49 protein-coding genes (1 of these 49 running past the window's edge) are annotated in these 57,230 nt (G+C 60.1%); 32 read left to right on the forward strand and 17 right to left on the reverse strand.

Features of this window, described 5'->3' with window-relative positions; translation table 11 throughout:
- Positions 1-47 precede the first annotated feature (47 nt).
- Entirely contained in the window at positions 48-971 is a 924-nt protein-coding gene (locus ACM6I0_RS06185; RefSeq protein ID WP_414921783.1) for a TIGR03571 family LLM class oxidoreductase, read from the reverse strand.
- Between the two features lie 275 nt (positions 972-1,246).
- On the opposite strand from ACM6I0_RS06185, the gene mrdA reads away from it, so the two are divergent.
- Positions 1,247-3,139 (forward strand): penicillin-binding protein 2, encoded by a 1,893-nt coding sequence (gene mrdA / locus ACM6I0_RS06190; RefSeq protein WP_285436182.1) that lies wholly within the window; start codon positions 1,247-1,249, stop codon positions 3,137-3,139.
- Between the two features lie 12 nt (positions 3,140-3,151).
- Here the strand turns inward: mrdA and ACM6I0_RS06195 are convergent, their stop codons facing one another.
- Entirely contained in the window at positions 3,152-4,108 is a 957-nt protein-coding gene (locus ACM6I0_RS06195) for a LysR family transcriptional regulator (protein WP_414921731.1), read from the reverse strand.
- Between the two features lie 155 nt (positions 4,109-4,263).
- Here ACM6I0_RS06195 and ACM6I0_RS06200 point away from each other — a divergent pair, with 155 nt between their 5' ends.
- From ACM6I0_RS06200 to ACM6I0_RS06225, 6 genes are all read left to right on the forward strand, one after another.
- A complete protein-coding gene (locus ACM6I0_RS06200; protein WP_414921732.1) occupies positions 4,264-5,565 on the forward strand; it encodes an MFS transporter in 1,302 nt (433 codons plus the stop codon).
- Positions 5,562-6,317 carry a class II aldolase/adducin family protein gene (locus ACM6I0_RS06205; RefSeq protein WP_414921733.1) on the forward strand — a complete coding sequence of 252 codons (756 nt, stop codon included), beginning with the start codon at positions 5,562-5,564 and terminating at the stop codon, positions 6,315-6,317. Before ACM6I0_RS06200 ends, ACM6I0_RS06205 begins: the two co-directional genes overlap by 4 nt.
- Positions 6,314-7,243, forward strand: coding sequence for a 2-hydroxyacid dehydrogenase (locus tag ACM6I0_RS06210; RefSeq protein WP_414921734.1), 930 nt, complete (start codon positions 6,314-6,316; stop codon positions 7,241-7,243). The genes ACM6I0_RS06205 and ACM6I0_RS06210 overlap by 4 nt, the downstream gene beginning before the upstream one ends.
- A gap of 105 nt (positions 7,244-7,348) precedes the next feature.
- Positions 7,349-8,722 (forward strand): MFS transporter, encoded by a 1,374-nt coding sequence (locus tag ACM6I0_RS06215; protein WP_285436174.1) that lies wholly within the window; start codon positions 7,349-7,351, stop codon positions 8,720-8,722.
- A 15-nt stretch (positions 8,723-8,737) separates the two neighbouring features.
- Complete coding sequence (locus ACM6I0_RS06220) at positions 8,738-9,130, forward strand: RidA family protein (RefSeq protein WP_285436173.1); 393 nt, start codon at positions 8,738-8,740, stop codon at positions 9,128-9,130.
- Positions 9,123-9,734 (forward strand): RraA family protein, encoded by a 612-nt coding sequence (locus ACM6I0_RS06225; RefSeq protein ID WP_414921735.1) that lies wholly within the window; start codon positions 9,123-9,125, stop codon positions 9,732-9,734. Before ACM6I0_RS06220 ends, ACM6I0_RS06225 begins: the two co-directional genes overlap by 8 nt.
- Here ACM6I0_RS06225 and ACM6I0_RS06230 read toward each other — a convergent pair.
- Entirely contained in the window at positions 9,731-10,663 is a 933-nt protein-coding gene (locus tag ACM6I0_RS06230; protein WP_285436169.1) for a LysR family transcriptional regulator, read from the reverse strand. The two genes, ACM6I0_RS06225 and ACM6I0_RS06230, sit on opposite strands and share 4 nt — an antisense overlap.
- 162 nt (positions 10,664-10,825) lie before the next feature.
- Here ACM6I0_RS06230 and ACM6I0_RS06235 point away from each other — a divergent pair, with 162 nt between their 5' ends.
- From ACM6I0_RS06235 to ACM6I0_RS06265, 7 genes are all read left to right on the forward strand, one after another.
- Positions 10,826-12,136 (forward strand): MFS transporter, encoded by a 1,311-nt coding sequence (locus ACM6I0_RS06235; protein ID WP_414921736.1) that lies wholly within the window; start codon positions 10,826-10,828, stop codon positions 12,134-12,136.
- A 24-nt stretch (positions 12,137-12,160) separates the two neighbouring features.
- Positions 12,161-13,390, forward strand: coding sequence for a Zn-dependent hydrolase (locus ACM6I0_RS06240; RefSeq protein WP_414921737.1), 1,230 nt, complete (start codon positions 12,161-12,163; stop codon positions 13,388-13,390).
- A gap of 143 nt (positions 13,391-13,533) precedes the next feature.
- On the forward strand, positions 13,534-14,559 hold the full coding sequence (locus ACM6I0_RS06245; RefSeq protein WP_414921738.1) for a histone deacetylase family protein: 1,026 nt from the start codon (positions 13,534-13,536) through the stop codon (positions 14,557-14,559).
- Positions 14,560-14,808: 249 nt separating this feature from the next.
- Positions 14,809-16,713: a sigma-54-dependent Fis family transcriptional regulator gene (locus ACM6I0_RS06250; protein ID WP_414921739.1), complete on the forward strand. Its 1,905-nt coding sequence runs from the start codon at positions 14,809-14,811 to the stop codon at positions 16,711-16,713.
- The gene (locus ACM6I0_RS06255; protein WP_285436161.1) at positions 16,713-18,431 is read left to right on the forward strand and encodes an ABC transporter ATP-binding protein; all 1,719 of its coding nucleotides are present in this window, start codon (positions 16,713-16,715) and stop codon (positions 18,429-18,431) included. The genes ACM6I0_RS06250 and ACM6I0_RS06255 overlap by 1 nt, the downstream gene beginning before the upstream one ends.
- Positions 18,421-19,098 (forward strand): S8 family serine peptidase, encoded by a 678-nt coding sequence (locus ACM6I0_RS06260; protein WP_414921740.1) that lies wholly within the window; start codon positions 18,421-18,423, stop codon positions 19,096-19,098. The genes ACM6I0_RS06255 and ACM6I0_RS06260 overlap by 11 nt, the downstream gene beginning before the upstream one ends.
- Positions 19,095-20,384 carry an NAD(P)/FAD-dependent oxidoreductase gene (locus ACM6I0_RS06265; RefSeq protein ID WP_414921741.1) on the forward strand — a complete coding sequence of 430 codons (1,290 nt, stop codon included), beginning with the start codon at positions 19,095-19,097 and terminating at the stop codon, positions 20,382-20,384. Before ACM6I0_RS06260 ends, ACM6I0_RS06265 begins: the two co-directional genes overlap by 4 nt.
- A 126-nt stretch (positions 20,385-20,510) precedes the next feature.
- On the opposite strand, the gene ACM6I0_RS06270 is transcribed toward ACM6I0_RS06265, so the two are convergent.
- Positions 20,511-22,001, reverse strand: coding sequence for an aldehyde dehydrogenase family protein (locus tag ACM6I0_RS06270; protein ID WP_226300029.1), 1,491 nt, complete (start codon positions 21,999-22,001; stop codon positions 20,511-20,513).
- A 274-nt stretch (positions 22,002-22,275) separates the two neighbouring features.
- On the opposite strand from ACM6I0_RS06270, the gene ACM6I0_RS06275 reads away from it, so the two are divergent.
- The gene (locus tag ACM6I0_RS06275) at positions 22,276-22,530 is read left to right on the forward strand and encodes a DUF1652 domain-containing protein (RefSeq protein ID WP_414921742.1); all 255 of its coding nucleotides are present in this window, start codon (positions 22,276-22,278) and stop codon (positions 22,528-22,530) included.
- A 48-nt stretch (positions 22,531-22,578) separates the two neighbouring features.
- Here the strand turns inward: ACM6I0_RS06275 and ACM6I0_RS06280 are convergent, their stop codons facing one another.
- Complete coding sequence (locus ACM6I0_RS06280; protein ID WP_285436153.1) at positions 22,579-22,935, reverse strand: hypothetical protein; 357 nt, start codon at positions 22,933-22,935, stop codon at positions 22,579-22,581.
- 347 nt (positions 22,936-23,282) lie between these two features.
- Between ACM6I0_RS06280 and peaA the strand changes: the two genes are divergently transcribed.
- From peaA to peaD, 4 genes are all read left to right on the forward strand, one after another.
- On the forward strand, positions 23,283-24,863 hold the full coding sequence (peaA, locus tag ACM6I0_RS06285; protein WP_414921743.1) for a quinohemoprotein amine dehydrogenase subunit alpha: 1,581 nt from the start codon (positions 23,283-23,285) through the stop codon (positions 24,861-24,863).
- An 84-nt stretch (positions 24,864-24,947) separates the two neighbouring features.
- Complete coding sequence (gene peaB / locus ACM6I0_RS06290) at positions 24,948-26,378, forward strand: quinohemoprotein amine dehydrogenase maturation protein (RefSeq protein ID WP_414921744.1); 1,431 nt, start codon at positions 24,948-24,950, stop codon at positions 26,376-26,378.
- Between the two features lies 1 nt (position 26,379).
- Positions 26,380-26,703 (forward strand): quinohemoprotein amine dehydrogenase subunit gamma, encoded by a 324-nt coding sequence (qhpC, locus tag ACM6I0_RS06295; protein ID WP_008145336.1) that lies wholly within the window; start codon positions 26,380-26,382, stop codon positions 26,701-26,703.
- Positions 26,704-26,728: 25 nt separating this feature from the next.
- Positions 26,729-27,847 (forward strand): quinohemoprotein amine dehydrogenase subunit beta, encoded by a 1,119-nt coding sequence (peaD, locus tag ACM6I0_RS06300; protein WP_285436147.1) that lies wholly within the window; start codon positions 26,729-26,731, stop codon positions 27,845-27,847.
- 130 nt (positions 27,848-27,977) lie between these two features.
- Here peaD and ACM6I0_RS06305 read toward each other — a convergent pair whose 3' ends face one another.
- Both ACM6I0_RS06305 and ACM6I0_RS06310 read right to left on the reverse strand, forming a co-directional pair.
- Positions 27,978-28,382: a lysozyme inhibitor LprI family protein gene (locus tag ACM6I0_RS06305; protein ID WP_285436145.1), complete on the reverse strand. Its 405-nt coding sequence runs from the start codon at positions 28,380-28,382 to the stop codon at positions 27,978-27,980.
- Between the two features lie 63 nt (positions 28,383-28,445).
- Positions 28,446-28,844: a GFA family protein gene (locus ACM6I0_RS06310; protein WP_414921745.1), complete on the reverse strand. Its 399-nt coding sequence runs from the start codon at positions 28,842-28,844 to the stop codon at positions 28,446-28,448.
- A 213-nt stretch (positions 28,845-29,057) separates the two neighbouring features.
- Here ACM6I0_RS06310 and ACM6I0_RS06315 point away from each other — a divergent pair, with 213 nt between their 5' ends.
- Positions 29,058-29,546, forward strand: a complete 489-nt coding sequence (locus tag ACM6I0_RS06315) for an SRPBCC family protein (protein WP_414921746.1) — start codon at positions 29,058-29,060, stop codon at positions 29,544-29,546.
- A 587-nt stretch (positions 29,547-30,133) separates the two neighbouring features.
- Here the strand turns inward: ACM6I0_RS06315 and inhA are convergent.
- On the reverse strand, positions 30,134-30,811 hold the full coding sequence (inhA, locus tag ACM6I0_RS06320; protein WP_414921747.1) for an isonitrile hydratase: 678 nt from the start codon (positions 30,809-30,811) through the stop codon (positions 30,134-30,136).
- Positions 30,812-30,902: 91 nt separating this feature from the next.
- Here inhA and ACM6I0_RS06325 point away from each other — a divergent pair, with 91 nt between their 5' ends.
- Entirely contained in the window at positions 30,903-31,886 is a 984-nt protein-coding gene (locus tag ACM6I0_RS06325) for a GlxA family transcriptional regulator (protein ID WP_414921748.1), read from the forward strand.
- 77 nt (positions 31,887-31,963) lie between these two features.
- Here the strand turns inward: ACM6I0_RS06325 and ACM6I0_RS06330 are convergent, their stop codons facing one another.
- The 3 genes from ACM6I0_RS06330 to ACM6I0_RS06340 form a co-directional block, all read right to left on the reverse strand.
- Positions 31,964-32,353, reverse strand: a complete 390-nt coding sequence (locus tag ACM6I0_RS06330) for a hypothetical protein (protein ID WP_414921749.1) — start codon at positions 32,351-32,353, stop codon at positions 31,964-31,966.
- A 417-nt stretch (positions 32,354-32,770) separates the two neighbouring features.
- Entirely contained in the window at positions 32,771-34,597 is a 1,827-nt protein-coding gene (locus tag ACM6I0_RS06335) for a glycoside hydrolase family 15 protein (RefSeq protein ID WP_414921750.1), read from the reverse strand.
- Positions 34,590-35,390: a glucose 1-dehydrogenase gene (locus ACM6I0_RS06340; RefSeq protein WP_285436130.1), complete on the reverse strand. Its 801-nt coding sequence runs from the start codon at positions 35,388-35,390 to the stop codon at positions 34,590-34,592. Before ACM6I0_RS06340 ends, ACM6I0_RS06335 begins: the two co-directional genes overlap by 8 nt.
- Before the next feature lie 533 nt (positions 35,391-35,923).
- Between ACM6I0_RS06340 and mgtA the strand changes: the two genes are divergently transcribed.
- The 4 genes from mgtA to ACM6I0_RS06360 all read left to right on the forward strand — a co-directional run bounded on the left by mgtA (position 35,924) and on the right by ACM6I0_RS06360 (position 43,147).
- A complete protein-coding gene (mgtA, locus tag ACM6I0_RS06345; protein ID WP_285436128.1) occupies positions 35,924-38,626 on the forward strand; it encodes a magnesium-translocating P-type ATPase in 2,703 nt (900 codons plus the stop codon).
- A gap of 102 nt (positions 38,627-38,728) precedes the next feature.
- Positions 38,729-39,163, forward strand: coding sequence for a response regulator (locus tag ACM6I0_RS06350; RefSeq protein ID WP_285436126.1), 435 nt, complete (start codon positions 38,729-38,731; stop codon positions 39,161-39,163).
- 142 nt (positions 39,164-39,305) lie between these two features.
- Entirely contained in the window at positions 39,306-39,926 is a 621-nt protein-coding gene (locus ACM6I0_RS06355; RefSeq protein ID WP_285436124.1) for a response regulator transcription factor, read from the forward strand.
- Between the two features lie 35 nt (positions 39,927-39,961).
- Positions 39,962-43,147 (forward strand): transporter substrate-binding domain-containing protein, encoded by a 3,186-nt coding sequence (locus ACM6I0_RS06360; RefSeq protein WP_414921784.1) that lies wholly within the window; start codon positions 39,962-39,964, stop codon positions 43,145-43,147.
- 3 nt (positions 43,148-43,150) lie between these two features.
- Here ACM6I0_RS06360 and dkgB read toward each other — a convergent pair whose 3' ends face one another.
- Positions 43,151-43,954: a 2,5-didehydrogluconate reductase DkgB gene (gene dkgB / locus ACM6I0_RS06365; RefSeq protein ID WP_285436122.1), complete on the reverse strand. Its 804-nt coding sequence runs from the start codon at positions 43,952-43,954 to the stop codon at positions 43,151-43,153.
- Positions 43,955-44,207: 253 nt separating this feature from the next.
- Here dkgB and ACM6I0_RS06370 point away from each other — a divergent pair, with 253 nt between their 5' ends.
- From ACM6I0_RS06370 to ACM6I0_RS06380, 3 genes are all read left to right on the forward strand, one after another.
- The gene (locus ACM6I0_RS06370; RefSeq protein WP_414921751.1) at positions 44,208-45,074 is read left to right on the forward strand and encodes a pirin family protein; all 867 of its coding nucleotides are present in this window, start codon (positions 44,208-44,210) and stop codon (positions 45,072-45,074) included.
- A gap of 243 nt (positions 45,075-45,317) precedes the next feature.
- A complete protein-coding gene (locus tag ACM6I0_RS06375) occupies positions 45,318-46,760 on the forward strand; it encodes a mechanosensitive ion channel domain-containing protein (protein WP_414921752.1) in 1,443 nt (480 codons plus the stop codon).
- A gap of 132 nt (positions 46,761-46,892) precedes the next feature.
- On the forward strand, positions 46,893-47,333 hold the full coding sequence (locus tag ACM6I0_RS06380) for a carboxymuconolactone decarboxylase family protein (RefSeq protein WP_090186164.1): 441 nt from the start codon (positions 46,893-46,895) through the stop codon (positions 47,331-47,333).
- Here the strand turns inward: ACM6I0_RS06380 and ACM6I0_RS06385 are convergent, their stop codons facing one another.
- The 3 genes from ACM6I0_RS06385 to ACM6I0_RS06395 form a co-directional block, all read right to left on the reverse strand.
- Positions 47,334-48,926: a DHA2 family efflux MFS transporter permease subunit gene (locus ACM6I0_RS06385; protein WP_414921753.1), complete on the reverse strand. Its 1,593-nt coding sequence runs from the start codon at positions 48,924-48,926 to the stop codon at positions 47,334-47,336.
- A complete protein-coding gene (locus ACM6I0_RS06390; protein WP_414921754.1) occupies positions 48,923-50,044 on the reverse strand; it encodes an HlyD family secretion protein in 1,122 nt (373 codons plus the stop codon). The genes ACM6I0_RS06385 and ACM6I0_RS06390 overlap by 4 nt, the downstream gene beginning before the upstream one ends.
- A 97-nt stretch (positions 50,045-50,141) precedes the next feature.
- Complete coding sequence (locus tag ACM6I0_RS06395) at positions 50,142-50,906, reverse strand: AraC family transcriptional regulator (RefSeq protein WP_285436188.1); 765 nt, start codon at positions 50,904-50,906, stop codon at positions 50,142-50,144.
- A gap of 100 nt (positions 50,907-51,006) precedes the next feature.
- Here ACM6I0_RS06395 and ACM6I0_RS06400 point away from each other — a divergent pair, with 100 nt between their 5' ends.
- Positions 51,007-52,140 carry an MFS transporter gene (locus ACM6I0_RS06400; protein ID WP_285436187.1) on the forward strand — a complete coding sequence of 378 codons (1,134 nt, stop codon included), beginning with the start codon at positions 51,007-51,009 and terminating at the stop codon, positions 52,138-52,140.
- Positions 52,141-52,194: 54 nt separating this feature from the next.
- Here the strand turns inward: ACM6I0_RS06400 and ACM6I0_RS06405 are convergent, their stop codons facing one another.
- Positions 52,195-53,376: an acetyl-CoA C-acyltransferase family protein gene (locus ACM6I0_RS06405; RefSeq protein WP_414921755.1), complete on the reverse strand. Its 1,182-nt coding sequence runs from the start codon at positions 53,374-53,376 to the stop codon at positions 52,195-52,197.
- The gene (locus ACM6I0_RS06410; RefSeq protein WP_414921756.1) at positions 53,373-54,155 is read right to left on the reverse strand and encodes an enoyl-CoA hydratase; all 783 of its coding nucleotides are present in this window, start codon (positions 54,153-54,155) and stop codon (positions 53,373-53,375) included. The genes ACM6I0_RS06405 and ACM6I0_RS06410 overlap by 4 nt, the downstream gene beginning before the upstream one ends.
- A 229-nt stretch (positions 54,156-54,384) precedes the next feature.
- Between ACM6I0_RS06410 and ACM6I0_RS06415 the strand changes: the two genes are divergently transcribed.
- The 3 genes in view from ACM6I0_RS06415 to ACM6I0_RS06425 are tightly spaced (at most 53 nt apart) and all read left to right on the forward strand, a layout consistent with a single transcriptional unit that may run on beyond the window.
- Positions 54,385-55,488: a polyamine ABC transporter substrate-binding protein gene (locus tag ACM6I0_RS06415; protein WP_285436110.1), complete on the forward strand. Its 1,104-nt coding sequence runs from the start codon at positions 54,385-54,387 to the stop codon at positions 55,486-55,488.
- A 30-nt stretch (positions 55,489-55,518) separates the two neighbouring features.
- Entirely contained in the window at positions 55,519-56,937 is a 1,419-nt protein-coding gene (locus ACM6I0_RS06420) for an aminotransferase (RefSeq protein WP_222587769.1), read from the forward strand.
- A gap of 53 nt (positions 56,938-56,990) precedes the next feature.
- Positions 56,991-57,230: the 5' end (the start) of a helix-turn-helix transcriptional regulator gene (locus ACM6I0_RS06425; protein ID WP_414921757.1), read on the forward strand. 597 nt of this gene lie beyond the right edge of the window; 240 of the gene's 837 nt are visible here — the first part of the coding sequence; its start codon is at positions 56,991-56,993; its stop codon lies off the right edge, out of view.

A 57,230-nucleotide genomic window follows, 5' to 3' on the forward strand; every position in this document is an offset into this window, starting at 1 on the left:
ACTGCGAAGGGAAGGGCAGCTGAGGCTGCCCATGCATCCCCTGCCACTTAAAGAAACTTCGGCAGAACGTGCTCTGCGATCTCTTCAATCACATCTGCCACAGGGCGCTCGCTACGGCGCAAGTGCAAGCCAACGTGTTGCACACCGGCTTCGCGCAATGCCTGAAGCTCATCGATCAGGGCTAACCGTCCACAGCTCCCACCGAAGCGCACGCGCCGCATGGGGGCATGGGGATTCGCTGCCAGGTCCAGATGTACGAAGCTGATATAAGGTTTATCGCCCCCGACTTCCCGCCACAGCCCCACTCGCCGACGATGCTCATCGGGCGTGCCAGGGTAGGCAAGCCAGCCATCCATATGTTCACCGATCCAGGCGGGTGATTGCTGACCCAGGCCTGCCACCAGTAACGGCGCAGAATGTTTGCGCTCTGGAAGCAGTCGAGCTCCCTCAGGCAAACGACCTTCACCCTGGCTGCGTATCAATTCAACCGTGTCGCGAAAGACCTCTCCTCGCTGAGCGTAATCCACTCCAAACAACGGGTACTCCATCGGTCGGTCACCACTGGCGACTCCCAATAGCAAACGTCCATCACTCAACTCATCAACACTGTTTGCGGCTTTAAGGGTTAGCCAAGGCTGACGCAATGGCAGCACCACCGCCGCGGTACCCAGCATGATGTGTTCTGTAATACCGGCGAGATACCCAAGGTAGGAAAAGGTCTCGAAGACTTGTGCTGCGTCGCCAAAGTCAGGGTCGTAAATCGGCACATCGCGCACCCATAGGGCCCGGAAACCTGCTTTGTCTGCCAGGCGAGCCATCGTGGCGTGCTGTTTTAAATCGGGAACACCGAACGGCCGATCCTCAGCTATTCGACTCCGCTGCCCGTCACTGGACCAATCATTATCAAGCGGGAGTTCAAGCCCTATGGAAAATCCGTTTGAGCCAAGTAATCGTTGAAAGCGTGGATGCATGAAAAGACTCCCAAAACAGAAATGGAATGACATGCACCCAGTATCCATAGGCGGATCAGCAAGAAAAATGCATGAATCGGAATATCAGTCTTGAACAGAACGCACGAGTCTGCGGAACACCGACTGTCGTTTTGGCCTGTGAAGGACAACCCTTATAGGAAATCGCACTAAAGTGACCGCATGGTTTTTGGTATGGTGCAGCTCGTTTTTTTAACGGACTGATTTCAGGCCCACGGATCGGCGCCCCTTTTTATCGTCATAGAGTTGCTACAGAAATGCCTGAACCCATACCCATTAAGGACCATGAAAAAGAGAAGAGTCTGGTCAACAAACGGTTGATCGCCTGCGCCTTGTTCGTCGTCGCCATATCCTGCGCACTCGTGGTGCGCATGTATGTGTTGCAGGTGGTCGAGTTCGACTATCACTCCACTATCTCCGAAAACAACCGTGTCCATGTACTGCCAATCACCCCTACGCGAGGGCTGATCTTTGACCGCAACGGTGTTGTCCTGGCAGACAACCGTCCCAGCTTCAACCTGACTATCACCCGCGAGCGCGCTGCCGATGTCAAAGAAGAGCTGGATGAAGTGGTCAGCCTCCTGCAGCTTCCAGCAGAAGACCGGACACTGTTCGATAAAGCCATGAAGCAGGCACGTCACCCGTTCGTGCCGGTCACCCTGTTCTACGAGCTCAGTGAACAGCAAATCGCGGTGCTCGCGGTCAACGAGTTCCGTTTGCCGGGGATCGATGTCGAGCCACAATTCGTCCGCCATTACCCGATGGGCGCACACTTCGCCCATTCGATCGGCTATGTCGGTCGCATCAACGAAAAAGAATCCAAGACCCTCGATAACGTTGAATACCGTGGCACACAGTCCATCGGTAAAACCGGTATCGAAAAGTTCTACGAGTCAGAGCTGCACGGTCACGTCGGCTACGAAGAGGTTGAAACCAACGCCCAGGGCCGCGTACTGCGAGTGCTCAAGCACACCGATCCGATCCCTGGCAAAAACATCGTGCTTAGCCTGGACGTCAAACTTCAGGAAGCGGCCGAGGACGCCTTGGGGGATCGTCGCGGTTCTGTGGTCGCGCTCGATCCGTCGACCGGCGAAGTATTGGCCATGGTCAGCAAGCCAAGTTTCGATCCAAACATGTTCGTGACCGGCATCAGCTTCAAGGAGTACGCAGCACTGCACGACTCCATCGACCGGCCGCTGTTCAACCGCGTGCTGCGCGGCCTCTACGCGCCAGGTTCGACCATCAAGCCTGAAGTGGCAATTGCAGGCCTCGATGCCGGTGTCGTTACCCCCCAGACACGTGTCTTCGATCCAGGTTACTACCAGCTCCCGGACTTCGATCACAAATACCGCAACTGGAACCACAGCGGTGACGGCTGGGTGGACATGGACGCGGCGATCATGCGCTCCAACGACACCTATTTCTACGACCTGGCTCACAAGCTGGGCATCGATCGCCTGCACGATTACATGGCGATGTTCGGCCTCGGCGAGAAGGTCTCGCTGGACATGTTCGAAGAGTCTGCCGGCCTGATGCCGTCCCAGGCCTGGAAGCGTGCCACGCGCCGACAGCCGTGGTTCCCCGGTGAGACTGTCATCCTCGGCATCGGTCAGGGCTATATGCAAGTCACTCCGCTGCAACTTGCCCAAGCCACTGCGCTGATTGCCAACAAAGGCGTCTGGAACCGGCCGCACCTGGCCAAGACAGTGGATGGCGTGGCGCCCGTGGACGAGCATCCGATGCCGAACATCCTGCTCAAGGATCCGCGTGACTGGGAGCAGGTCAACCACGGCATGCAGTTGGTCATGCACGACCCTCGAGGCATTGCCCGAGCGGCTGCGCTGGGCGCTCAGTACCGCATCGCCGGCAAGAGCGGGACCGCGCAGGTAGTGGCGATCAAACAAGGCGAGCGCTACAACCGGGCGAAAACCCTGGAACGTAACCGCGACAACGCCTTGTTCGTCGGTTTCGCCCCGGCCGAACACCCCAAGATCGTTATTTCGGTGATGATCGAAAACGGTGAGGCCGGTGGTCGAGTCGCCGGTCCAGTGGTCAGGCAGATCATGGACGCCTGGCTACTTGACCAGGACGGCCATCTCAAGCCGCAGTACGCCACGCCGGCCAAACTGCCGAGCGACCCTCACGTCTAAGCGATCCAAGCTTCACAGCACAGGCTCACGGATGCTGAGCATGTGCTGGAAGCTTTCCAGGAACACCGTTTCGGCCTGAGTCATTTTCTGCTCGCGATTCCACAGCAGCTGGATATCGAAATCCACCACACCGTCTTCCGGTGGCAGACGCCAAAGCAAACCCTGCTCGACATCCCGCCGTACCAGGTGCAACGGCAAACAACCAATCCCGAACCCTGCGCAGATCAAGCGGTAAATCTCTTCGAAACTGGTGGAAGAGGCGACGATCTTGCCCGTAAAACCTTGTTCGTCGCGAAACAGCGTCAGAGGCGAAAGATTGCCCCCCAATTGATCGCTGGTGAAGCTCACGAAGTTCTCTGCGGCAAGCTGGTCCAGGGTCAGGTTTTCCTGCCCGAACAACCGGTGGCGCTGCCCGCAAAAATACGCATAACGCTCGCGAAACAGCACTCGTTGCTCCAGCCGTGGCTGCGGTAAACGGCACAGCCCGACACCGATTGTCGCGGTTTTTTGCAGCAACGAACTGATGATGTTCGAACTGCCCATCACCTCGACTTCCAGCTCGATCTTCGGATGGGTTTCATGGAAGTCGGCGAGGAATTCATCGTAATGCCGCGCCTGCACGCCACTGACGGTGAGGATGCGAATCTTGCCCACCACGTCATCGTGACGACTCTCCACCACTGTGCCCAAGCGTGAAATATCGCCGTAGATATCCGCCGCAATGCGCAGGACCTCTTCCCCGGTTTCCGTCAAATCAAAGCGCCGCCCACTGCGGGCAATCAACACACATTCCAATTGTTCTTCCAGGCGTTTCAGCGCCTGGCTGACCGCCGACTGGGTGATGTGTAACCGCGCAGCGGCGCGGCTCATGCTGCCTTCCTGGCCGATCACCAGGTAGGTGCGCAACAGGTTCCAGTCAAGGCGATCATTCAGAAAGCGTCGGCCAACCCAAGGGTTAGTTGAGGTCATGACAATTCCATGTAGTAGCACAGCTAATAGTAAAGATAAGAATTTGAAAATTGACTAATCCTGGCACGGAAGCGATAAAGCCCACAAGCGCCACAGAGTGCAACCGTTTCAGCCTTCAGTACCTGCCCAAAACTATAAATACACAGGGTCCTTGCATGCACACCACCCCTCAACCGCGACGAGCCGCGGCGGCAGCCTTTATTGGCACGACCATCGAGTTCTACGACTTTTACATCTACGCCACGGCGGCGGCGCTGGTATTAGGGCAAGTGTTCTTTCCCAGCAGCGACCCGGTGATGAGCACGCTGGCCGCCTTCGGCAGTTTTGCGGTCGGCTTCATTGCAAGGCCAATGGCCGGCATGGTCTTCGGTCATCTGGGTGATCGGTTGGGTCGCAAGAAAATGCTGTTGGTGACCATGGCATTGATGGGGCTGGCCACTGCGGGTATCGGTTTGCTGCCAAGCTACGCCAGCGTCGGTATTTGGTCGCCGGTCGGCCTGATCGTGCTGCGATTGATCCAGGGGATTTCCGTCGGCGGCGAGTGGGGCGGGGCGGTGCTGATGGCCAGCGAACACGCGCCGGCCAAGCGCAAGACGTTCTACGCTTCGTTCGCCCAACTCGGCAGCCCGGCGGGTTTGCTATTGGCGTTGATCGCTTTTCGCTTGGTCACCTCGCTTGAGCCTGCGGACTTTCTCGCGTGGGGCTGGCGTCTACCGTTCCTTGCCAGCGGCGTGTTGATGATGGTCGGTCTGATGATCCGTTCCGGCGTTCACGAATCCCCGGAATTCGCCAAGGCCCGAGACAATAACGAGACCGCCCAATACCCGGTGAAAGACGTGATTCGCACTTGCTGGCGGCAGATCCTGTTCGCCGCTGCTGCCGTGACGATCGGTTCGGCCGGGTTCTTTTTCACCAACACCTTCATGATCACTTACGTCACCCAATATCAGGGCATCGCACGCTCGACGATTCTCGATTGCCTATTTCTGGTGACCGTCATTCAGCTGCTCTCCCAGCCTCTGTCAGCGCTGCTGGCCGAGCGCATCGGCGAAGGTCGCTTCCTCAAACTCGTCGCGCTGCTGTGCATGGTTACGCCATACCCGATGTTTGTCTTGGTGGGCACGCAAAACATTGTGCTGATGACTGCCGGAATCGCGCTGGCAGTGGTGATCCTCTCGGCGCTGTACGCGGTGATTGCCGGGTACATGACCCAGGCGTTCCCGGTGCATCTGCGCTACTCCGGCATTTCCATCGCTTACCAACTGAGCTGTGCCCTGGCCGGCGGCACCACGCCGCTGATCGGCACGCTGCTGGCGAGCAAGTTTTCCGGACAATGGTTGCCGCTGGCGGTGTTCTTCACCTTGCTATCGGCCCTGTCCCTGATCGGTGTTTGCGGCCTGGCCCGCCTGCGCGCCAACCCGGTCGTCACCCACGCTGCTAAAGAGGTGTATTCGTGAGTAAACCTGCACACATCGACCCGGTTGAATGGCAAGCCCGTTGCGAACTGGCGGCGCTGTATCGGCTGGTCGCGCACTTTCGCATGACCGACCTGATCGACACCCATATCACCCTGCGCATTCCGGGGCCTGAACATCATTTTCTGATCAATCGCTACGGGGTGATCTTTGACCGCATGCGCGCCTCGGACCTGGTGCGCATCGATCAGGACGGGCGCAATGTCGATCCCGAATACGCAGGTCACCGGGTCAACGCGGCCGGGTTCGTCATTCACTCGGCGATCCACATGGCGCGTCCCGATTTGAACTGTGTGATCCATACGCATACGGCTGCCGGGATGGCCGTCGCGGCGCAGCAACATGGCTTGTTGCCGATCAGTCAGCACGCGCTGAAGTTCTACGGAAAATTGGCCTATCACACCTACGAAGGTATCGCCCTGTCGCTGGATGAGCGCGAGCGTTTGATCGCCGATCTCGGGCCGCATCGGGCGATGATCCTGCGCAATCACGGCTTGCTCGTCGGCGGTTCGGGCGTAGCCCAGGCGTTCCAGGAAATTCATTTTCTGGAGCGTGCCTGTCAGGCCCAGGTTGCGGCGCTGGCCGGTGGTTCGGCGCTGCACTACCCATCGCCGGAAGTCTGTGCACACACCGCTGAACAGTTTGACCGTGATGAACAGGACAACATCATCGACCTGGCCTGGGAGGCCGCACTGACCCTGATCGAATCCCAGCGCGAGTCCTATCTGTCATGAACACCGTGGTTTTACTGTCCCGTGACAACCTGTTGCTCAAGCAACTGCAGGCAGCCTTTGCCCGCAGTGTGCCGCAACTCAAGGCCGTCCTGGCCGATGATCCGCTGGCCAGGAATGCGCAAATCGCCGCGTGCTGGTTTCCATTGCCGGGCAGCCTGGCAGCATTGCCGAACCTGCAGATCATTCACTCGGTGGCCGCCGGTATCGATCACCTGGAACACGATCCTTCCTGCCCGGACCTGCCGGTCTGTCGGGTGGTCGACCCCGGGCACCGCCAGGGCATGACCGAGTACGTGCGCTGGGCGGTGATTCACTATCACCGAGGCTTCGATCAAGTATTGGCGCAACAACGACAATTGCACTGGGAGCGTCCACTGCAACGTGCGGCAGGGCAGTTCAAGGTCGGGGTCATGGGCCTTGGATCATTGGGCAGCGCGATTGCCCAGGACCTGGTCGGCGCCGGTTACGACGTCCGCGGTTGGGCGCGCCGTCGCAAGGATCTGAACGGTGTACAGAGCTTCGCCGGTGCCGAACAACTGAACCCGTTTCTCGACGGCGTTGAGCTGCTGATCAACTTGCTGCCGTTGACCAGCCAAACCCGCGGCATCCTCGGCCATGCAACCTTCGATCACTTGGCCAATGGCGCCGCCCTGGTCAATTGCGGGCGCGGCGGTCATCTGAACATCGACGATCTTGAACAGGCCCTGCACACCGGAAAACTGCGAGGTGCCTTGCTGGATGTCTTCGAACAGGAACCGCTGCCGGCCGATCATCGCCTCTGGACAATGCCCGGTGTCACGATCACGCCACACATGGCTTCGGCCGCGTCCCATGACTGTATCGCGGAACAAATCGCGGAGAACTTTCGCCGATTAAACGCCGATGAGCCGCTATTGAATTGCGCCGACCGGACACTGGGTTATTAACACTAACTAACTCGCCCACTAGTTGGGCGAGACATAACAACAATCCCTCACTCTCAAACGATTTACTGCCAGTCAAAACAATTAAATAAATTCCTGGAGTCAGTGATGAGCGATCTATCGTCCGCAGAAAAGTCCGGCGCACCGCCGGAAGTGGCAATCAGCATGAAAAAAGTCGCCGTGGCCAGTGTCATCGGCACCACGGTGGAATGGTACGACTTGTTTGTTTTCGCCACCGCTTCGGCGCTGGTATTCAACAAAGTGTTCTTCCCGGATTTCGTGCCGTTGATCGGCACGTTGCTGGCGTTCGGCACGTTTGCGTCGGCGTATCTGGCGCGCATCGTCGGCGCAGCCTTGTTCGGGCACTTCGGTGACAAGCTGGGACGCAAGTCGATGCTGTTGATTTCGCTGCTCACCATGGGCGCCGCGACGTTTGCCATCGGCCTGTTGCCCAACTACGCGGCTATCGGCATCTGGGCGCCGATCCTGTTGTTATTGCTCAGGGTGATTCAAGGCCTGGCGCTCGGCGGCGAGTGGGGCGGGGCGGTGTTGATGGCGGTGGAACATGCACCGGCCAACAAGCGCGGCTTGTACGGTTCCTGGGTGCAGATCGGTGTGCCGGCCGGCACCATGATCGCCAACCTGGCCTTCTTGTTGATCGCCGCTTACCTGTCCCCGGAAGACTTGTTGGCCTGGGGCTGGCGGATTCCGTTCCTGGCCAGCGTGCTGCTGATCGCAGTCGGTTTGTACATCCGCCTGAACATCGCCGAAACCCCGGCGTTCAACAAGGTCAAGGAAGCCGAGGTACAGGTGAAAATGCCCCTGGCGGAAGTCTTTCGCAAGTACTGGAAACAAGTGGTGCTTGGCGGTATCGCCACCATGTCGACCGGGGCTTCGTTCAACATCATCGTTGCGTTCGGCCTGACGTACGGCACGCAAAACCTCGGTTTCAGCCGCAGCACGATGCTCGGTGTGGTGTTGTTGTCCTGCGCATGGTGCATCGTCATGTTGCCGGTGTTTGGTGCGCTGTCGGATCGCTTCGGGCGCAAGCCGATCATCGTCGCCGGCATCATTGCCGAAGCACTGGTGGCGTTTCCGATGTTCTGGTTGATGGACACCAAAGAGCTGCCCCTGGTGATCTTCGGTTACTTGCTGTTGATGACCGCGTTCGCCGCCAACTACGGACCGATTGCGACCTTCCTCGCGGAGTTGTTCGGCACCCGGGTGCGCTATTCGGGGTTGTCGATCAGCTACATGTTGTCCGGTTTGCTGGGTAGCGCAGCGACACCGATTGTCACCACCGCATTACTGGCGGCGACCGGCAAAGGTTCTTCAGTGGCCTGGTACATGATCGGCGCGGCGTTGATTTCCTTACTGGCGCTGTTACTGCTGACCGAAACCTTCAAGCGCGACATCAGCGAAATTCCGCAGGTCGTCCCGGCTGATCCGCAAAACAAACCCTTCAAATCGGCTGCAGCCTGAACGGAGCACAACAGCATGCGCAGAATTCAATCCGCCCCGGGCTTTATCGGCCCTGTCGGTCCTTACTCCCAAGCGGTAGTCAGCGGTCATCTGGTATTCACCGCCGGGCAGATTCCGGCTCAGGCCAATCTTGATGAGCAACCCGCTGAGTTCACTGAGCAAGTGCGCCAAACCTTACGCAACCTGGAAGCGATCCTGATTGAAGCCGGCTCCGATTTCAGCCACGTGATCAAGGTCAACGCCTACCTCACCGATCCGGCGCAACTGGAGCCGTTCAACGCGGTGTATCGCGAATTCCTCGGCCATGCGCCGCCGGCTCGCACGACGGTGTGCGTGGCGTTGTGGGGTGTGTCGCTGGAGATCGATTGTGTTGCCGAATTGATAACAAAGGAGCCGCACAATGGATGAGTCGATGCTGATCGAGCAACTCAAAGCCGTGAGCTTTCCGACCCTCGGGCATTTCCTGGAGCAGGGTTTCGCCGATTCGCAACTGCGGGCCATGGTGCCCAACGTGAAAGTGGTCGGCCGCGCACTCACGCTCAAACTGGTCGGCGCTGACGCCATCGCAGTCAACCAGGCCTTGGCGCTGATCAAACCCGGTGATGTGCTGGTGATCGACACCGATGGCGACTGGCAACACGCCCCTGTCGGCGCGGTGACCAGTTGCGCCGCGAGTTGTGCCGGCGCCGTGGGCATTGTGGTCGACGGCGCGGTCACTGACCTGCTGGAACTGCGCGAAGCCGGGCTACCGGTGTTCGCTCGCGGCACCAGCCTGTTGACCACCAAACTGCATGGGCGCGGCGACAGCCAGATCAATCAACCGATCCACTGCGCAGGCGTTACGGTCAATCCCGGAGATCTGGTGCTGGCGGACGATAACGGCGTGTTGTTTCTCGATTGGCCAACAGCGGCCGCCGTCATCGATCGAGCCTTGGCGTCGGATCGTGCCGAACCGCGTTTGCTGGAACGCCTGAAGGGCGGCGAGCCGGTTGCACAGGTTTTAACGATTTAGGCCGTCAGGCACGCTTGCAGGCTCTCGATAAACAACGTCTCCGCGCGGCTCATGCGCTGCTCGCGGTTCCACAACAGATGAATGTCGACATCGGCAATCCCTTCGTGGGGCGGCAGGCGCCAGAGCAATCCGGCGTCGACGTCCGCTGCCACCACGTGCTCGGGCAAACAGCCGATACCGAAGCCGGCGATCACCAGTCGCCGGACTTCTTCCAGGCTCGGCGATGACGCCACAATCCGTCCGCTGAAACCCTGCTGATCGCGGAAAATCGTCAGCGGCGAGAGCATGCCGCCGATCTGATCGCTGGTGAAGCTGACGAAATTCTCCCGCTGCAAATCCCCTTCGGCGACGTTCTGTTGGCCGAACAGTGCATGGTGCTTGCCGCAGAAAAACGCATAGCGTTGACGCAGGAACAGTCGTTGTTCGAGGCGCGGTTGTGGCCGGCGGTTGAGGCTCAAACCGAGGGTCGCGGTCTTCTCCTGCAAGGCGCTGACGATGTCGGAACTGCGCATCACATCGACCTCCAGATCCACCCGTGGGTGCTGGCGATGGAAGTCGGCGAGGAAGTCATCGAAACGCTCGGAATAGATCCGACTGATGATCAGCAGTCGCACCTTACCGATCACTTCGTCTGCCGGTTGCTCCAGCACGCTGCTGACTTGCGACATCTGCCCGTAGATTTCCCCGGCCAGTTCGAAGATCTGCTCGCCGACTTCGGTGAGGGCAAACCGTGGTCCGCGCCGGGCGATCAGTTGCCGACCCAGTTGTTCTTCCAGCCGCTTCAACGCTTGGCTGACCGCCGGTTGCGTCAGGTGCAGGCGGGCGGCGGCGCGGCTGATGCTCAGCTCCTGTCCGATCACCCTAAAAGTGCGCAGCAGGTTCCAGTCCAGGCGGTCATTGAGCAGGCGTTGTATTTCACGTTCGGCCATGGCGGCTCTCGATTATAAGCTGGCGTAATACTGCGCATAATAAATAGAAAATTGACTAATCATAGCCCCGGGACGATAAATCACCCCCAGAGAGGCGCCGTCAGAGTGCCTCGGATTTGCCCTTTCTCTCCTGCCAAAAAAACAATCAAAGGAGCCCGACCCATGAAGCCCCAAGCTTCTTCCCAGCCGCGCCGTGCGGCCGCCGCTGCCTTCATCGGCACCATGATCGAGTGGTACGACTTTTACATTTACGCCACCGCCGCCGCGTTGGTATTCGGCGCGTTGTTTTTCCCCTCCGATGACAAGCTGTTCAGCACCATGGCCGCGTTCGGCACCTTCGCCGTGGGCTTCTTTGCACGGCCTTTGGGCGGGATCATCTTCGGCCATATCGGCGACCGTATCGGGCGCAAGAAGTCGCTGATCATCACCTTGTTGATGATGGGCGTAGTGACCGTGTGCATCGGCTTGCTGCCGACCTACGCGCAAATCGGTGTTGCGGCCCCCGTGTTGCTGATTCTGTTGCGCATCGTCCAAGGCATCGCGGTCGGTGGTGAGTGGGGCGGGGCGGTATTGATGGCCGGCGAGCATGCGCCGAAAGGTCGACGCAATTTCTTCGCCTCGTTTGCACAGTTGGGCAGTCCGGCGGGTTTGATCCTGTCGCTGCTGGCCTTCAGCGCCGTCACTCGTTTGCCGGAAGCCGATTTGATGAGCTGGGGCTGGCGCCTGCCGTTCCTCGCCAGCTCACTGTTGCTGATCGTGGGCCTGGCAATTCGCCTGGGCGTGAATGAATCCCCGGAATTCCTCGCCAGCCGCGAACTCGCCAGTAAAAGCACACGCAAGGAACAAGCGCCGGTCATGGAAGTGCTGCGTACCGCGTGGCGCCAGCTGCTGTTGTGCATCGGCGCTAACACGCTGGGGATCGCCGGGGTGTATTTCACCAACACTTTCATGATTGCGTACACCACCCAGCAACTGGAGTTGCCGCGTTCGCTGATCCTCGAGTGCCTGTTTGTGGTGGCGATCATTCAGTTCTGCATTCAGCCACTGGCGGCGTGGGTTGCCGAGAAGATCGGCGCGACGCGTTTCCTGTGCCTGATGTCGTTGCTCGCGATGGCCTCGCCATACCCGATGTTCGTGCTGGTCAGCTCGGCCCAGGCGCCGCTGATTATCCTTGGTATCGCATTGGCGGTGGTGTGCATGGCGTCGTTCTACGCGGTGATCGCCGGTTACGTCAGCGGCATGTTCGAGACCCGCGTGCGCTACACCGCCATCTCGTTGGCCTATCAGATTTGCGGTGCGTTGGCCGGTGGCTTGACGCCGCTGATTGGCACGTTGCTGGCGCACAAATTCGCCGGCCAATGGTGGCCGATGGCGGTGTTCTACAGCTTGATCGCCGCCACATCGCTGATCTGCGTCTTGTCCCTTGCCCGTCGTCATGCCAGCGCTGAACGCATCGAATTGGCCAGCGCTTAATCCCCCGTTTTCCAGGAGTAACGTATGTTGAAAATCAATGGTGAGCGCCTGTGGGCAAGCCTGATGGCCATGGCCGAAATCGGCGCCACGGCCCGTGGCGGCAGTTGCCGTCTGGCCTTGAGCGATGAGGACAAGGCCGGTCGCGAATTGTTTTCCCACTGGTGCCGCGAAGCCGGCATGACCCTGAGCGTGGACCCCATCGGCAACCTGTTCGCCCGTCGTGAAGGCACCGATCCCGCCGCCGCGCCAGTGATGATGGGCAGCCACCTCGACACCCAACCCGAGGGCGGCCGCTTCGATGGCGTCTATGGCGTGCTCGCCGGCCTGGAAGTGGTCCGCTGCCTCAACGACCTCGGCATCCAGACCCGCAAACCGCTGGAAGTGGCGGTGTGGACCAACGAAGAAGGTGCGCGCTTCACCCCGGCGATGTTCGGCTCGGCGGTGTTCACCGGGATCATGCAACTGGACGCGGCGCTGGCGGTGCGTGACATCGACGGCATCAGCGTCGCCGAGGCGCTTCAACGCACTGGTTACGCTGGCGAACGTCCTTTGGGCGGCGCGGTGGACGCGTATTTTGAAGCGCACATCGAACAAGGTCCGATCCTTGAAGACAACGCTAAAAGCATCGGTGTGGTCACGGGCGGCCAGGCGATTCGCTGGCTTGATGTGCGCGTCGAAGGCATGGCCGCCCACGCGGGCACCACACCGATGCCGCTGCGCAAGGACGCCCTCTATGGCGTGGCGCGAATGATCCAGGCCATCGAGGGCCTGGCCGCTGATTTTGCGCCCGAAGGCCTGACCACCATCGGCGAATTGAGCATCAACAAGTCCTCGCGCAACACCATTCCGGGACGGGTGGACTTCACCGTGGACCTGCGTCACCACCGCGATGAAGCGATCGAGGCGATGGAGCAGCAAGTGCGCGCGCGGCTGCAGGCGATTGCCGACGGTCGCGGTTTGAACCTGACCATCACCCCTCACTGGATCAGCCCGGCAACACCGTTCGATGCCGATTGCGTGGCCGCTGTGCAGCAGGCGGTGGATGCGTTGGGCTACGCTCAGCAATCGATTGTCAGCGGTGCCGGGCATGATGCGATTCATCTGGCGCGCTTCTGCCCGACGGCGATGGTGTTTATCCCGTGCGTCGGCGGCTTGAGCCATAACGAAGCCGAAGACGTGCTGCCCGATGACGTGCGTCAGGGCACTGACGTGTTGCTCAATGCCGTGCTGTCCCGCGCCGGTAAAGCCGAGTAAACGCAGCCCATGTGGGAGCGAGCCTGCTCGCGATGACGGACTGACAGCCAAAACTTTGTTGAATGTTAAACCGCTATCGCGAGCAGGCTCACTCCCACAGGGGATATGCCCGGTTTCAAGATCAGCTGACAGGAATTTATCCAATGCGCAGTTTTTTCCACCCCGAACAATTGCTTCACCATCCTCGCAGCTACTACTCCCGTGGGCAGATGCGCACGCCGCAGGAAGTGCCTGAACGCGCTCAGCGATTGGTGCAGGCGGCGCATTCATTGGGCTTCGAGGTTGAGCAGCCCGCCGACGCCGGGCTCGATCCATTGTTGGCAGTCCACGGCGCGCCGTACCTGACATTCCTGCAAGAAGCGCATCAGCGCTGGAAAGAGGTTCCCGAGGACTGGGGCGATGAGGTGATGTCGAACATCTTCGTCCGCGAGCCCAACGCCTTGCGCGGGATTCTCGCTCAAGCGGCCCGTTATCTGGCCGACGGCAGTTGCCCGGTGGGCGAGCAGACCTGGCGCTCGGCCTATTGGTCGGCGCAGAGCGCGATTGCTGGCGCTCAGGCATTGCTCGATGGCGAGCCGGCGGCTTACGCGGTGTGCCGTCCGCCGGGACATCATGCCCGGGCTGAGGCGGCCGGTGGTTTTTGTTATGTGAATAACGCGGCGGTGGCGGCGCAGGTTCTGCGCGGTGGGTTTGAGCGCGTTGCGGTGCTCGACACGGACATGCACCACGGGCAAGGGATTCAGGAGATTTTCTACGACCGGGATGACGTGCTTTATGTCTCGGTGCATGGCGATCCGACCAACTTCTATCCGGGTGTTGCCGGGTTTGCCGATGAGCGTGGCTCTGGTCCAGGGGAGGGCTTTAATCTCAACTTGCCGATGGCGCATGGCGCCAGTGAAGCGGATTTTCTGGGTCAACTTGAAGTCGCGTTGGCGGCGGTGAAAGATTTCGGTGCCCAGGCGCTGGTGCTGTCCCTGGGCTTCGACATTTTCGAACTGGACCCGCAAAGCAAAGTGGCGGTGACGCGCGAAGGGTTTGCGCTGCTGGGCGAGCGGATTCGTGGCCTGGGCTTGCCGTGTTTGATTGTGCAGGAAGGCGGGTATCACCTGGAGAGTCTTGAAGACAATGCGCGGGCGTTTTTTGTGAGCTCCGAGGCTTGGAAGATCTGAATCTGATGTTGCCGGCTAGATCGCTATCGCGAGCAGGCTCACTCCCACAATGGACCGAGTGAACCTAGGATTTGTGTTCACCACCGCCCCCTGTGGGAGCGAGCCTGCTCGCGATGAACGATAACGCGGTCCCCGCGGATGAACCTCAAACGCTGTAAGGCACTTGCCATCGCCCTTACGTTAACGTAAAGATTGCGGCAGGGCGCTGAACTTAAAAAAGCGCAGGGCGGACCGATCCGGAGCGCTTTGATGACGCTAATAAAAACAACTCCACCCAAGCTGCACCGCGAAGCCCGGCTGGCCCGGGAAAAGCTCCATCTGGAGGGCGAAGTTCCCGATGGCGTGTTGCGCGCGGAAATCGATGCCTCATGGCGGCGCAGTCTCAGTCATGGCGTGCATTTCAATGGCAAGTACGAGCTGGCGCTGGAATCGGGCGCCAGCCTAGACGTCCTGCTGGCGAGCAATCGCTTGCTGATCGATGCGGCATTGCCGGCGATCGATTACCTGGCTGAACGCCAGGGCAAGGAAGGCCTGATCATCCTCGCCAATTCCGACGCCACCATTCTCGCCGTCGAAGGTCGCGCCGATCGCCTCAAGGGCAGCGGCCTGCAAGACATCACCCTTGGCGCCTGCTGGAGCGAAGCGGCTCGCGGCACCAATGCCCTGGGCACCGCGCTGGTCGAATCGCGGCCGACGATGATTGATTGCGGCGAACACTACCTTGATCGCCTGACCGATTTTTCCTGCACCTCGGTGCCTATTTATTGCCCCCAAGGCGACATCCTTGGCGTGCTCGACCTGACCCGCGAAGGCCCGCTCGGCCGCGTTCATGACAGCACCGCGTTGTTGTCCATGGCCGTCAGCCAGATCGAAAGCCGCGTGTTCAACGCCAGCTATCCAAACGAAATCGTCCTGGCCTTCCACAGTCGTCGGCAATACCTCGAATCCCCTTGGCAGGGCCTGTTGGCGGTGAGCCTTGGCGGGCAAATCCTCGCGGTCAGCGCCCAGGCCTGTCAGTTGCTGCATGCCGAGCGATCGGCGCTGGTGGGGCGGCGCTGCGAAGAGTTTCTGGGCGTCGACGGCTTGCAACTGCTGTCGCGGCTGCATCAGGGTGGAGTAGGCAGCTTGCAGACTGCCAAAGGTGAATTCTTCTACAAGGCCCTGCGTGCGCCGCAGCGCTCGATCAACGTCAGCACACCGCCGCGCAGCACGGCCAAAACCGTCAAGCCGCCACCGGATCTCGAAGCCCTGGCCGGCAGCAATGTGCGCTATGCCCGCGCTTTGCGCATGGCCCGCCAAGGCCTGGCCAATGAGCTGCCGGTGTTGCTGTTGGGTGAAACCGGTACCGGTAAAGAAGTAATTGCCCGTGCCTTGCACATGGCCGGCAGCCGCTGCGACAAACCTTTCGTCGCGGTGAACTGCGCGGCGATTCCCGAAGGCTTGATCGAGTCGGAGCTGTTCGGCTACCGCGAAGGCGCGTTCACCGGATCGCGCCGGGGCGGGATGATCGGCCGGCTGCAACAGGCCCACGGCGGCACCTTGTTCCTCGACGAAATCGGCGACATGCCGCTGGCTTTGCAGGCACGCCTGTTGCGGGTATTGCAGGACCGCAAAGTGGCACCGCTGGGCGCTGGCGAAGAACAAGACATCGACGTCGCGCTGATCTGCGCCACCCACCGCGACCTCAAGCGCCTGGTGGAAGAAAAACACTTTCGCGAAGACCTGTTCTACCGGGTCAACGGTATCAGCGTGATGCTCCCGGCCTTGCGTGAGCGTGAGGATTTCAGTGGCCTGGTCACGCGACTGCTGGCCAAACTCGACGCACCGAACGTCGTCCTGCATGACGACTTGAACCGCTTGCTTGGTGGTTATCACTGGCCAGGCAACATCCGCCAACTGGAAATGGTCTTGCGCACCGCGCTGGCCATGCGCGAGCCGGGGGAGACGGTGCTGACCCTCGACCACCTGCCCGACAGCATGCTCGACGAGTTGTCCGCGACCGAACGGCCATCGTCGGGGAGCATTCGCGAAAACGAACTGGAGTTGATTCGCCAGTCCCTGGACAGCCATCAGGGCAACGTCTCGGCCGCCGCCGACGCCTTGGGCATCAGTCGCGCGACCCTGTATCGCAAGCTCAAACAGTTGCGCTCGTGATGCAGCGCCTGATCGTGCGGCTGATCGACAGCCAGAACCCCGAAGCCCTGCAATCGGCATTGCGCTGGCTCTACAGCTTTGTGCGACCGCATCGCCTGGCGATTGCCGGGCTGCTGGGGTTGTCAGTCTGTGCTTCGTTGCTGGTGCTGGTGCAACCGTGGTTGACCAAACTGCTGATCGACGATGGTTTGCTGGCGCGCAACTTTGCGATGCTGGTGCTGATTGCCGGGTTGATGATTGTCGCCGGGCTGCTGGGCACGGCGCTGTCGGGGATCAATCGTTACCTGCATACGCGGTTGTCCGGGCGGATTCTGTTCGCCCTGCGTGACGATCTTTATCGGCATCTGCAAACCCTCTCGCCGAGTTTCTACGGGCAGCGGCGCATCGGTGATTTGATGTCGCGCCTGGATGGCGACGTCGCTGAGATCCAGCGCTTTGCCGTCGATTCGCTGTTCTCGGCGGTGTCCAGCGTGATCGGTCTGGTTTGCGCGGTGGCGATGCTGTTGACCCTGTCCTGGAAACTCTCGCTGCTGGCGTTGGTGCTGATTCCACTCGACGTGCTCTGGCTGCGCTGGATGCGCCGCAAGGTCGAGCGCGATGTGCGGCAGTTGCGCGAGCGCTCGGCGGACATGTCCTCGTTCATGGTCGAAACCTTACCGGTGATGAAGTTCATCCAGTCCGCCGGCCAGCAACAGCGTGAATCGCGACGGCTGGAGACACTCGGCCAAGGCTACATGAGCCAGTTGTTGCGCCTGCAAGTCACCGAGTTTTTCACCCAGGCCGTGCCGGGCACGCTGACCTCGTTGTCTCGGGCCTGTGCGTTTTTGATCGGCGGTTATTGGGTGGTGCAGGGGACTTGGCAACTGGGTGCCCTGATCGCGTTTTCCACGTATTTGGGGATGGCGGTCGGGCCGGTTCAGAGCTTGCTTGGACTGTACGTCGCGATTCAGCGGATGACCGTCAGCCTCGGTCGCGTGATGGAGTTGCGTGGCGAAGAGCCGACCGTGCTTACACCCGTCGAACCCAAGCCGATGCCGGCCTCGGGTGAACTGCGTTTCGACGATGTGCACTTCAGTCATCCCGGTCGCCCGACGACGTTGCGCGGTATCGAAGCGCGAATTCCCTATGGTTTGAAAGTCGCCCTGAGCGGCGGCTCCGGGGTCGGTAAATCAACCCTGATCGATCTGCTGCAACGCCACCATGATCCGCAGTCCGGCCGGGTGTTGCTCGGTGACGTGGATCTACGAGAACTGGACCTGTTCCAGTTACGTCGGCGGATTGCCGTGGTCAGTCAGGACATCGTGTTGTTTCGCGGCAGCCTCGCCGACAACCTTGCTTATGCCGTGCCGGACGCCAGTCGTGAAGCCATTGCCGAAGTCGCGCGTCTGGCGCAGCTGGACAGTCTGATCGAATCCTTGCCCGAGGGCCTCGACAGCCCGTTGGGCGAGCGCGGCCAGCAGTTGTCCGGCGGGCAGAAACAGCGGATCGCCATTGCCCGGGCGTTGCTGCAGGATCCGCTGATTCTGGTGCTGGACGAAGCGACCTCAGCGGTGGATGAAGCCACCGAGCGCGAAGTCATCGAGGCCATCGACCGACTGTTTGCCGGGCGCACGCGGATCCTGATCAGCCATCGCCCTTCAACCCTGGCCGATGCCGATTTGCGCTTTGAGTTGCTCGACGGCGTACTCACTTCAAAAACGGTGCTGCATGAAGCCTGAGCTGAGGATTGGCATCGTCGACAGCGGCCATTCGGCGGCGCAACGGGTGCAGGTCATCGCTGGACGGCGGTTCTCATTGCTTGACGATGGATTGGCCGAAAGCGACTTGCGCGACGATCCGCTGGGCCACGGCAGCGCGGTGATCGAGGCCATCAGCCGACGGGCGCCTTCGGCAGTCTTTTGTGTGGGGCAGGTGTTCGACCAGCGGGGTGTCACCAGTGCCTTGCAGATCGCCACGGCCATTGACTGGCTCGTGGCTCAAGAGGTGCGGCTGATCAATCTGAGCCTGGGGTTGCGACAGGATCGAAGCCTGCTCCGTGAAGCCTGCGCGGCGGCCGTGGCCAGAGGCATTTTGCTGTGCGCCTCCAGCCCGGCGCAGGGCGAGGGCGTGTTTCCGGCGAATTATCCACAAGTGCTGCGGGTCACTGGCGATGCGCGTTGCGCCGAGCATGAATGGTCATGGCTCAATAGCGCTCAGGCCGATTTCGCCGCGTGCGTGCACGGCACGTATCCGGGGCAGTCGGGTGCCAGCCTCGGGTGTGCGGCGTTGAGCGGGCATATTGCGGGTTTTCTGGCGGCGCACCCCGACGCGAACAACCAGCACGTCATCGAATGGTTGCGCGAGCACGCCCGGTATCGCGGTCCCGAACGGCGCTTCGGGCCATGATTGTGATTCTTGGCGCGGGGCCGGCAGGGGCTGCGGTTGCCCTGGGTTTGCGAACACTGGGTTATTCGGTGACGCTGGTCAGCGAGTGGCGCCGTTTCGCGGCGCTCGAAGGCGTTTCGGTGCGGGTGCTGGAGGCCTTGCGCGGCGCGGGTCTGCATCAGGCGCTGGCGGACGCGACGTTACCGTCCCAGCGGCAGGTCGCGTGGAACGGCCAGCAGCATGCGCAGAACGTTGAATTTCTGGTGGATCGACCACGCTTCGACCAAGGCCTGCGCGAGGATCTGCGACGGGCAGGCGTTGAACTCATCGAAGGTCGGGTGCTGAGTGTTCAGGCCTTGGCGACGGGGCATCGCATCGAGATGGAAGGGCGCGAAGCGTTGCTGGCGGATTTTCTGGTGGAGGCCCGTGGACGTCAGGCGCCTGCACTTGGCAAAGGCCTGCGCGGACCGGAGACGGTCAGCCTGCTCAATCGCTGGCAAGGTACGCCGGGCAGCACCGCCAGTGCCGTGGAAAGCCTTGAGGACGGCTGGGCCTGGATGGCGCGACGGGCTGACGGTCAGTGTTATTGGCAGTGGACCGTGGACGTCGCCAGTGCCCAATTACCGGGCAAGGCGCAATTGCTCGATTACTGCCGCCAACGGCGTCATGGCTCGGCACTGGCGCGTGAGTTTTTCGGTCTGGCGCCCGAAGTCGATCTCCAACTGCACGCGCGCAGCAGCACGGCGATCCTGTGCCCGCAGGTGTGTGGCGATAACTGGATTCGGGTCGGCGATGCGGCGATGGCGGTGGACCCGCTGTCGGGCAACGGCATTTTCCAGTCGCTGTCCTCGGCATTGCAGGCGCCGACCGTGATCAACACATTGTTGCGTAAACCTGAGCGAGCCGCACTGGCGCAGCGGTTTCATCAGGCGCGAGTGGAACAGTTGTTTTGGCGTTTTGCGCGGATCGGGCGGGATTTTTATGCCGATGAGCAGCGTTGGCTGGAGCAACCGTTCTGGAAGGCCCGCCGGCACTGGCCGGATGCTCAACCGGCGCACGCCGAGCCGGATTTTCAGGCGCTGAGAATCGAGCGGGCGCCGGTGTTGAAGGACGGTTATGTGGATGAAACCGACGTGGTGATCACGGCAGATCAGCCGTTGGGCATCTGGCATGTGCAAGGGGTTGAACTGGCGCCGGTGGTGCGGCGCTTACAAACCGAGCCGGCCGAACAGGCGTTGGCCGGGTTGACGGTGGAGCAGGGCAGGATGGTGCGCAGTTGGTTGTTGTCTCAGGGGTTCAAGCCCTGACACAGGCTGATCGTTCCCACGCTCTGGGTGGGAATGCCGCCAGGGACGCTCCGCGTTCCGCTTCGAGATGTGACGCGGAGCGTCACGGGATGCATTCCCACGCAGAGCGTGGGAACGATCTGTGTATTACAGTTTGATCAACACCGATTTCAACTCGGTGTAATGCTCAATCGCCGCATACCCCATCTCGCGCCCGACCCCAGACATTTTGTAGCCGCCAAACGGCAGCGCCGGGTCCAGGGCGCTGTGGCAATTGACCCACACCGAGCCCGACTTGATCCGTGGAATCATCCGGTGCACCGCCGCCAGGTCATTGGACCAAATGCTTGCCCCCAGTCCATAAGGGCTGTCATTGGCCATGCGCAAGGCATCGGCTTCGTCATCAAACGGAATCGCCACCAGCACTGGGCCGAAGATCTCTTCCTGCACCAGCGAATGCTTCTGGTCGACGTCGACAATCACTGTCGGCTTGACGAAAAACCCCGGACCGAATTGCTCGCCGCCGCAAGCGATGGTCGCACCACTTTCCCGACCCTTTTCGATATAGCCGTAAACCCTTTCCTGCTGGCGCGCGGAGATCAGCGGGCCCATCTCGACGCTCGGGTCCAGGCCATTGCCAAGCTTCATGGCGTTGGCAATGTCGGCGATGTCCGCCACCACATTGTCGAAATGCTTGCGCTGTACATACAGCCGCGACCCTGCGCAGCACACCTGGCCCTGATTGAAGAAAATTGCGCTGGCGGCACCGGCTGCAGCGGATTTCAGGTCGGCGTCGGCCATGACGATGGTCGGCGATTTGCCGCCCAGCTCCAGGGTGACGCGGGTCATGGAGTCCATGGCGATCTTGCCGATCTGCTTGCCCACAGCGGTGGAGCCGGTGAAGGTCAGCTTGTCCACCAGCGGATTGTGGGTCAGCGCCGATCCGGCAGTAATGCCGGTACCGGTGACCACGTTGAACACGCCTTCGGGGTAGCCGGCTTCCAGCACCAGCTCAGCGAGTTTCAAGGCAGTCAGCGGCGTTTCGTCGGCGGGTTTGAGCACCACTGTGCAACCGGTGGCCAGGGCCGGGCCGAGTTTCCAGCAGGCCAGCAGCAGCGGGAAGTTCCAGGCGACGATGGCGCCGACCACGCCCACCGCTTCACGGCGAATGAAGCTGTGGAACTGATCGTTGGGCATCAGCGGCAACGACACTTCAACACTGGAACCTTCGATCTTGGTCGCCCAACCCGCCATGTAACGCAGGAAGTCGATGGACAGTTGCACATCCATCACTTGGGCCACCGCTGCGCTTTTGCCGTTGTTCAGGCATTCCAGTTGCGCCAGCAGCTCGGCGTCGCGTTCCATCAGGTCGGCGAGTTTCCACAACAGGTTTTGCCGCTCACGGGGGCGAGTGCGGGTCCAGGCCGAATCATCAAAAGCCTGACGAGCGGCAAGCACCGCGCGGTCGACATCCTCCGGCGTGGCCCGTGGCACCACGCACAGCACTTCACCGGTGGCCGGGTTGTGCAGGGGCATGGTCTGGCCGTCGGCGGCTTCGACCCAGTCACCGCCGATAAGCATGCGCGGGGCGCGCTGGATGAATGCCGAAGTAGCGGGAAGCAGATAAGGGAGCGTCATGGCGAGGCCTCTTGTTATTCGTGAGAACCGGGCTTTCGCAATGGCTGTGCCAAGTGCCAGGAAACGCAGCCCCGCCCTTGGTCGGCGGGGTTCGGGGGCATTCAAGGGTAAAGGCGGCCGCTGGCGGGTTGTTGCAAATTGCGACAACGATGAGACGACGAGCAACCTGTCGCGACCTTGAGACACTGACTATTGAGGGCTAGAATTTTCTGGCTCGGTGGATGACGCGACGGACCGTTCATCCGGCCACCCATTTGGTGTGAGGGAGGTAGTGATGTTCCTTTCAACCCTGGAAATTCAAAGCATCATTGAACAGAAAATGCTGCCCGCCGTCTGCACGTGCAGCATGGAGTCAGACCAGTCCCTGACCATACGGGTTTGCGACTGCGTAACAGGAAAAGTGGATCTGGTGGCGACCCACGTGCCCTTGTGGACACTGGACAGTCCTCACGCAATCGCCTCGCTGGTGGCGGATATGCGGCACGAAATAGAAGCCCACAAAGGCATTCAGCCAACGTTCTTCAGCTGAACCGCCGTCACGCCGCACCACTCAAGTGGTGCGGCGCGTGCTGACAGTTCAGGCCGGGATTTTGCGAGAAAATTCTTCGAATGTGTTGCCATCTACGGCGGCCAGGAGTTTTCGGCCGTCCTTGAGCGTTGCCAGGAACGTCACTTCGGTCTCCTTGCCCGCCAACATGAAACCGGCAATTGCGCCGATAGGGCCGAGCAACATCGCGCCCGCCACGCCGAAACCGATGGCATCCTTGATGTTGTTGATCGAATCCTCGTTGGCCACTTCTACACACTTGAACGCTGAGAGCGGGAGGGTGATGCCGGGCCACGGGTGAAGCGATGTCCTGAGGGTGAAAACGCCCTCTCTGTACTCTCCATCACCCTGCAGAAAGTCCCCCGCCAGGACAGTGATGCTTGCCATTTTGTTATCCCCTGATTGGCAATCGGTGAACACCCATTTCGCTCCCGCAGGGGATGGCCGTCAATCGTCGACCGATGAACTGTTCCGGTCAGGGCAACTATGCTTTGTCTCAGACTGAAACAAGTGTCGCGATATTAGACGCGAGCGATCTCGCCTGGACGCCAATCATGACCCTCATCTTTATCTAACAGCTTGATTTAAAAGGGTATCGGCAAGCTGGCACGCTCCGTGTATTGCTCATCGCAGACGTTTCTCTTGCCTCCGTCAGCGGTGCGCCGCCGACGGTAGAAACCAAAAAAAACGATAAGCCACAAAAATAAGAAAGCACCGTGCGAGGTTCGACGTTGATGAAGAGAAGACTCCGATCAGGCCTGAGTGCCAGTCTGCTGGCCGTGGCCGCTTGTGTAGCGCTGCATTCGCCTTACAGCCTGGCCGCCCGTGACGCCCAGACCATCCTCAAGGAAACCTGTCAGGGCTGTCACACCCCCGAAGCTGATAACGCCCTGAGCCGCATCAGCCACCAGCGCAAGAGCCCGGAAGGCTGGCTGATGAGCATCGCCCGGATGCAGACCATGCACGGTTTGCAGATCAGCGATGACGACCGCCGAACCCTGGTCAAATACCTGGCCGACACCCAAGGCCTGGCGCCCAGCGAGACGGACGGCGTGCGTTATGCGCTGGAACGTCGACTCAATACCGTCGAGAAATTCGACGACCAGACCAGCCAGATGTGCGGCCGCTGCCACTCCGGTGCGCGGGTGGCCCTGCAACGGCGTCCGGCCCAGGAATGGGAGCGTCTGGTGAACTTCCACCTCGGTCAATGGCCGTCCCTCGAATACCAGGCACTGGCCCGGGACCGTGACTGGTTCGACATTGCCCGCAAGGACATGGTGCCGCTGCTGGCCAAGCGTTATCCGCTGGACAATCCAGCCTGGAAAAAATGGCTGAGCAGCGCGCCGAAAAGCGCCGCACTGGTGGGCGACTGGAGCTTCAGCGGCCACTTGCCAGGCAAGGGTGAACTGGCCGGCGTGATGAGCGTCACGGCCGATGGCAGTGACACGTTCAAGGTCAGCGTCAAAGGCCAATACGCCGACGGCAGCCCGTTCAATGGCGAGGGCAGCGCGATCCTCTACACCGGCTACGAGTGGCGCGGCAACGTGACCATCGATGGCGTGACCATGCGCCAGGTGTTCGCCGCCCAGGGCAACGCCATGCAAGGCCGGATGTTCGAAGCCGAGCATGATGAGCGCGGTCTGGACTTCGTCGCCGCCAAGCAGGGCAGCAGTCGTTTGCTGGCGGTGCAACCGGGTTATCTCAAGGCGGGTGCCGAAACTGAAGTCACGCTAGTCGGCAGCGGTCTCACCGGCAAACCGAACTTCGGCAAAGGTGTGGAAGTGGTCGAAGTCGTCGAGCAGAGCCCGCAGCGGATTAGGGTCAAACTCAAGGCTGCGGCCAATGCCCAGCCGGGTCTGCGTGCGGTCACCGTCGGCACCCTGAAAGGCCCGACCCTGTCGGTCTACAACTCAATCGCCGAAGTCAAAGTGGTGCCTGCGTTCTCGGTCGCGCGAATCGGCGAGGGCGGTGGTTCGACGCCGAAAGTCCAGGGCCGGTTTGATGCGGAAGCCTGGGGCAAGGGCGCTGATGGCAAACCGTATCGCATTGGGGTGTTCCCGGCGCAATGGAAGGTCGAGGCCTTCGACGATCGTGCCAAGGAAGACGAAGACGTCAAGTTCGCCGGCACCATGCAGGCTGACAGCGGCGTGTTCACTCCGGGTGATGCCGGGCCGAACCCACAACGCAAAATGTCCACCAACAATGCCGGCAACCTCAAGGTGATTGCCGCCGTCGACGATGCAGGGAAATCCCTGACCGGCGAAGGCCACATGATCGTCACCGTGCAACGCTGGAACAATCCACCCATTCCATGAGTTGGCTGATTCAAAAAAAGGTTTCAGACACTTTTCGGAATGACCGCAGGCCCCGTCAAAACGGGGTTTGCACAGGAGGTTGCAATGGGCGCTATTTTGAATCTGGTCGAGCGAAATCTGCACGAAGTGCACGTCGACGCCGACCGCATGCTGTTTCACATCCCCAGCAGTTCGCTGTTCGCCAGCGATGAGCTGACGGGCACCATCATCGACACTTTGCGCGGTCCCGGCTGTTCGTCGGAGGACCTGATCCAGCGTTTGGCTTCACGGTTCAACGGTGAGGAAATCACCGAAACGCTGCGCGAGTTGATGTCCCTGGAGCTGGTCAGCGACGGCTCGCCGCTGACGCCGGACATCGGCACCAAACGGGTCGAGCGTACCGCGATCAATACCGTGGTGCTCAACGTCAACACCGGCTGCAATTTGAGCTGCACCTACTGCTACAAGGAAGACCTCGACAAGCCGTCGGCCGGCAAGAAAATGGACATCGAAACGGCGGTCGCCTCGGTGGAAATGCTGCTGCGCGAGTCGCCGGACGAAGAGCGTTTCACCGTGGTGTTCTTCGGTGGCGAACCGCTGAGCAATCGCAAGCTGATCGAATACATGGTCGACTATTGCGAGAAGCGTTTCCGTGAGGCGGGCAAGTTCGTCGAGTTCGTCATGACCACCAACGCCACGCTGCTCACCGAAGAGACCGTGGACTACCTCAACGCTCACCGCTTCGGTTTGTCCGTCAGTATCGACGGACCAAAAACCGTGCACGACCGCAACCGCATCACCGTGGGCGGGCAGGGCACGTATGACGTGGTGCGGCGCAAGGCCGAGATGTTGCTGTCGCGCTACAACAGCCGCCCGGTGGGCGCGCGGGTGACCCTGACCACTGGCGTCACTGACGTCGAAACCATTTGGGATCACCTGTTCAACGAACTGGGTTTTGCCGAAGTCGGGTTCGCCCCGGTGACCTCCGGCGACATCAGCACCTTCAACCTGTCCAGCGACGAGCTGATCGAGGTCTTCGCCAACATGAAGAAGCTCGGTCGGCGTTATCTGGAGGCGGCGCTGGAGCACCGCAACATCGGTTTCTCCAACCTGCACCAGTTGATCACCGACATCCACGAAGGCCATAAAAAAGCCCTGCCGTGCGGCGCGGGCCTGAAGATGCTGGCGGTGGATTACAAGGGCGAACTGAACCTCTGCCACCGCTTCACCGGATCGAGCCTGCCGACCTTCGGCAACGTCCACACCGCCGTGAAGCAAGTGGAATTGAACGACTTCCTGTCCCAACGCCTGGACCGCACCAACACCGGCTGCGAAGACTGCCAGATCCGCAATCTCTGCTCCGGCGGCTGCTACCACGAGAGCTACGCCCGTTACGGCGATCCGACCCATCCGACCTATCACTACTGCGAACTGATGCGTGACTGGGTCGACTTCGGCATCGAGGTCTACACCCGGATCATGGCCCACAACCCTGCGTTTATCAGCAGCTACATCACTCCGCGCAAGGCTCACTGATATGAAACATCTCAAGGCAATCAATAATAAAGCGCTGAAACTCGATGAGGCCGCGGCAGAAAACCGCATTGAAGAAGTGGTGGCGATGAGTTCCGTCGCCGGCTGCGCCTCGACCACCGACCCGGGTTGGGAGATCGATGCCTTTGGCGGTGTGTCGTCGCTCTGTCAGCCGATGGAAGCCGACCTGTATGGCTGCTCCGATCCGTGCTGGTGGCCGGCCCAGGTGCCGGACATGATGAGCACCTACCCGGACTGGAACAAGGATGCCCAGGCGTCCAACGAAAACTGGCGCAACCTCGGGACTGTCTTTCCAAAAGACAAGTGATCGGACAGAGAAGAAGGATTCCAGCATGCATCGCATCAAAGCCTGCGGCCTGGCCGCATTTGCCGTCCTGAGCGTCTGTTCGTTCAACGTTCTGGCCGATGAAAACACTGCGCTACAAGATGGTCACGAGTACATGTTGACCACCAATTACCCGAACAACCTGCACGTCATCGATCTGGCGACCGACACCGTGTTCAAGACCTGCAAGATGCCGGACGCCTTCGGGCCCGGCACCATCCAGTTGTCGCCGGACCGCAAGACCGCTTACGTGTTGAACAACCACTACGCCGATGTCTACGGCGTCGAACTGGACAGTTGCAAGCAGGTGTTCCACGCCAGCATCACGCAGAAACCGGGGGAGAAGGCGCGGTCGATGTTCGCCTTCACCCTCAGCCATGACGGCAAGGAACTGTTCACCATTGCCAACCCGACGTTGATGCTCAATGACCGCTATGAGGTGCAGCAGCCGCGGCTCGACGTGTACGCCACCGACGCCGGCATGGACGCCAAACCCGTGCGCAGCTTCCCGGCGCCGCGGCAACTGACCATCATGCAAAGCGGTGACGACGGTACGCTGTACGTGGCCGGGGCGGATGTCTACAAGGTTGACGTGAAAACCGGAAAGTTCGACGTGCTGATCCCCAGCCGTCACTGGAAACGTGCGAACTACGCCGCGCCGGACGTGCTCTACGTGTGGAACCAGCAAACTTACCGCCATGACTTCTCGCTGCTCTACACCACCGCGAAATTCAAGGACAAGAAGCAGGATCCACTGACCGCCGAGTACCTGTACGGGCTGTTCAGCATTGACCTGAAAACCGGCAAGACCGAAACCACCGACTTCGGTCCCCTGACGGAAATCTATTTCAGCGGCATGCGTTCACCCAAGGACCCGAACCTGATGTACGGCGTGCTCAACCGTCTGGCCAAGTACGACATCAAGGAGAAGAAAATGCTGCAGTCCGCGACGCTGGATCATTCCTACTACTGCATTTCCTTCAACAAGGACGGCAGCAAGATCTACCTGGCGGGGACGTTCAATGACGTGGCGATCTTTGATGCCGACAGCCTGAAGCAGATCGGCAGCATCAAGATGCCGGGCGGGGATATGGCGATTACCACGGCGCAGATATTTGTCCGGTAACTGCGACGCTTGAACTGACGCCATCGCGAGTTGGCTCGCTCCCACATCGACCGATGTTTACCGGTTAAATGTGGGCGCGAGCCTGGTCCGGGCGGCGATCCGACGATAGGTCCCGTAGGTCTTTGGAGCGTCAAGCCCCCGGCACCGGGCAGCTCAAATCCCCCTCCTGACATTTCAAGTAATTCCTGAAAGTCTGCACCCGCGCCTTGGTCAGCTCAGTGACGCAGTTGCTGTAGATCAGCGGATAAGCACTCCCGCCCTCGACCCCAGCGCTCGAGAACGTGCACTCGGCATCCCGAAACGCAACCCACGAACGCTGCGCGCTGACCAACAGCTTCTTGCTGTCCGGAGTGCTCTTCAAACGGTTGGTAATCTGCTGGTAAAGCGCATTCAACTCCTTGTCAGCCGCCTTGTTCTGCTGCGCCGCACACTGGTTCATCGTGGCCTGGTCAGTGGCGTTGTCGCAGTCTGCGGCATGGGTGACGGTGCTGAGCAGCAGCAATGGCGTCAGCGCCAGAAGGAAGCGTGGGTGCATGGGGTAGGCTCGCTGTGACATGGGAGGTTCGGCGCATTGTAGCGCCCTGGAATATCCGGGAATCTACACCTGCCATTCGGGGTATTTTTGAATCGATTGATGTTCAAGCCACGGCACGTCATGTGAGGTCCAGATATGGGCTTGAGGCGTCATGCCCGGATCATCATCCAGCGTGGCCACACGAATGATGACGTGAGGCTGGGCCAGGCGCTCCGCCATCAAGTGTGAGCCGCAGACCGAACAGAAATGCCGCAGCTTGCCCGGTGAGGATTCATAGCTGTTCAGCAGAGGCTGGCCCTTGATCCAGCGAAAGTGTTCGCGCATCACCCCGGCTGTCGATGCAAATGCCGCTGCGTGTGCTTTACGGCAGGTTTTGCAGTGGCAGTGGCTGATGGGCATGTCGAGGTTGTCGAGTTCGTACTCGATGGCTTTGCATAAACAGCTGCCATGCAGGCTTTTCATCGCGTGGGTCCTGTCCAGTGAATCTCGTTTGTATGAATGACGGCGCTGCGCACGTTAGCAGTTTCATTGATTGACCAACGTTCCACGCCAGAACTTAGCAGCGCAAATGCGGCCGAATATTACAGGCACACTTGATAACAACTCCCCGTTGATACAACTTTAAGGTTGGTCTTGTGGTCTTACAGGCCTACTGTTCAGTACAGGAGGTGGCTTATGAACCCTGCATCAGATCGCATTGAAAGGAAGATTTTGCTCAAAGTGCCGCGTTCGAAGGTGTGGCGCGTGGTGGCCAATGCCGAAGCCTTTGGGCAGTGGTTTGGCGTTTCGCTGGAGGGCAAGCGTTTTGTCGCCGGTGAATGGACCCAGGGGCAGATCACGTACCCCGGCTATGAGCACTTGCTGTGGAATGTGTTAGTGGAACGGGTCGAGCCCGAGCGGGTGTTTTCCTTTCGCTGGCACCCCTATGCGGTGGAGCCGGAGGTCGATTACTCCCAGGAACCCACGACCTTGGTGAAGTTCGAGCTCGAAGACATGGATGACGGCACCTTGCTGAAGGTTACCGAGTCCGGTTTCGACCACATCCCGCAATCGCGCAGGCTCAAGGCGTTCCGCATGGACAGCCGTGGATGGGATGAGCAGATGAACAATATCGAAGAATTTCTCAAGACCAGCACCAAGACCCGCGAGCGTCAGGAAGAATGACGGCTGTGGCAATGGGCTGACGGTTGCCCTGACAGGGCAAAGTCAGCTACAGGCAGCAGAAACCGGGGTTTGATTGCTGGATACCTTAGCCGTCTAAGGGTTTACGGAAGGGTGGTTATAGCGAATGTCTTACACGCGATGGTAGCTATGTCGTCTATTGCACATTGGATCCGAAGCGTAATCTAGCCTCATCAACTGAAGCACAGGAAGTGCTCCAGGATCATGGACGATCGACCATTAGCAAGGATTCGCTGCCGACAGGGAGTCGATATGGTCTTGGGAAAACCCGCTTCGGCGGGTTTTTTTTCGTCTGCTGAAAACTGCGGTCTCCTGGATCTGCCTCCTTCGACAGATAAAGGCGCCCAGGTTTTTGACGTCAGTGGTCAAACGCTTACACCCGCTAACGGGTATGTCGTCTTTTTATACTTCACCGATGCCGTTAATCTGGCTCCATCAACTGAAGCACAGGGAGTGCTCAGGATCACGGATGATCGACCATTGGCCAGGATGGCTGCCGACAGGATGTCGAAAATGGTCTTGAGAAACCCGCCTAGGCGGGTTTTTTTTCGCCTGTGAAAAAGTACGACTTACAGTCTGGCCGCTGCTCGCTCGGTAATCTGCGTCCGTTGTTGCAGCGACGGTGCCGCACGCCGTTGCGCTTCTGCCAGGACACCCGGCGGCGCTGTGTCAGGGCTGCCTGACTGGAACGGTGGTGCCGGCGCGTATTCCAGTTGCAACTGCACCAGCTCGGCCGTGTCTTTATCGAACAATTCGGCTGCCAGGGTCAGGGCAAAGTCGATCCCAGCGGTAATCCCGCCGCCGGTCAGCAGGTTGCCATCGCGCACCACCCGATCCTTTACCGGGATCGCCCCCAACGGTGCCAACAGTTCGTGATAAGCCCAGTGAGTGGTCGCGCGTTTGCCCTTCAGCAGACCCGCCGCACCAAGCACCAGTGCCCCGGTGCAAACCGATGTGACGTACCGTGCATGTGCGGCTTGAGCCTTGATAAAGGTCAGCGTCTGCTCATCTTCCATCAACGGCCCGACACCGCTGCCACCGGGAATGCAGATCACATCCAGCGCCGGGCAATCGTCGAAGGTCGTGGTCGGTTTCAGCACTAGCCCCGTGCTCGCGGTGACCGGCACCAGGTCCTTCCAGATCAGATGCACCTTCACGTCCGGCAGCGAAGCCAACACGTCGTAAGGGCCTGTGAGGTCCAGTTGTTGAACCTGTGGAAACAACAGAAAACCGATCTGCAACGTCATGGCGTTTTTCTCATGAAGTGGGGTGGACGACTTCACTCTAGGCTCGTAGGATCTGGCGTATACGCCAATCACCCCACGAATTACGCCAATCATGCCGAAAACCATTCATGTGCTCGCGTTCGCCAACGTGCAATTGCTCGATGTCACCGGGCCGTTGCAGGTGTTCGCCTCGGCCAACGACATCGCCCGCCAGCACGGAGTGCCACCGCCCTATGCACCAACAGTGATTGCCAGTGGCGGCGGGACGGTGATGTCGTCGGCGGGATTGGCGCTGCTGGCCGAACCGTTGCCCGAGCAAGGCAGCGATACTTTGATCATCGCGGGCGGCTGGGGCGTGTATGCCGCAGCGGAAGACGCACCGTTGGTAGCGTGGGTGCGAGAACACGCGAAGGCTTGTCGGCGGGTTTCGTCAGTCTGCACCGGGGCCTTTTTGCTGGCGGCGAGTGGCTGGCTCGACGGTCGGCGCGTCGTCACCCACTGGACCCGCTGCGAGCAGTTGGCGCAGAAGCATCCGCAACTGCGGGTCGAACCCAATCCCATCTTTATCAACGACGGTCCGGTGTGGACCTCGGCCGGGGTCACCGCGGGCATCGACCTGGCGTTGGCGATGGTCGAAGCAGACCTCGGCCGCTCGATGGCCCTGGAAGTCGCGCGACAATTGGTGGTTTTTCTCAAGCGGCCGGGTGGCCAGTCGCAGTTCAGCGTGACCTTGTCCCTGCAAAAGGAAGGCAACCGGTTCGACGAGTTACACGCCTGGATCAGCGAAAATCTGACCAAAGACCTTGGTATTCCAACCCTGGCGCTGCAGGCGGGCATGAGCGAACGCAGTTTCGTGCGTCACTATCGCGCTGACACAGGCCAGACCCCGGCCCGGGCCATTGAACTGATCCGGGTCGAGACGGCGCGCCGGTTACTCAGCGACACCGGCGTGCCGATCAAACGCATTGCCGTACAGTGCGGATTCGGCAGCGAAGAAACGTTGCGCCGCAGCTTCCTGCGGGGAATGGGCGTGACGCCACAAGCCTATCGCGAACGGTTTTCCGTCAGCCCTTCAGCAGATCCAGTAATGCCTTGAGCATCGCTTCAGGTGCTTCTTCGGGGATGCCGTGCCCCAAGCCCGCCAGCACCCACGTGGCTGTTTCGGCCCGCTGCCTAGGCTTCGGTTTCCGCCACTTGATTGAAGTATTTCGACCGGTCCGGTGTAAACGTCACCACCATCCTGGTCCGTGAACAGGTCAGCGCCCGCTCTTTATCCAGATCAACATCCAGATCTTCTCCGCGCAAACCCTGCCACTGGGCGAGGTATTTGAGGGATCCGTATTTTTCAAGTTTCTTCAGGCTGCGGCTGACGCCACCTTTCCAACCCAGTACCGGCAGCTCGCCGACAAGGCAACGTTGGGCGAGTTCGGGGAATCGGGCGGCACGTTGGCGGCCGATTTCCCAGCATTTGATCAGGCCTTTGTCGTGGTCTTCCCACAATTCATCGCGGTTCAGACCTGACCGCAGGGGAGAGTCGATGGGGCGGTGGATGCGTTGAGTCATTCTGGTTCCTTGAATTCGGGTTTTGTTGGACAGCTCCGCTGTACCCGTTGAGCGTCGATGGTAGGTGGGGTTGTAACAGCTGGCAACAAGGTATTTCCGGCTGTAGGAACCAGGTGTCGGACAGGTAAACAGCAACGGTTGTTTAGTCAATGTAGGGAAATGGCCTGCGCACCTCGTGGCGAGGCGTGTTTATTCAGTCAGGCCGCGTTTAAGCGTGCCGCGAGCAAATAGTGGTCCTACAAACGGCACTCTGAAACGGGAAGTTTCCGACAGGCTCTGTCGGTTGCAGATGAGGCGTTCAGTCAGTCTTGTGTTGAGGCTGATGGCCCTATCGCGAGCAGGCTCGCTCCCACAGGTGATCTGAGTGAACACGGTCAATGTGGGAGCGAGCTTGCTCGCGATAGGGGCGACGCCATCTCAAGGCTGCCAGTAATTTTTCTCCCCACTCAATTTCCGATCGAGAAAACACGCCGCACTGATCAATGCCAGATGCGTCAACGCTTGCGGCGTATTTCCCAGATGACGCGCCTGGCTGTCGAACTCTTCGGCATACAAGCCCAGCGGGTTGGCGTACCTCAGCAGCTGTTCGAACTCCAGATGCGCTTTTTCCACGCGACCCGCCCGGGCCAGGCATTCGACGTACCAGAATGAACACGCGGCGAAGGCACCTTCCGTGCCGCCCAGGCCATCGATCTGACTGTCATCGTTGCGATAGCGATAGACCATGCCGTCACGCACCAGGGTTTTTTCAATCGCATCGAGGGTGGCGAGCCAGCGCGGATCCTTGGCGCTGACGAAGCGCACCAGCGGCATCAGCAACATCGAGCCATCCAGCGCGGTGCCGCCGATGTGCTGGACGAAATGCCCGCGTTCTTCGTTCCAGAAATTTTCCCAGATGTCGGCGTAGATGGCCTGGCGGGTCTGGTCCCAGCGGGCGAACGGGGCGGGCAGCGAGCGCTTCGAAGCGAGGCGAATGGCCCGGTCCAGAGCAACCCAGCACATCAGTCGCGAATGCAGAAAATGATGCTGCTCGCCGCGCATTTCCCAGATGCCCACGTCCTGTTGCTGCCAGGTTTCGCAGACCTGATCCACAACTTCCACCGCGTGTTTCCAGCCCTCATGGGAGATGGCGTCGCCGTATTTGTTGACCAGGTACACCGCGTCCATTAGCTCGCCGAAGATATCGAGCTGAACCTGATCGTAGGCCTGGTTACCGATCCGCACTGGCGTTGCGCCGCCATGGCCGGACAGGTGCGACAGTTCGGTTTCCGGCAGTTCCTGGCGGCCGTCGATGGCATAGAGGATGTTGAGTTTCATGGAATTGCCGTGGCAATCACTGACCCGCCCGCGCAACCAACTCATGTAGGCATTGGCCTCGTCGACATAACCCAGGCGCATGAAGGCGTAGACGGTGAACGAGGCGTCGCGGATCCAGGTGTAGCGGTAGTCCCAGTTGCGTTCGCCGCCCGGGGATTCCGGCAAGCCGAATGTGGCGGCGGCGAGGATCGCGCCGTGTTTGCGTGAGGTCAGCAGCTTCAGCGCCAGGGCCGAGCGGTTGACCATTTCTCGCCAGCGGCCGCGGTAGCTGGATTTGCCGGTCCAGTCGCGCCAGAATTTCATTGTGCGCTCCATGCACAGCGCGGCGGCGCCTTCCTTGAAGCGCGGATCATCGAGTCCGCCGAGCAGGAATTCGGCGCACTGGTCTTGTTTGAGAGTGAATTTGGCCACCGCCGCGTTGCCGTCAATCTGTAGAAGCTGATCCGAGGCGAGCCGCATGGACGGCTGGTCGTCGGCCTCGAAGATCACGTCCTGTTCATCCAGACGGGCGCTGGTGTTGGCGCGGGCGTAGTCATGACGCACCGCGCAGCGCATGCGAAACGTTGCCTGGCCGCTGACCACACGAACACGGCGCATCAGCAGCGGCAGATCATCTTCGCTATCGCCGATGGGGAGCAGGTCGGTGATTTCGACCACGGCGCGCTCGCTGAGCCAGCGGGTTTGCAACACGTTGGTATCGGGCAGGTAAATCTGCTCGCGACGCGCATCAGGCAAGTCCGGTGACAACTGAAAAATCCCGGCCTCAGGCGTGTCCAGCAACGAGCAGAAAATCGACGGACTGTCGAACTCCGGCCAGCAGAAAAAATCCACGCTGCCCCGGTCATTGACCAGTGCTGCGCTGCGCATGTCGCCGATGATGCCGTGGGCGTCGATGGCGCTTTGTCGTTCGGGATGATGATCAGCCATTGCCGCGAAACTCCGGATAGAGGCTCATGCCGCCGTCGATGAACAGCGTGGTGCCGACGATGTAGTCGGAGGCATCGGAAGCGAGGAAAACCACCGCATTGGCGACATCCTCGACATCACCAACCCGGCCATAAGGGATAAGTTTGAGCAACTCCTGCTCAGCCGCGCCTTCGGTGGCGGCGCGATTGATTGCGGTGCGAATCGCCCCCGGCGCGATGCCGTTGATGCGGATGCGCTGGTGGCTGACTTCCTGGGCGAGCGTTTGCATCAGCATGTCGACACCGCCCTTGGAGGCTGCGTAGTTGACATGTCCAGCCCAGGGAATGCGTTGGTGCACCGAGCTCATATGGATGATTTTACCGGCGGCCCGGGACACGCCTTCACGAACACCCTGGCGGTTGAAAATGCGCAGGGCGGCGCGGGCGCAGAGGAACTGTCCGGTGAGGTTGACGCCGATCACCTGGTTCCAGTCGGCGAGGCTCATCTCCACGGCAGGTGCATCTTTTTGCATACCCGAATTGGCCACCAGAATGTCCAGCGAACCGAAGGCTTCGAGGGTGTGTGCGAACAAGCGTTCGACCTCTTGTTCTTTTGAAACATCAGCGCCAATGGCAATCGCCCGACCGCCTTCAGCGATGATCTGCCGGGCCAGTTCTTCGGCGGGTTCAGCCTCGGAGTTGTAATTGAGCACCACCGCAGCACCGGCATCGGCCAGGGCCTTGGCGCACCCTGCGCCGATGCCGGAACTGGCACCGGTCACCAGGGCGACTTGTTGCTTGAGGGAAATCTGCATCAGCGTTGGCGCCTTGAAGTGAGGGCTTATTTAGCTGACTGGCGGGTGATGTCGAGAGTTCACGTCGAACCATGAAAGTTTCGTCAGTTGGTTATTCTGCGCAGCACAGGATCTACAGTCGCTGGCGACGCAGCGGCTCAAGGGGGCGATCTGACCTCTATCCTGAACCCTTCCTGAAGAACCCTTCAATTCCCCAATCCGGCGCCTTGGCATCGTTTACTCTGTGGAAATCGGGGCGTAAGCTTCGCGCGTTTTCATCCATTACGGAGACCCACAGTGGGTACTTGTTCGAGTGACAGTAGTCGGCCGGTTTTGATAACCGGCACCTTCCCGGCAAGATAACGCGCCACCTGTGTGCCGTTGTCTCGCCTGATAGCGAGCAGCGGCCTCCCGATCGCAGTCAGTCCTGACCTGCGTCCCGATGCCCCTCTCTTCGATGCTGAACCGTGTGTGGTGTTCGACTTTGCCGTCGACATCGCAGCGACTTGACACGCCTGCTCGACGGTTTCCTGGCCGACCCTGGGGGAACTGCCATGAACCTGACCCTGCTCAAAGAATTCTTCGCCGGATTCTTGCGCACCCGCCACATTGCCCGGCACTTCCGTCGCCTGGCGCTGCTGGAAAGCTTCACCGACCTCCCTGTCAGCCGCGAAGTGCCGCCGACGCTCGCGCAAACCCTGGTCAGCGCCGCCAACAGCGACACCGGTCAACTGCTGAACAACCTCGGTAGCCACACCGACGGCCTGAGCGAACTCGAAGCCGACACCCTGCGCGAGCAGTTTGGCCTCAACGAGGTCGAGCACGAGCAACCGCTGCCGTGGTGGACCCATTTTTGGCACTGCTACAAAAACCCGTTCAACCTGCTGCTGACCTTGCTGGCGGTCATCTCCTGGCTGACCGAGGACATGAAAGCCGCCGTCGTGATTTTCTCGATGGTGGTGCTCTCGACCTTGCTGCGCTTCTGGCAGGAAACCAAATCCAACCAGGCCGCCGACGCCCTCAAGGCGATGGTCAGCAACACCGCCACGGTGCTGCGCGGGGATGCGTTGCGCAGCGAAGTGCCGATCAAGCAATTGGTCCCGGGGGATCTGATCGTCTTGTCGGCCGGCGACATGATTCCTGCCGATTGCCGGGTGCTCAGCGCCAAGGACCTGTTCGTCAGCCAGGCGGCGATGACCGGTGAATCGATGCCGGTGGAAAAATTCCGCCACCAGCAGAACGGCGATACGCACAATCCTCTGGACCTGGACAACATTCTGTTCATGGGCACCAACGTGGTGTCCGGCACGGCCATCGCGGTGATTCTGACCACCGGTAACAACACCTATTTCGGCGCCCTGGCCCAACGGGTCGGCGCCACGGATCGCGCACCGACTTCATTCCAGACCGGGGTCAACAAAGTCAGCTGGCTGCTGATTCGCTTCATGTTCGTCATGGCGCCGCTGGTGCTGTTCATCAACGGTTTCACCAAGGGTGACTGGACCCAGGCGCTGCTGTTCGCGCTGTCGATTGCCGTGGGCCTGACCCCGGAAATGCTGCCGATGATCGTGACCTCGACCCTGGCCAAGGGCGCGGTGTTCCTGTCGCGCAAAAAGGTCATCGTCAAACGCCTCGACGCGATCCAGAACTTCGGTGCCATGGACGTGCTGTGCACCGACAAGACCGGTACCCTGACCCAGGACAAGATCTTTCTGGCGCGCAACGTCGACGTCTGGGGCAACGACTCCGATGACGTGCTGGAAATGGCTTACCTCAACAGCTACTACCAGACCGGCCTGAAAAACCTGCTGGACGTGGCGGTGCTCGAACACGTGGAAATCCACCGTGAGCTGAAAGTCGGCACCGCCTTTCGCAAGGTCGATGAAATTCCGTTCGACTTCACCCGCCGGCGCATGTCAGTGGTGGTTGCCGAGCGTGATCAACCGCACCTGCTGATTTGCAAAGGAGCGGTGGAAGAAGTGTTGGCGGTGTGCACCCGGGTGCGCCATGGCGAAGCCGACGAAGCACTGACCGATGAACTGCTGGCGCGCATTCGTCAGGTTACTGCGGCGTTCAACGCCGAAGGCTTGCGGGTGGTGGCCGTGGCCGCGCGGTCGATGATCGAAGGCGGGGATACCTACAGTCTGGCGGATGAACAGGCACTGACGCTGATTGGTTACGTGGCGTTCCTTGATCCGCCCAAAGAAAGCACCGCGCCTGCGCTCAAGGCCCTGGCGGCTCACGGCGTGGCGGTCAAAGTGCTGACCGGCGACAACGAACTGGTGACCGCCAAGATCTGCCGCGAAGTCGGCCTGGAGCAACAAGGCCTGCTGATGGGCAATGACATCGAGCGCATGAGCGACGCGCAGTTGGCGGTGGCGGTCGAGACCACCAACGTCTTCGCCAAACTCACGCCTTCACACAAGGAGCGCATCGTGCGCCTGCTCAAAGGCAACGGTCATGTGGTCGGTTTCATGGGCGACGGCATCAATGACGCCCCGGCCCTGCGCACCGCCGATATCGGTATTTCGGTGGACAGTGCCGTGGACATCGCCAAGGAAGCGGCGGACATCATCCTGCTGGAAAAGAGCCTGATGGTGCTGGAGGAGGGCGTGCTGGAAGGGCGCCGCACGTTCGCCAACATGCTCAAGTACATCAAGATGACCGCCAGTTCCAACTTCGGCAACGTGTTCTCGGTGCTGGTGGCCAGCGCGTTCATTCCGTTCCTGCCAATGCTGCCGATGCACCTGCTGGTGCAAAACCTGCTCTACGATATTTCGCAAATCGCCATCCCGTTCGATAACGTCGACGACGAAATGCTCAAACAACCACAACGCTGGCAGCCGGCGGACGTTGGGCGCTTCATGCTGTTTTTCGGCCCGATCAGTTCGATCTTCGACATCACCACGTTTGCCTTGATGTGGTACGTGTTCGACGCCAACACCCCGGATCACCAGACCCTGTTCCAGTCCGGCTGGTTCGTGGTCGGGTTGCTGACCCAGACGTTGATCGTGCACATGATCCGCACGCCGAAAATCCCGTTCCTGCAAAGCCGCGCAGCCACGCCGCTGCTGGTGATGACCGGGGTCATTATGGCTGTGGGCATTTTCCTGCCGATGGGACCGCTGGCGCATTACTTCAAACTGCAGGCACTGCCGTCGCTGTACTTTGTGTTCCTGCCGGTGATTCTGCTGGCTTACATGGGGCTGACCCAGGCCGTGAAGGGGTTCTACATTCGTCGGTTCGGTTGGCAGTAACGGCGGTGGCCACGGACTTTTAGGAAAAGTCCTACAGAAACCTTCGTGCATCTCCCGTAGCCTCCTGCGCCTCCAACATCCGCCATATCCAGGGAGGCTACGATGCCGAACAAAGCGCTGCGTATCCTGATCGCCGACGAGCAGCATTTCCACCGGATGAAAATCGAGCGGCTGTTCAACCTACTCGGCTATTACCGGGTGGCGCCCGTGCAGGGCCTTGCGCCCATGTTGTGCCTGGTCGAGTACGGTTGCGAACCGTTCGATCTGGTGGTCGTCAATGCCTCGCTGGTCTGCGGCGAACTGGATGTGCTCGGCTACTTCCTCGATAACCGGCAAGTGCGCAACGCACTGATTTTCGACGGTCAGCGGGCGCAGTTGCCGCCGACCCCGGCGGTTGGAACGCAAAGGGTTCAGGTCAGCCACGCACCTCTGCCTGATTTGACGTGCATCCAGCGGCTGATGACGATGATCGATCCACCGCTGAGCGAAGACCAATACCCTTGGCTGAGCGTGCGATCTGCGCAGACTGCCGGTTGATTCGCTATTACCGTTCGTCGCCACTGTCATTTCTTACAGGTAGATTCCTGCTTTCGCCCATGCAAGAGTCTTGGCGCAGCCGTAGCGTCTGCCCCGTCTTTGTCCGGCGGGCATTCGTCGAGTCTTTGCACAGGGAGTTGCCATGAAGTCAGTGCTGATTGCCGACGATCATCCTGTGGTTCGCGCTGCAGTGATGCTTGTACTCGAGCAGGAAGGTTTCAAGCGGATTCATGAAGCGGCCAGCGTTGGCGAGGCGTTGTCGATATTGCGTGAGCATACGGTCGATCTGGTCATTCTGGATCTGGTCATGCCCGGCGGGAACGGGCTGGATGTGTTGGAGCGAATCAAAGGCAACCAATGGAAGTGTGTGGTGCTGGTATTCACCTCCCTGGATCCGTTGTTCTTTCAAGAACGCTGCATGCGCGCCGGGGCCTTGGCGTATGTCTCCAAGACCAACAACTTGGGTCAATTGCACAAAGCCGTGCAAGCAGTTATTTCTGGGTATACCTATTTCACGCAGCTGTCCGCCGGGTCGCTGGATACGGTGCAACACAGCGAAAGACAGATGATCGACAATCTTTCCAACCGAGAGTTGACCATCCTGCAATACCTGGCCCGGGGGGTTAAAAACAAGGAAATTGCTGAACTCATGCACTTGAGCCACAAGACCGTCAGCACCTACAAGACCCGTCTGATCGAAAAACTGCGGCTGAACTCGGCGGTGCATCTGCGCGACTTCGCCATACGCAATCACTTGATCTGAGTGCGCTGACCGTGCGTTTCCTGCTGCTGTTTCTGATGTTTTGCCTCGTGCCCCCAGCGTCGGCCACCATCGCCGAGGAGCCCAAGCAATTGCACTTGCTGGGGCGTTCGAGCGCAGAGGGCTACCAGGTCAAGCTGGATGAAAATGACCGGCAATGGCTGCGTGACAAGCGAGTCTTGCGCCTCGGGGTAACCGGGCCGGACTACCCGCCGTTCGAGGTGACACGCAATCACGATGAGCTCGAAGGCATCACCGCTGATTACGCCGTGCTGGTAGCACAATTGCTGAACGTGCAAATCGAGGTGCTGCGCTATGTCACGCGTGAAGCGGCCATGGAGGCGCTCAAAGACGGCGAGCTGGATCTGCTCGGTACCTCGAACAACTTCGAAGCGGCCGACCCCGACCTGATCCTGTCCAGCGCCTACGCAGAAGATCAGCCGATGCTGGTCACCCGGCTCGACGAGCACCTGCCCGAGGACCTGGCGGGTAAACGCATTGCCATGGCCGATGACTATCTGCAGGCGCAAACCGTTGAATCGTTCTACCCCGAGGCGGGCCTGCACCGGTATTCGTCGGCGCTCGATGCGCTCGGGGCGGTGGCGTATGGGCAGGATGACGTCTATCTCGGCGACCTTATCAGCGCCAATTACCTGATCAACAACAACTACCTCAATTACATACACCTGGTGGCACCGTCCGGCCTTGACGCCAATCCGTTCGGCTTCGCACTGGCGCGGGACAACCTGGCGCTCAAGGGCATCATCGACAAGGCACTGGCGGCGATCCCGATGGATCAGCGCTCGCTCATCGAACAACGCTGGAGTGCCGGCCAGGCGAAGGTCTTGGGTCAGCAACGAGTGAGTCTGAGTGAGAGTGAGCAGCGTTGGCTGGATCGGCACCCGACCGTGAACGTGGGCGTGGCCGAAAACTTTGCGCCGTTGACGTTCTACGATACCGAGGGGCGATTCAGCGGATTGACCGCGCAATTGCTGACACTGATCAGCCAGCGCAGCGGTTTGAATTTCAACGTGCTGCGCGGCCAATCCCTGGACCAGCAGGTCCGGCGACTCAGGACCGGCGAGATCGACGTCTTGCCCGCCATCATCCCCACGACCGAAGGCGTCGCCGAACTGCACTTCACCCGGTCTTATTTAACCAATCCGTACACGCTGGTGAGTGCTGTCACACCGGGTAGCCCCAGAACGCCTGACGATCTGAGCGGCAAGCGCCTGGCGATTTATCACAGTCATCCGATGCGTGCCTTCATTCAGGCCCGTGTGCCCGGCGTGCGGATGGTGGATGTGCAAAGCCCGGCCGAGGGCCTGGATCTGGTCAATAAAGGCCAGGCCGACGCCGCGCTCAGTTCGTTGTTCATCACCCGTTACCTGATTTCCCGGTATTACCAGGGACGTTTACGTATCGGCAGTACCGTGGGCGACGAACCGGCGCGCATCAGCCTGGCCACCGGCCCGGATGCACGGGAGTTGCAGTCGATTCTGAACAAGGCATTGCTGAGCATTTCTCCCGAGGAAATGGACACGCTGGTGGCCCGCTGGAGCAATGATGTGGTGGTCGAGGACAGTTATTGGCTGCGTCATCGCCAACGTATTTTGCAGGCGTTTGCTGCGGCAGGGGCTGCGTTGCTGCTGGCGCTGGGATGGATCGCCTGGCAGCGTCGGCAGATCCGTCAGCGACAACAGTGGTTGCAGCAATTGCAGGAAGCCAAGGACGCGGCAGACGATGCCAATCGGGCGAAAACCACTTTCCTGGCGACCATGAGCCATGAAATCCGCACGCCGATGAATGCCCTGCTCGGCATGCTTGAAATGGCCGATAAGCACGCGCAAGAGGGCGTAGTCGACCGTTTTTCCATTGATGTCGCGTCGACCGCAGCACAGCAGCTGCTGGCGTTGATCGGCGATATCCTCGACATCGCACGCATCGAATCCGGGCATTTGTCCCTGACGCCCGAGCGGGTCAATCTTCACGCATTGGTGACGTCGGTGTGCCGGGTGTTCGAAGGGCTGGCCAGGGAGAAAAATCTGCTATGGCGGGTCGATCTGGACCCTGCCAGTGACCGTGATGTGCTGATCGATCCCACGCGCTTCAAACAGGTGCTGTCCAACCTGTTGAGCAACGCGATCAAGTTTACCCGTGAAGGCGAGGTGAGTCTGACGCTGCGGGTGGTGCCTGGTTTGTCCGGCCATCTGACGGTCGACATGCGCATTAGAGACAGCGGCATTGGCATCAGCAACGCTGATCAACAGCGCTTGTTCAGTCCCTTCGTTCAGGTTGGCAGCCATCAGCCGTCGGGTTGCAAAGGTTCGGGGCTGGGGCTGGTCATCAGTCGCACGCTGTGCGAAATGATGGGCGGGCGACTGACGCTGCGTAGCGTCGTGGGTCGGGGTTCGGAGGTCGAGATCAGTTTGTCGCCGGTCGACTTGAAACCGTTGCCGGCCGGCGAATCGGAGGATCGCGCAATACTAAAATACACACGTCTGCTGACGATGCTGGTGGTGGACGATTACCCGGCCAATCGGCAATTGCTTTCCAGCCAGCTCGTTTATCTCGGGCATCGAGTGATGGAGGCCAAGGACGGGGAACAGGCACTCGGGCTGTGGCTAACCCACGCCTTTGATGTGGTCATCACAGACTGCAATATGCCGTATTTGAGCGGTTATGAATTGACCGGCGCGATCCGTGATGAAGAACGTGCTCAAGGCGTACCGCGCACACTGATTCTGGGCTTCACCGCCAATGCGCAACCTGAAGAAAAAGTCCGTTGCCTTGAAGCGGGGATGGACGATTGCCTGTTCAAGCCGATCCGGCTGGCGGACTTGGACAGGTGGCTGGCTGAGCGGTTTGTCGAGACCACGAGCGCATGCCCCCCAGCGTCGCAGATCGACTTGAGCGGGCTGGAACCCTACGTCGGTGGTGATCGCACGCAGATTGATCGATTGTTACGCAAACTGGCGGAGTCCAACCGCGAGGACCGCGAGAACCTGCTACAGGCGCAAGCAAACGATAATCTACCGGCGCTGAAAGACCTCGCGCACCGTATCAAAGGTGGTGCGCGCATCGTCGGCGCCCGGCATCTGATCGAAAGTTGCGAGCAACTGGAGCATGCCTGCGCCTTGGCCAGCGCAGCGCTGATCGACGAAGCCGTCGATCAATTGCAGCACGCCATGCAACGTCTCGATCAGAGCCTTGAGCAGGGCTGACGCTTAATCCCAGTGCGGCGCGATGCCTTTGGGGCTGGTCAATCGCTGGCCGCGATCAAGACCTGCGATCAACGCCATGTCGGCCTCGCTCAACGTCAGGCTGCAGGCTTGCAGATTGCTTTGCAGGTTGGCGCGCTGGGTCGAAGACGGAATCACCGCATAACCCAGTTGCATGGCCCAGGCCAGCGTGACTTGGGCCGGGGTGGCCTGAAGACGCTCGGCAATCTGCTGAATGACCGGGTCTTTGAGCACTTCGCCATAGGCCAGGGTCATGTACGAGGTGATCTGAATGCCCTGGCTCTGCGCAAATTCGACGACCTTGCGGTTTTGCAGGTACGGGTGCAATTCGATCTGGTTGGTGGCGATGTTGTCGGCACCGACAGCGGCGATGGCCTGTTTCATCAGGTCAACGGTGAAGTTGGACACGCCAATCTGACGGGTCAGGCCCAGTCGTTTGGCTTCGAGCAAGGCGCCCATGAATTCTTCGACCGGCACTTGATCTTCCGGGGACGGCCAGTGGATCAGCGTCAGGTCCAGGTAGTCGGTTTGCAGTTTGCGCAGGCTTTCCTTGAGGCTGTCGATCAGTCGATCCTTGGCAAAGTTGGCGACCCAGATCTTGCTGGTGATAAACAACTCTTCGCGAGGGATGCCACTGGCGGTGATGGCCTCGCCGACTTCAGCTTCGTTCTCGTAGATTTGCGCGGTGTCGATGACCCGGTAGCCCAACGCCAGGCCGGTGCTCACCGAATCGATGACCACCTGGCCTTGCAAGCGAAAGGTACCAAGACCGAATGCGGGAATAGACATCAATGACTCCAGGGGTTGCAGTGGGAATGGGCAGGAGTATCCCCGGCTGCCGCCCCGGGAAAAACCGCTGAATGGGCAAAGCACTGTTGACCGCAAGTCATGAATCGCTAGGTGTCTCGGCTGATTGGAGGTGTCTGGTCTGCCACCATCGTTCTCCAGATAGAACGCTTAAGCCGATTTTTGCTGTCTAGTGCGTTAAAGGGTTCGGTTTTAAGCTGTGTCCATCGCGTCAAACAACGAATTTGGAGGCAGGATGAAAAACATCATCGGTATCTACACCAGCCCGCGGACCCACTGGGTCGGCGACGGCTTCCCGGTTCGCACGCTGTTTTCCTACGACAACCTGGGCAAACACATCAGCCCATTCTTGCTGCTCGATCATGCAGCGCCCGCTGAATTCACTCCGACCACCGAGCGTCGTGGCGTCGGCCAGCACCCGCATCGCGGTTTTGAAACCGTGACCATCGTCTACAAAGGCGAGCTGGAACACCGCGATTCAACCGGCAGCGGCGGCAAGATTGGTCCGGGCGATGTGCAATGGATGACTGCCGCGTCGGGGATCATTCATGAGGAGTTCCACTCTGAAGGCTTCGCCAAAAGCGGCGGAACCCTGGAAATGGTCCAGCTGTGGGTCAACCTGCCGGCCAAGGACAAAATGGCCGATGCCGGTTACCAGACGATTCTCGATGGCGACATCCCGAGACTCCCGCTCAAGGACAACGCCGGCAGCCTGCGCTTGATCGCCGGCGAGTTCGACGGTCATACCGGCCCGGCCCGCACGTTCACCCCGGTCGATGTCTGGGACCTGCGCCTCAACGGCGGCAAGTTGTTGACCCTCGATCTGCATGAAGGTCGTAACACGGCGCTTGTCGTGTTGCGTGGCACGGTTCAGGTCAACGGCCAGGAGCTGGCGCGTGAAGGGCAACTGGCGTTGTTCGAACGCAACGGCCATCAGCTGAGTCTGGAAGCCAACGACGATGCCGTGGTGTTGCTGCTCAGCGGCGAGCCGATTGACGAGCCGATCGTGGGTCACGGCCCGTTTGTGATGAACAGCGAGCAGGAAATCCACCAAGCATTTGCCGACTTTCAGTCGGGCCGCTTCGGTCGGATGAGCGGTTGATTCGATTCCGGATTACCGCAACCTGATGACCCGCTACAACACCCTGACCAATAGCCAATAACGGCTGACGACACACATCCCCTGTGGGAGCGAGCCTGCTCGCGATTGCGCCAGGACAGCCACCGATTCAGTGACTGTCAGAGCGCTATCGCGAGCAGGCTCGCTCCCACTTTTTTTGGGGGTGTTATCAGATCCGCAATTGCTCCTACACTGTGCCCATCCGTACATGGCTGGAGTTGTTCGATGCTGTCATTGCTTACCGATCATCCATTGATTTGCGCCCTGGTCCTGATCGTGATCGATCTGGGGTTGTGGCGCTTGATCACAGCCAGTGGCAGTAATTGGAAGCTGGTCGTACGGCTGGTGATTTTCTCGCTGTTCAGTCTCCTGCTGTTCAACGAAGGCTTGAACCCGTTGGAGCCGGCACCCTGGGCCGACAACGTGCCGCTGCACCTGGCAGCCACCGGTTTGCAGATCGGTTGGTGGCTGTTCGGCGCGCGCACGCTGACGGTGCTGATCGGCGCCTTGATGATGCAACGGGTCGGGCACACCGGACGCTTGCTGCAAGACCTGCTCGGCGCGGTGATCTTCCTGATCGCCGTCATCGCGGCCCTGGCCTACGTGCTCGAACTGCCGGTCAAGGGCGTGCTCGCCACCTCCGGCGCCTTGGCGATCGTCGTCGGCCTGGCGTTGCAAAGCACCCTCAGCGACGTGTTCTCCGGGATCGTCCTCAACACCACCAAACCCTATCAACTCGATGACTGGATCTCCATCGACGGCACCGAGGGCCGGGTCATCGATATCGACTGGCGCGCCACGCGCCTGCAAACCTCCCAGGGCAGCATGGCGGTGATTCCCAACTCGCTGGCGGCCAAGGCCAAGATCATCAATTTCAGCCGGCCCAGCGATATCTTTGGCGTCTCGATCAGCCTGCAACTGAGCCCGCATGCGCGCCCGCATACGGTGATCGACGCGCTGGAGCGGGCGATGCAAGGGTGCCGTTATCTGCTGAACAAACCGGCACCCTGTGTCGCATTGAAAAGCTCCAGTGCCAGCGGCGTGGAATATGAAATCAGCGGCTTCGTGGTCTCCATGGATCAGAAACGCATGGTCCGCAATCTGTTGTTCGATCTGGCCTACCGACACTTGCAGGCGTCCGGTGTCAGCCTGTTGTCGACCGTCGAAACCAACGTGCCTTCCGACCTTTCGCGGCCACGTGCGTTGCTGGACAGCTCGAGCATTTTCTCGACCCTGCGCCTGGAAGAGAAAGAAACGTTCAGTCAGAACATGACACGGCAAACCTTCCGCGCCGGTGAAATGATCCTGCCGGCGGGGGAGGTCAGCGATCACCTGTTCATCATCGAATCCGGCGTGGTCTCGGTGCAGCTGAGCCGTAACGGGGTCAAGTTCGAATCCGGGCGGATGGGGCCGGGCGAGGTGATTGGCGAGGGCGGGATTTTGTCGGACACGGCGATGCCGGCAGATTTCAGCGCCAAGACCGCTTGCAGCCTGTACCGGATCGAGAAGGATTACCTCAAACCGTGCCTGGACGCGCGGCATGACATCAACGAAGCAATGAAGGCGTTGCTGGAATTCCGTTTGAACAAGGCGCAGTCGTTGACCCAGGAAGTGCCTACGGTGGTGGCGAAGAAGGGGTTTTTGCAGTGGTTACGCAATAGGGCCTAGGGTTCGGTGGTGAATGGCTCTTGCGCGGTTCGCTCCGACAATGGCCTCCTCGTCTTCTGGAATATTGGCTATTTGTGAGTGGCGCGTGCGGGATTAACGTAGCTCTACCCCCACTTGTCATTGGAGTCCACCATGAAACCTCGTATCGATTTCTACACCGCTTCCCCAGACGCGCTCAAAGCGATGATCGCACTGGAAACCGCGGTATCGAAGCTGCCGCTGGAAAAGACCCTGATCGAACTGGTCAAGCTGCGTACCTCGCAAATCAACGGCTGCGCGTTCTGCCTCGATATGCACAGCGCCGATGCCCGCAAGGGCGGTGAAGAAGAACGCCGTCTGTACACACTGTCGGCCTGGCGTGAAACGCCTTTTTTCACCCCGCGTGAACGTGCGGCCCTGGCCTGGACTGAGTCCCTGACCCTGCTGAGCCAGACCCATGCCCCGGATGAGGACTATGAACTGGCCGTATCGGAGTTCAGCCCAAAGGAAATGGTCGACCTGACCGTGGCCATCACCACCATCAACGCCTGGAACCGTCTGGCCGTCGGTTTCCGCAAAATGCCTCAAGCCTGATCAATGAGCGTCTGCTGACGGCGCGGCCGGTGGTTGCACCTTGCGCATCAAGGGCACCATCGCCGTGGCGATGATGAAGCAGACCATGATCATCAAAAACGCATCGCCATAGGTTTGCGTCTGTGCTTCGCGGTAGGTCAGCAACCATAGCTGATGCAGGCTGGCGGTGACGGCGGTGTCACCGCTCTGGCCCAGGTTGGCGAAGTTGTTGCCGACCTGGGACAGCCACTGATTCAGCGCTTCGTTGGTGCTGTTCAGGTGTTCCGCCAACCGGGTGAAGTGCAGGTTGGTGCGGTCGTTGAGGATGGTCGCGCAGGCTGCAATGCCAATCGCTCCCCCCAGGTTGCGCATCAAGTTGAACAACCCCGAAGCATGTTTGAGCCGCGACGGCGCCAGCCCACCCAGAGTCAGCGTCACAGCCGGTGGCACCGCCAGTTGCTGGGCAATCCCGCGAAACGCTTGCGGCAGCATCAATTCTCTGGCCCCCCAGTCATGGGTGATCGGGCTGAAATCCCACATCGACAACGCGAACAGGCCAAGGCCGGTCATCATGATCCAGCGCAGATCGATGCGGTTGGCCAGAAAGGCGTACAACGGAATCGCCATGATCTGGAACACCCCGGTAGAGAACACCGCCAGGCCAATGTCCAGCGCACTGTAGCCACGCACCCGGCCGAGAAACAGCGGCGTGAGGTAAATGGTGGCGAACAGGCCAATCCCGGTGACGAACGAGAAGAAACAGCCGAGCGCGAAGTTGCGGTCCTTCAGGGCGCGCAAATCGACGATTGGATTGGCCACCTGCAAGGTCCGGCCAATGAACGCCAGTCCCGCGATGCCGCTGATCCATGCCGTGGTCAGGATCGTGCTGTCGCTGAACCAGTTCCAGCGTGGGCCCTCTTCAAGGGTGTATTCCAGGCAGCCGAGAAACAGCGCCATGAACAGCATGCTCAGGTAGTCAGCGCCCTTGAGCAGCGAGAGTTCCGGCTGGTCGATTTTCACCAGCATCGGCACCGCCACCGCGACAAAAATTCCCGGCACCAAATTGATGTAGAACAGCCAGTGCCAGGACGAAATGTCGGTGATCCAGCCACCGATCACCGGCCCCAGGGTCGGAGCCAATGAGGCCACCGCGCCGATGGTCGCGGCGGCAATTACCCGTTGTTTGCCGGTGAAGAAAAAGAACGCGGTGGTGAACACCAGCGGGATCATCGAGCCACCGAGAAAGCCTTGCAGGGCGCGGAAGGCGATCATGCTCTGGATGTTCCAGGCCGCGCCGCAAAGCAGGCTGGCCAAGGTGAAACCCACTGCCGAAGCGCAGAACAGCCAGCGTGTGGAGAACACTCGCGACAGCCAGCCCGACAATGGAATCACGATGATTTCAGCGATCAGGTAGCTGGTCTGCACCCACGCCGTTTCGTCGGTGCCGGCCGAGAGACCACCGCCGATGTCGCGCAACGAGGCGGAGACGATCTGGATGTCCAGCAGCGCAATGAACATGCCGATGCACATCGTGGCGAAGGCAAAGACCTTGGTCGCTGTCGCCATTCTGGCGGCATTGAACGGTTGCGCGGGGGCGGCGAGGGCGCGGCTCATGGTGCGCTGGCCACGGCAGAAGTTTTCGGCTCTTCGCGGGTGTCCACCTCGGCGGTCACCGACAGCCCCGGACGCAGGTGGCCCAGCACGCCATCCGCTGGATCGAGGATGATCCTGACCGGCACTCGCTGAACGATTTTAGTGAAGTTGCCCGTGGCATTTTCCGGTGGCAGCACGCTGAACTGAGAGCCACTGGCCGGCGCGAGGCTGTCCAGATGACCGTGGAATTGCTGCCCTGAAAGCACGTCGGCATGAATGATTACCCGTTGTCCCGGGGTCATGCGCGCCAGTTGATCTTCCTTGAAGTTGGCATCGACCCACAGGCCGCTGGACGGCACCACCGACAGCAACTGTGAACCGGCCTGCGCATACGCGCCGACCCGCGCCCGGCGATTGCCGATCACGCCGTCCACTGGGGCCTTGAGTTCGGTGTAGCCGACGTTCAGTTGCGCCAGATCACGTTCGGCCCGGGCCTGCACCAGCGCGGCGCGCGCTTGCTGTTTCTGGGTTTCAATCACATTGAGCTGACGCTGCGCGGCCAACAGCTCCGCCTGAGCCCGGGCACTGAGCGCCTGCGCGGTTTTGAAGGTGGCGCTGGCGCGTTGAGCGCTTTCCACCGAGACAGCATTGCTGCCGACCAGTTTTTTGTAGCGCGCATCGTCATCCCGGGAACGGGCGGTTTCAGCACCGGCGGCATCTATACCGGCCCGAGCCTGACCGATCACGGCCTGTTGCAGTTGTTCAGTGGCGTCGAGGTTGGCCAGCAGCGCTTCTTCGGCAGCCACTGCGCCTTCGGCCTTGGCCAGGTTGGCGCGATAGTCGCGCGAATCGAGGCGGATCAGCACATCGCCGGCCTTGACCTTCTGGTTGTCGGTGACCAGCACTTCCTCGATATACCCGGCGACTTTCGGCCCGATCACCGTGACGTCGCCACCGATATAGGCATCGTCGGTCTCCTCGATAAAACGCCCGGCAGTCCACCAGTGAGTCGCATACACCCCGGCAAACACCAAGGCAGCGAGGGCGGCAGTCAACAGGATCAGGCGCTTGAGCAGGGGAGGCTTGGCTGGGCTCACCGGGACAGCAAGGTCGGATTCGAGGCTGGGCATGCTGGTCATGGGGGATTACCTGTGGAGATCGGGTGTTTATTACGTATGTAATATGACGCAGGTAATATTTTGTGGCAATTGGTTTTTGCTGCCGGTCGTCAGGTGCTTATTTGAGCCAGTGGCCAGGCGTGAGGCCGGTGAGGTCCTTGAAGAACGCGATAAACGCGCTGTCACTGGCAAATCCTGCTTCGAATGCGCAGTAGCTGATGCTGCGTCCGGTGGCGAGCAATTCCATGGCCCGCAACAGCCGCCACTGTTGGCGCCATTGCTGATAACTCATGCCGGTTTCGCGCTGGAAGATTCGCCCGATGGTGCGTCCGCTGGCACCGATTTGCTTTTCCAGCAGCTGAAGTTCTGGCGGCAGTTGCCCGGGGCTGGCCAGCAGCGGCGCCAAGCGCTTGTCCCAAGGCAGGGGCAAGAGCATCGGTTGCTGGGGCGCCTCGCGAATCTCGCTCAGGCAAAGCCCTAACAGATGGACCCATTTTCCCTGCTGCCAATCCGTGTCGAAATCGGCGAGTGCTATCGGCTCCAACACCGCCCGCAGCAACGGGCTGACTTCAATCACGCAGATTTGCTGCGGCAACCCGGCGCACAACAACGGTGTCAGGTAAATGGAGCGGTAGTCGACGCTTTGCTGCATCACGGCGCGGTGTTCGATTCCCGGGGGAATCCAAGCGGCGCGGGAGGGCGGCAACAGGCAAAGCTGCTGCGCAAGGGTGATGCGTGTGCAGCCTTGGCGGGTGAACAGCAACTGTCCGCGTGCATGCCGATGCCGTCCGGAATCGTGATCGCCCAGGGTGGCCGCAATGCCGATAACCGGTGCCGGAGAGTGGTCGGGATTGAATTGCGCGTGGGCATCGAGCCAGGCCATGGATTGTCCGATTTCCGCGATTAATTGGCAGGACTTGGATAGTACGTCAGTCACGACTCCTTAAGCTGCTCGACAGTTTTTCTTGATGAGTGAAGTCGTGATGAATTCCAAAAGCCTGTTGATATTGGCAATCGCCTTGCTGATGTTCCCGCAGATCGCCCAAACCCTTTACAGCCCGGCACTGGCGGATATCGGCGAAGTCTTTGCCGTGGGTGCGCCACAAGCTGCGCAAACCCTGTCGGTGTATTTCCTGGCCTTTGCGTTCGGCGTGGTGGTTTGGGGCCGGTTGTGTGACCGGATCGGGCGTCGACCCTCGATGCTCGCAGGTCTTGCGCTGTACGCAGGGGCCTCAGTGCTGGCGTTAACTGCTTGCAGTTTCGATGCCTTGCTGATGGCCCAGGCATTGGCTGCGTTTGGTGCAGCGGTAGGTTCGGTGGTGACGCAAACCCTGTTGCGCGACCGCTTCGAGGGCGCAGAACTGGCGCAAGTGTTTTCAATAATGGGCATCGCGCTGGCGGCCAGCCCGGCAATCGGCTTGTTCGCCGGGGCGAGCCTGGTGCACGCGTTCGGCTATCGAGGCGTGTTGGGATGCCTGTTGCTGATGTCCTCGGCGCTGTGGCTGTGGTGCCTGCGGACCTTGCCGGAAACCCGCCCACAAAAGGTGAAGACACCGCCCCTGTACGAGACGCTGTGGCGCATGCTGCAAGACCTCGATATCTGGCGCTCGACGCTGCTGGTGGCGGTGTTCAATATCGCGCTGTTCAGCTACTACAGTCTCGGCCCGTTCATGTTCCAGCGACTGGACTTGAGTGCGCAAGGGTTCGGCTACAGCGGCGTGATCCTGGCCCTGGGTTCAGGACTCGGCGCCTGGCTCAACAAGCGATTGCTGCGTCGCGGCTTGAGCGGCTCACAGCTTGTTCAGCTGGCAGGAGCGGTGATGTTGTCGGGCGCCAGTGGTGTGTGGCTACTGGAAGAAAGCGCTTTGTTCGTGTTGCCGATGATGCTGGTGGTGTTGGCGTTCGGCATGGCGATCCCGAACATTCTGGGCTCGGCACTGGCCAACTATGGTGACCGATTGGGAACGGCCGGTGCGTTGTTGGGTTTGCTGTATTACCTGTTGATCGGGGGTGGGCTGATGTTTGTCGCCTGGGGGCAGGCGTTAGGCGAAACCTTGATGCTCTGCGGCGCGTCTGCTCTGTTGTTGGCGGGAACAGCACGCCTGCGGCAAACCTAGAAAATCATCAAGCGAGGGCGATGCCCGGCGTTGCGCCGGACATCGCGATGACGCTTAAACCCGTTCGAAAATCGCCGCGATCCCCTGGCCACCGCCGATGCACATGGTCACCAGCGCATAACGGCCGTTGATGCGATGCAGTTCGTGGATGGCTTTGGTGGCGATGATCGCGCCTGTCGCGCCGACCGGGTGGCCCAGGGCAATGCCCGAACCGTTCGGGTTGACCTTGGCCGGGTCCAGATCCAGTTCCTGGCTGACCGCACAAGCCTGGGCGGCGAAGGCGATGTTGGCTTCGATGACGTCCAGATCAGCCACGGTCAGGCCAGCGCGTTTGAGCGCCAGGCGCGTGGCGGGAATCGGGCCGAGGCCCATCAATTCCGGCTCGACACCGGCGTGGGCATAGCTGACCAAACGAGCCAGTGGACGCAGGTTATTGACCTGAACCGCCGTGCCGGTGGCCATGACCAGCGCAGCGGCGCCGTCGTTCAGGCCTGAGGCATTACCCGCCGTGACCGAACCGTCTTTCTTGAACGCCGGCTTCATTTGCGCCAGCTGTTCCAGGGAAGTGGAACGTGGATGCTCGTCGACGTTGAACAGGGTGGTTTCCTTGCGACCGCGGATTTCGACCGCCGCGATTTGCTCGCTGAAATAGCCATTGGCAATCGCGAACGCGGCACGTTTTTGATCTTCCAGAGCCAGGGCGTCCTGCATCTCGCGGGTGATGCCGTTGCGCTCAGCGACGTTCTCGGCGGTGATGCCCATGTGGATGGCCTGGAACGGGTCATGCAGGATGCCCAGCATGTAATCGATGGCCTGGACGTTGCCCATGCGCGCGCCCCAACGGGCCGAAGGCATCAGGTACGGGCCACGGCTCATGGATTCGGCACCGGCACCGATGGCGATTTCGGCATCGCCCAGCAACAAGGTCTGGGCCGCGCTGATGATCGCTTGCAGGCCGGAACCGCAGAGACGGTTGACGTTGTAGGCGGGTGTCTCCTTGGGCAGGCCGGCGTTCATCGCCGCCACTCGGGAGATGTAGGCATCGCGGGTTTCGGTCGGGATCACGTTGCCCATCACCAGATGGCCAACCTGCGCCGGGTCGACGCCGGAGCGTTGCAAGGCGGCCTTGACGGCCGTGGTCGCCAGATCGGCCAGGGGCACATCCTTGAGTGCGCCACCAAAGGAGCCGATGGCGGTGCGTGCGGCGCTGACAACAAATATTTCCGGGGTGTTCATGACGGCTGTCCTGTGAGTGATTTCTTATCTGTACTTCGACTAAGTATGGCGTTCAATGCTGCCTGCGCTTCAGGGCTCTTGAGCCGCTTGATGAACAGCAGGTTTTCTTGGCGAATGGTCGCTTGCAGTTCCGGCATCGACGTCTGTTTGAGCAATTGCCGGGTCTGGCACAGGGATTCCCGGGGCAGCGCCAGCAGGCGCCGGGCCATGTGTTCCGCGGCCGCCAGGCACTGTTGCCCGTCGTCGAACAGTTCGTTGGCCAAGCCACAGGCAACGGCGGCGGCACCGTCGAGGCTGTCGCCCCACAGCAACAGGCGCGCCGCCCGGGCATGGCCAAGCAGGCGTGGCAGCAGTAGGCTGGCGCCGAACTCCGGGCACAGACCCAGGTTCACGAACGGCATGCGCAGCTTGGCGTTTCGTGTGACCAGCACTTGATCGCAATGCAGCAGCAACGTGGTGCCAATCCCGATGGCCGCTCCGCAAACGGCGGCGATCAACGGTTTTTGCAGGTGGATGACCACGCGCATCAGGCGAAACGCCGGGCTGTCCAGATCAGTCGGTGGATGCTGGAGAAAATCCGCCAGATCGTTGCCGCTGGTAAAGCACGAAGCGCCACCAGTGAGGATGATCACACCGGTCTGGTCGTCTTCGTCAGCGGCCAGCAACAGGTCGGCCAGCTGCGTATACATGCTGTTGGTCAGTGCATTGAGTTTGTCGGGGCGGTCAAAGGTGAGCGTCAGTACGCCTTCGTGTCGTTCTTGTTTGATCAGGTCGTTCATGTGCTTGCCCTGGATAAACGGTGCGAAGGGCACTCTAAGCGCGCGACCCGTGCCGGATCTATGACAAAACGAGTCAACGAAACTGCTGCTTTTTGCCATGTCTGGCCATCACCGGCGGCGCGAACCGCTGCACACACCCATTCGGGGTATGGTGCCGTTTGCCGAACCGCTCGATAGTTGATTCATCCGCTCATCCAGAACGGAACTCGCTTGATAAGGTGAATTTGCTATGCGCAAGGCCTTCTTGGTGATGTTTGGTGCGTTACTTGTGCCGCTGTCGGTGGGCGTCCACGCCGCCGAAGTGGACGACGGCAATACGCTGCGGCTTTACAACTGGGCTGACTACATCGGCGAAAAAACCATTGCCGACTTTCAGAAAGCCACGGGCATCAAGGTGATTTACGACACGTTCGATGCCTATGAAACGGTACAGGCGAAGTTGCTCACCGGTCATTCCGGCTATGACCTGGTGGTGTTGAATGCCTCCCTGGCGCCACCGCTGATCAAAGCCAAAGTGTTCCAGCCACTCGATAAAAAGTTGCTGCCCGGCTGGACAAACCTCGACCCGAAAGTCTTGCAGGACTTGCAGGGTTTTGATGCCGGCACGCTGTATTCCGCGCCTTATACCTGGGGCAGCAACGGCATCACCTACAACGTCGACAAGATCAAGGAACGCATGCCGGACGCGCCGATTGGCTCTTTGGCGATGATCTTCGATCCGAAAATCGTCTCGCGTTTTGCCGATTGCGGCGTGACCCTGGTCGATGCGCCCACGGAAGTCATTCCTCTGGCCCTGAAATACCTGGGACGCGACCCGAGAAGTGCCGCCCCGGATGACCTCAAGGCCGCCCAGGACTTGCTGCTGTCAGTGCGGCCCTTCATTCGCAAGTTCGATTCGGTCAACTACCTGACCAGCCTGCCCAATGGCGATGTGTGCATGGCGATGACCTGGTCCGGCGATTACGCGACGGCCATGGCCCGCGCCGAAGAAGCCAAGTTGAAGATCAAGCTGGCCTATTTCATTCCCAAGGAAGGTTCGCTGATCTGGTTCGACAATATGTACATCCCCGCCGATGCGCCGCACGTGAGCAACGCACACAAGTTCCTCGATTACTTGATGCAGCCACAAGTCATGGCGGACGTGACGGACTTCATTCACTACGCCAACAGCAACGCGGCCGCTACGCCGTTAGTGCAGACCGATGTGCGCAACAACCCGGCGATCTACCCCGATGAAGAAACCCGCCAGCGGCTGTTTCCGCAAAAGACTCAGGACGCGAAAGAGATGCGCGCCATGACCCGGGTCTGGAGCACGGTGAAGAGCGGAATTTGATCGTTTACCCCTTTGGTTTGAGGTTTGTGTATGGCTACTCCTACTCAGAAAGTGCTGTCGAGCGTCGATAACGCGCAGTTGGTCAAAGCCGATAAAGCACACTATATGCATGGCTATCACATGTTCGACGAACACGCCGAGCAAGGTTCGCTGAACATAGTGGCCGGTGACGGCGCCTATATTTTCGATGCGCAGGGCAACCGTTTTCTCGACGCCGTTGGCGGCATGTGGTGCACGAACATCGGTCTGGGCCGCGAAGAAATGGCGCTTGCGATTGCCGACCAGGTGCGTCAACTGGCGTACTCCAATCCGTTTTCCGACATGTCCAACAACGTCGCTATCCAGTTGTGCGAAAAACTCGCCAGCCTGGCCCCGGGCGATCTCGATCACGTGTTCCTGACGACGGGTGGCTCCACCGCCGTGGACACTGCGTACCGGCTGATTCAGTACTATCAGAACTGCCGGGGCAAACCCGAAAAGAAGCACGTGATTGCCCGTTTCAACGCGTATCACGGCTCCACCACGCTGACGATGTCGATTGGCAACAAGGCTGCCGACCGGGTGCCGGAATTCGATTACGCCAACGACAAGATCCACCACGTTTCCAACCCCAATCCTTACCGGGCACCGGACGGCATGGATGAGGCGCAGTTTCTCGAGTTTCTGATCAAGGAATTCGAAGACAAGATCCTGTCCATCGGCGCGGACAAGGTCGCGGGCTTTTTTGCCGAGCCGATCATGGGCTCCGGTGGCGTGATCATCCCGCCCAAGGGTTATCTGAAACGCATGTGGGAAGTCTGCCAGCGCTACGACATTCTGTTCGTCGCCGATGAGGTGGTCACCTCGTTCGGGCGCCTGGGCAAGTTCTTCTCTTCCCTGGAGGTGTTCGATGTGCAGCCAGACATCATCACCACGGCCAAAGGCCTGACGTCGGCCTATTTGCCGTTGGGCGCCTGCATCTTTTCCGAGCGGATCTGGAAGGTGATCGCCGAGCCCGGCACGGGCCGCTGCTTTACCCACGGTTTCACCTACAGCGGTCATCCGGTGTGCTGCACGGCGGCGCTGAAGAACATCGAGATCATCGAACGTGAAAACCTGTTGGCACACGTCGACGTGGTTGGCGCGTACCTGGAACAGCGTTTGGCAACGCTGCGCGATTTGCCGTTGGTGGGTGATGTGCGCTGCCAGAAACTCATGGCCTGTGTGGAGTTTGTCGCCGATAAACGCACCAAGGCGTTGTTTGCCGATGAGATCAACATCGGCGAGATGATTCATTCCCGGGCGCAGGCTCGCGGGCTGTTGGTGCGGCCGATCATGCACCTCAATGTGATGTCGCCGCCGCTGATCCTGTCGTGCGCACAAGTGGATGAAATCGTCGAGATCCTGCGGGTGTGCATTCTTGAAGTGGCGGCCGAGCTTGAGCAGAACGGCCAGTATTTCGGCCAATGAGTGCGCCAACGCTGCGGTTACCACGGGCCGGTTCACCCGCTAGACTGCGGGGCATGAGCAAACCAAACGACGACACGTTGATCGCCTTGCCCTTCGGTGCCTTGCATAAGTGGCATGGCGACATGCGCCAAGCGTTCGCCCACATCGATGAGCCCGATGCGCTGCGCCACCTGGCGTCGGCCTTCGGGCACCTGGTGTCCATCGAGTCGGTGATGATAAGTCTGGAGCACAAGGACCGGCCGCCACAGTTGCTTTATCAGCGCGGCATACCGGAAAAATACCGGGAGTCGATC

Source organism: Pseudomonas sp. IT-P294 (genome assembly GCF_949767865.1).
Classification (GTDB): Bacteria; Pseudomonadota; Gammaproteobacteria; order Pseudomonadales; family Pseudomonadaceae; genus Aquipseudomonas.

Excerpts from the sequence above, each read along its gene's own strand:
- ACM6I0_RS06200 (WP_414921732.1), top strand. The coding sequence starts at position 4,264 with ATGCACACCACCCCTCAACCGCGACGAGCCGCGGCGGCAGCCTTTATT.
- ACM6I0_RS06250 (WP_414921739.1), top strand. The coding sequence starts at position 14,809 with ATGACGCTAATAAAAACAACTCCACCCAAGCTGCACCGCGAAGCCCGG.
- ACM6I0_RS06265 (WP_414921741.1), top strand. The coding sequence starts at position 19,095 with ATGATTGTGATTCTTGGCGCGGGGCCGGCAGGGGCTGCGGTTGCCCTG.
- ACM6I0_RS06225 (WP_414921735.1), top strand. The coding sequence starts at position 9,123 with ATGGATGAGTCGATGCTGATCGAGCAACTCAAAGCCGTGAGCTTTCCG.
- peaA (WP_414921743.1), top strand. The coding sequence starts at position 23,283 with ATGAAGAGAAGACTCCGATCAGGCCTGAGTGCCAGTCTGCTGGCCGTG.
- ACM6I0_RS06230 (WP_285436169.1), bottom strand. The coding sequence starts at position 10,663 with ATGGCCGAACGTGAAATACAACGCCTGCTCAATGACCGCCTGGACTGG.
- ACM6I0_RS06195 (WP_414921731.1), bottom strand. The coding sequence starts at position 4,108 with ATGACCTCAACTAACCCTTGGGTTGGCCGACGCTTTCTGAATGATCGC.
- dkgB (WP_285436122.1), bottom strand. The coding sequence starts at position 43,954 with ATGTCTATTCCCGCATTCGGTCTTGGTACCTTTCGCTTGCAAGGCCAG.
- ACM6I0_RS06385 (WP_414921753.1), bottom strand. The coding sequence starts at position 48,926 with ATGAGCCGCGCCCTCGCCGCCCCCGCGCAACCGTTCAATGCCGCCAGA.
- ACM6I0_RS06355 (WP_285436124.1), top strand. The coding sequence starts at position 39,306 with ATGAAGTCAGTGCTGATTGCCGACGATCATCCTGTGGTTCGCGCTGCA.
- ACM6I0_RS06335 (WP_414921750.1), bottom strand. The coding sequence starts at position 34,597 with ATGGCTGATCATCATCCCGAACGACAAAGCGCCATCGACGCCCACGGC.
- ACM6I0_RS06270 (WP_226300029.1), bottom strand. The coding sequence starts at position 22,001 with ATGACGCTCCCTTATCTGCTTCCCGCTACTTCGGCATTCATCCAGCGC.
- ACM6I0_RS06405 (WP_414921755.1), bottom strand. The coding sequence starts at position 53,376 with ATGAACACCCCGGAAATATTTGTTGTCAGCGCCGCACGCACCGCCATC.
- ACM6I0_RS06330 (WP_414921749.1), bottom strand. The coding sequence starts at position 32,353 with ATGACTCAACGCATCCACCGCCCCATCGACTCTCCCCTGCGGTCAGGT.
- ACM6I0_RS06315 (WP_414921746.1), top strand. The coding sequence starts at position 29,058 with ATGAACCCTGCATCAGATCGCATTGAAAGGAAGATTTTGCTCAAAGTG.
- peaB (WP_414921744.1), top strand. The coding sequence starts at position 24,948 with ATGGGCGCTATTTTGAATCTGGTCGAGCGAAATCTGCACGAAGTGCAC.
- ACM6I0_RS06420 (WP_222587769.1), top strand. The coding sequence starts at position 55,519 with ATGGCTACTCCTACTCAGAAAGTGCTGTCGAGCGTCGATAACGCGCAG.
- qhpC (WP_008145336.1), top strand. The coding sequence starts at position 26,380 with ATGAAACATCTCAAGGCAATCAATAATAAAGCGCTGAAACTCGATGAG.
- ACM6I0_RS06360 (WP_414921784.1), top strand. The coding sequence starts at position 39,962 with ATGTTTTGCCTCGTGCCCCCAGCGTCGGCCACCATCGCCGAGGAGCCC.
- mrdA (WP_285436182.1), top strand. The coding sequence starts at position 1,247 with ATGCCTGAACCCATACCCATTAAGGACCATGAAAAAGAGAAGAGTCTG.
- ACM6I0_RS06325 (WP_414921748.1), top strand. The coding sequence starts at position 30,903 with ATGCCGAAAACCATTCATGTGCTCGCGTTCGCCAACGTGCAATTGCTC.
- ACM6I0_RS06375 (WP_414921752.1), top strand. The coding sequence starts at position 45,318 with ATGCTGTCATTGCTTACCGATCATCCATTGATTTGCGCCCTGGTCCTG.
- ACM6I0_RS06185 (WP_414921783.1), bottom strand. The coding sequence starts at position 971 with ATGCATCCACGCTTTCAACGATTACTTGGCTCAAACGGATTTTCCATA.
- ACM6I0_RS06220 (WP_285436173.1), top strand. The coding sequence starts at position 8,738 with ATGCGCAGAATTCAATCCGCCCCGGGCTTTATCGGCCCTGTCGGTCCT.
- ACM6I0_RS06350 (WP_285436126.1), top strand. The coding sequence starts at position 38,729 with ATGCCGAACAAAGCGCTGCGTATCCTGATCGCCGACGAGCAGCATTTC.
- ACM6I0_RS06260 (WP_414921740.1), top strand. The coding sequence starts at position 18,421 with ATGAAGCCTGAGCTGAGGATTGGCATCGTCGACAGCGGCCATTCGGCG.
- ACM6I0_RS06245 (WP_414921738.1), top strand. The coding sequence starts at position 13,534 with ATGCGCAGTTTTTTCCACCCCGAACAATTGCTTCACCATCCTCGCAGC.
- ACM6I0_RS06370 (WP_414921751.1), top strand. The coding sequence starts at position 44,208 with ATGAAAAACATCATCGGTATCTACACCAGCCCGCGGACCCACTGGGTC.
- ACM6I0_RS06410 (WP_414921756.1), bottom strand. The coding sequence starts at position 54,155 with ATGAACGACCTGATCAAACAAGAACGACACGAAGGCGTACTGACGCTC.
- inhA (WP_414921747.1), bottom strand. The coding sequence starts at position 30,811 with ATGACGTTGCAGATCGGTTTTCTGTTGTTTCCACAGGTTCAACAACTG.
- ACM6I0_RS06400 (WP_285436187.1), top strand. The coding sequence starts at position 51,007 with ATGAATTCCAAAAGCCTGTTGATATTGGCAATCGCCTTGCTGATGTTC.
- ACM6I0_RS06240 (WP_414921737.1), top strand. The coding sequence starts at position 12,161 with ATGTTGAAAATCAATGGTGAGCGCCTGTGGGCAAGCCTGATGGCCATG.
- ACM6I0_RS06305 (WP_285436145.1), bottom strand. The coding sequence starts at position 28,382 with ATGCACCCACGCTTCCTTCTGGCGCTGACGCCATTGCTGCTGCTCAGC.
- ACM6I0_RS06395 (WP_285436188.1), bottom strand. The coding sequence starts at position 50,906 with ATGGCCTGGCTCGATGCCCACGCGCAATTCAATCCCGACCACTCTCCG.
- ACM6I0_RS06415 (WP_285436110.1), top strand. The coding sequence starts at position 54,385 with ATGCGCAAGGCCTTCTTGGTGATGTTTGGTGCGTTACTTGTGCCGCTG.
- ACM6I0_RS06215 (WP_285436174.1), top strand. The coding sequence starts at position 7,349 with ATGAGCGATCTATCGTCCGCAGAAAAGTCCGGCGCACCGCCGGAAGTG.
- ACM6I0_RS06390 (WP_414921754.1), bottom strand. The coding sequence starts at position 50,044 with ATGACCAGCATGCCCAGCCTCGAATCCGACCTTGCTGTCCCGGTGAGC.
- mgtA (WP_285436128.1), top strand. The coding sequence starts at position 35,924 with ATGAACCTGACCCTGCTCAAAGAATTCTTCGCCGGATTCTTGCGCACC.
- ACM6I0_RS06280 (WP_285436153.1), bottom strand. The coding sequence starts at position 22,935 with ATGGCAAGCATCACTGTCCTGGCGGGGGACTTTCTGCAGGGTGATGGA.
- ACM6I0_RS06310 (WP_414921745.1), bottom strand. The coding sequence starts at position 28,844 with ATGAAAAGCCTGCATGGCAGCTGTTTATGCAAAGCCATCGAGTACGAA.
- ACM6I0_RS06210 (WP_414921734.1), top strand. The coding sequence starts at position 6,314 with ATGAACACCGTGGTTTTACTGTCCCGTGACAACCTGTTGCTCAAGCAA.
- ACM6I0_RS06255 (WP_285436161.1), top strand. The coding sequence starts at position 16,713 with ATGCAGCGCCTGATCGTGCGGCTGATCGACAGCCAGAACCCCGAAGCC.
- ACM6I0_RS06235 (WP_414921736.1), top strand. The coding sequence starts at position 10,826 with ATGAAGCCCCAAGCTTCTTCCCAGCCGCGCCGTGCGGCCGCCGCTGCC.
- ACM6I0_RS06340 (WP_285436130.1), bottom strand. The coding sequence starts at position 35,390 with ATGCAGATTTCCCTCAAGCAACAAGTCGCCCTGGTGACCGGTGCCAGT.
- ACM6I0_RS06380 (WP_090186164.1), top strand. The coding sequence starts at position 46,893 with ATGAAACCTCGTATCGATTTCTACACCGCTTCCCCAGACGCGCTCAAA.
- peaD (WP_285436147.1), top strand. The coding sequence starts at position 26,729 with ATGCATCGCATCAAAGCCTGCGGCCTGGCCGCATTTGCCGTCCTGAGC.
- ACM6I0_RS06275 (WP_414921742.1), top strand. The coding sequence starts at position 22,276 with ATGTTCCTTTCAACCCTGGAAATTCAAAGCATCATTGAACAGAAAATG.